A 56,137-nucleotide genomic window follows, 5' to 3' on the forward strand; every position below is an offset into this window, starting at 1 on the left:
CGACGATCGTCGCCTCGGTGCGCCCGGATTCGGTAGTCAGGGCGTCGGTCACGAGTTCCTCGCCCGCTGCCGGGAGGAAGTCGCCGGCGGCGGTGATCAACCGCTCGGCTGCCTGCTCACCGCCGAGCAGCGATCCGACGACGAGCGCGAGCAAAATCAGCGGGATGAGCGACACGAACGCGTAATATGCGAAGCCGGCCGCGAGAAATGTCAGATCGCGGTCGCTCGCCGTCCGATAGATCGCGGTGAGCGTCTCGGGAACCTCCATAGGGAACGTACGACGGTGTGGACCATGAACCTGTAAGTCGTTCGCACTCTCTGTACTACAGTTAGTACCGGGGTTTTCGCTGCGATCGTCAGCGATCGTGATTGTCGAGTCGGAGAACGGACCCCACGATCACCACTCCTGGCAGAAGTTCTGCCCCGCGTAGACCGCCCCGTCGTCGGTGATGTAGACGCCGACGCCGGCCCGGTCCCAGCTGGGTGTGCGACCCTCCTCGAGGATGGCCTGCCGGTGGGACGTGGAGTTCATCCACTGGTTGACCAGCCCGGTCGCGAGTCCTTCGGCAGTTTGGTGACGAACGATGCCGTCACCGCTGGCGCTGCTGACGCGGCGGTCGAGCCACGTCTGGGCGATGTTCTCGCCGTATCCGCGGCAGTAGTCGCCGACGTCCTGGAACCGATCGGCGGGCGCTTCGTCGTCCGGGTTTCGGTGGGCGAAGTAGTCACGGCGAGCCATATCGGCACTGTGTGCGCGTGCGACGGACGCGACTGTCCCGTCCCACTCGAGGGGCTCGAGGCCATGAGCAGCTCGTCGGTCGTTGATCTCGGCGTGGACGAAGTCCTCGACGGTCGTCGAGCGAACGACCTCCACATCGCTCTCGTAACTCGAGGCGTTTGGGTCGTCGGGATCGACGACGGCGGGATTTCGCTCGCCGGCCGGAGGTGGCTCGGGGCTGGGCGAGGGCTGGTCTTCGAACCCGAGGCCGTCGATGAGCTGAGGTGCAAAGAGGGCGGTTCCGAGCGCGAGCGAACAGACGAGGACGACGGCGACGAGAAGATTTACGAGTCCCCGCACCAGTGCGCGGTCGGTACCGCCGTCCGCGTCCGATGCTCCAGTCGCGGGTCGCCGGCGATCCATCGAATCCACAGTTGGCCCGTGGATACAAGAGAACCGTGACCACTCACAGCGGCTGAGACATCCACAGCGGTTGATAGAACGCCCGTCCACTCGCTCGAGGAGCCAGTTTCGAGGGGTATACCAGATGATGCTTTAGGCCGAGGCTGCAACCATCGATATCGATGCGCAAACGGACACTGCTTGCGTCAGTTGGCTCCGGCGTCGCACTGAGCCTGAGTGGGTGTATGGGCATGCTGGGCAACGGCGACAGCGAGTCGAACGGGAACACGTATCTCGACGCGAAAGAGTGGGAGGGAGTCGATGATCCGTCCAATCTCCCGTTCCCGACGCATGGCGAGGCGCTCCCGTCGGCGACCCTGCCGGCACCGTTGCGAGACGGTTCCGAGTTCTCGATGCCCGGCGACTTCGAGACGGATCTGCTCGTGACGTTCATCTACACGACCTGCATGACGATGTGTCCGCGCCTGACCGCCCTCATGGCACAAGCACAGGATTACGCACGCGAGGAAGGATACAGCGATCAGGTGTCGTTCGTCGAGACGACGTTCGACCCCGAACGGGACGACGCCGACGCCTTCCGGGAATGGGCCGACAAACACCGGGTCGAGATGGACGATGATAACTGGTACTTCCTGCGGCCCGAGACCGAGGACCGCGCCAGGGAGGTCGTCCAGGACGAGTACGGCGTACATTTCATCAAAACGGAGCCGGAGGACATGGACGCCTACATGTTCGATCACACGGGTGTGATCCTCCTTGCCAACAGGGATGGATACGTCGAACGCGCATACAAACTTCAGGCCGAACAGAATCCCGAGTCGCCACGAGTGACCAGGCAAGAGATCAACGATGATCTGGCGACGCTTCGCGAGCAGGAAGGCTGATTCCCGCAGCGAGCGTTTGTAGCTGCCCTATGTGCTCTCTCACCCGGAGCGGCTGTTTTCCGTCCTGTCGCCGAAGATCGTCTCGTGGACCCCGACGACGAGTCCGGGGACGACCGCCATGAACAGGTGTTCCTCGAGTGGGATACCGGCGACGTCGATGCCAGTCCTGAGTTTGATGTCGAAGACGCCGACGGCGAGGGTGTACCGGTCCCAGACGTAGGCGATCGGGTACAGCGCGAGGATCGTCACCGCTGCCTTCCGGAGCGCGTTCGCACGGTGTAACAGGAGGGCGGCAACGGTTCCCCACACGAGCTCCGTGACGAGGTAGGTGTACCGGCCGAAGACGCTGATGTCGAGCATCGGCTGCAATTCAACGGCAGCTATAAAAACCCCTGGGCTGGATCCACCCGGACAAAACGGGCAGTATCTTAAATACGTGGGGGGCAGTACATCAGGACAGAAGGATGAATATCGCTGATATCGCCACTACGGAGTTTATCGAAGTCGACGCTGGCACGCGCATGGGGAAGGTCCGTTCACAGTTCGAGAACGGCAACCCCAAGGGAATTATTGTCACGAACGACGGGGAGTACGAGGGCGTCATCAGCGAACGGGAAGTCCTCCAGTCCCACGTCGAGGACGACGCCAAGGTGTCGGCGCTCACCAAACCCAGCCGGAGCACGCCGTCACCCAAGGTCGACCGGCAGGAGGACGTCCGCGAGACCGCACGCGTCCTCGTCGAGAGCAACGCGAAGGTCGCACCAGTCTTCGAACACGGCGAGCTCTGGGGAGTCATCAGCAACGACGACATCCTCGAGGCGGTCCTGGACAACCTCGATGCACTCACCGTCGAGGACATCTACACCGACGATCCGGTCACGCTCCGTGAGGACGACGGGATCGGCAAGGCAATCAACCTGCTCCGCGAGCACGGCATCTCCCGGCTGCCGATTCTCAACGAGAACGGCTACCTCTCCGGCGTCGTGACGACGCACGACATCGCCGACTTCGTCATCCGCAAGAGCGACACGACGACGACTGGCGACCGGGTCGGCGACAGCCAGCGGATGCTCGACGTTCCCGTCTACGACATCATGAACAGTCCCGTCGAGACGACGACGCTCGACGCCACCGCCAAGGAGGCCGCCGAAGCGATGCTCGAGGACGATTACGCGGGCCTGATGGTCACGCCGGCGGACGACGACCGCGTCGTCATCGGCATCATCACCAAAACGGACATCCTGCGCGCGCTGACGTTCACCGAAGAAGAGCACATGGACGTCCAGATCACCAATATCTCGATGCTCGACACCATCACCCGGGAGTCGATCGTCCAGAGCATCGAGGACGTCTCGGACAAGTACGCCGACATGCAGGTGATGCATGCCCACGTTCGCTTCCACGAACACAACGAGAAGCTCCGTGGCACCCCGCTCGTGCAGTCGCAGATCCGCCTGCGCACCAACAAAGGCCAGGTCGCCGGCACCGGCGAAGGCTACGGCGCTGAAAACGCCTTCCGGGTCGCACTCGACAAACTCGAGCGCAACGTCTTAGAGCTCAAGGGCGTCACCAGCGACGAGGAATACCGCGGCCAGCTCCTGCGGAAGCTCAACGAGATCTAGACCGGTCGCGCGCTCGGACGAAGATTTGGTGTTTTTGCCCTTGGACGATGGCGAACAGCGGGTTCCACAGAATTATAGCAGTTACTCGAAGGTGATCGAACGCCTGCCGCTCAGGGACGGCCCATTTCGTCAGCACCCTCGAGCCCAGTTTCCGTAATCCGGAACTGGACCGTTTCCCCGGCGGGTTTCGAGCGATGCTTCTCGAGCGTCGCCCGTCGATTGCCGCCACGGAAGCGCTCGAGGCGAACGACGGCACCAGTCCAGTGCTCCAAGGTGTTGCCGCCCAGTCCACGAGTGCGATCCGAGTCGGGATCGGTGAAGACCTGATTCGTCAGGACGACCGCGAGATCGTGTTTCCGCGCCAGCGAGAGCAGGTGCGTCACCTGCCGGGTGACGCTGCGCAACGCCTCGCCCTCGTCGCCATCGGCGGTACGCTCGAGCCGGTAGAACCCGGTCGCGCTGTCCAGGACGATCAGGTCGGCGCGCTCGGCGAACTCCTCGGCGTCGCGGACGGCCTCGGCTTGCTCCTCAAAGTCCAGCGCGTCCTCGATGACGATCCGTGAGGCGACCGCTTCGATATCGCTCTCGTCGGCTCGAGACGGCCGGCCGTCGACGGTCGCCTCGAGCAACTGCTGGAACCGGTCGACGGAGACGCCTTCGGTATCGATGTAGACGACGGTCCCGCCGTCCACGGCCGTTTCGACGGCCGCCGACAGCGAGAGGTTCGTCTTCCCGGCAGCTGGCGGGCCGTACAACTGCGTGACAGTCCCGCGTTCGAACCCCCCACCAAGCAACTCGTCGACCGGGCCACAGCCGGTCGAAATCGCCTCGTCGGTCACGGTTCGAGTTGGCTGGCTGTGAGGAAAAAGGCCCCGGAACGCTGGCGATCGGTATCGGCCGTTTCGCATGGTCGGCAGCCGACAGGAAGGTAATCGGTCACACGTGCCGCCCTGTGGACTGCTTGCGGGACGGTCGCAACCACGACACGTGAGCGAAAAATACTGCGACGTGCAGAAGAGAGTTAGCAGAAGTTCTGCGTCGCGTACACTTTGCCGTCGTCAGTGACGTAGACGCCGATGCCCTCGTTTTCCCACTGCGGTGCGAGGAGGTTCTCCCTGTGTCCATCCGAGTTCATCCACTGGGAGACGACCGCGTTCGCGAGTTCGGTTTCAGTGGTGTACGTGTCCGTTCCGCCGTCGGTTCGCACGGGCGTGTCGTACCACGTCTGCGCGATGTTCTCGCCACCGGTGTAGTACGTGTTACCGCTGCCATCGACACGGCACGTGTATCCGGCGTCGGCGTACCGATCAGCGAAATTGTCGCCTTCAGGGCTCGTGTGTGAGAAGTAATCCCGCTCGGCCATGTCCCGGCTGTGGTCCCGTGCGATGTCACGGAGTTCCGTATCGAACGCCAGTTCGTTCAGGCCACGCGCGGTCCGTTCGTCGTTGACGGCCTCGTGGATCCCACGCTCGACAGCGGCGCGATCGAAGCCGTCAGTCGTCTCGTCAGTTGTGGTCTCGGTCTGATCGCCGTCCTGGTCGTCCGTTGTGGAGTCTCCGTCGGTTTCGTCGACAGACTCGGACTCGTCAGTCTGACTCGAGTCAGTCGTGTTGTCGGCTGGCTGGTCGGTCGTCTCGTCCGCGTCGCCAGTATCGGAACTGGAGTCGGTGTCGGCCGAATCGTCGTCACTGTCGGTCTCCGTCTCGTCACTGTCTGACGAGTCGTCAGTCGGCCCTTCGTCCATCTCCGTCGTCTCGTCGCTGTCATCCGCGGGCTCGTCGCTCTCGTCCGTCCCCGTCTCGGTGTCGTCGTCCTCGTCGGGCGCATCCGACCCCGTCTCCGACGGTTCGTCACTGTCGACAGTGCCCGAGTCGTTATCAGTACAGTCAGAGAGGCTATCAGGCACTGAGAGCCCGTATTCGGTGAAAATACTGGTCAACTGCAGCTCGAACTGGGAACAGGTGTCGACCTGTTCCTGCTGCGACAGCGTCGTTACGGTGTTGCTACTCGTCGTCGCATAGTTTGTCGTCGAGACCTCGTTTTCGATCGTGTTCGTTGCCGTGGCGGATGGCGCAGCCGCTGCAACCCCCGTCCCGGCCATACTCACCACGAGTATCGCGGCGATGGTGAGCGTGATACCGAGTCGTGCTAGTCTACTCATCAGCACGTAAAACCAGAAAATAACGGTCAATGAACTGTCTCCTGAATCTGTACAGTCTTTACGTCTGAACTCAGATCGTGGTACAGATACTGCCGGACAGCTATTTGTGAATCCGCCACACGAGGTGTGTTATCACGGGGGTCGGCAGGCGTCGGGGTGAAATCGAGTAGTCACGGACTACTGTCCAGCAGTACTATACTCTCTCTGTGTCGTCCACTGCCGTCGAGAGCGGACAGCTGCCCCGTTATCGCCCCGGAGACACCCAGCTACGACGATATTTGTGTGCCCAGCGTCCGGGCCCGGCACGGGCGTTCGTATACGTTTATTCGGGATGGTGTCGAAGCCAATCCCGTGATCGTCGTCGCCACGTCAGACTTCGAGGTGTACCACGGCGTCGTCACCGAGCTCCGCGAGCGGGGGACGACGTTTACGACCGTCGAGCCCGACGCGGAGCTGCCGGACCACACCGACGTGATCGTCACCGGTGCCGACCACGCCGACGACTTCGAGGACGTGCCGACGATCGTCGCCGACCCCGACGACCCCCGGCGGGCCGTCGACCAGGCGCTGGCCGCGGTCCGCGGTGACGGTGGCCGAACGGTCATCGGCGTCGATCCCGGCCGCAAACCCGGGATCGCCGTCCTCACCGGGGAGACGGTCGTCGCCGCCTTCCAGGTACCACTCGGCGACGCCGTCGACGTCATCCAGCGCGAGGCCGCCGAGGCACCCGCACCGATCGTCCGGATCGGCGACGGCTCCCGGCTCGAGGGGGCGACACTCGTCACCGACCTCGAGGGCGTGCAGGTCGAACTCGTCGACGAGACGGGGACGACCCCCTATCTCGGCACGGGCGCGCGCGGGATGGGTGACGTGCTGGCGGCAGTGAATATCGCGCGGCTCGAGGGAGAGGTCGTCGATGCGCGCGATATCGAGCCGACGGAGGGCGAGTTACAGGTGATCAAGGACCGCTCGCGCGAGCAAAGCGAGGAGAATCGAGCGATCGACGAGGTACTGGCCCGTCGGGTCGCTGCCGGCGAGTTGACGATCGACGAGGCGCTCGCTGAGCATCGGGACGACGAGTAACGAGAAAAGAATCGAATTTCAGTTACGCCGGTCGAAAGCCGACCGCGCGGTGGAATTCGGTTACGAGTCGGCCCAGATGTTCGTCGCAGCAACGGACGTGAACTGGACGTTCTCGTTTTCTTGGAGGCTCACCTGTGCTGCGTTAGCACTGCCGTCGTCTTCGGCCACTGCCACGGAGGAGTGTTCGTTGAAGTTCTCCTGGGTTACAAACTGCTGTTGCTCGATCGCAACGTTCGAACCCTGACTAATGTCGTTTTTGTGGTGTGCGCTGGTGTCGTAGTCGTACGAGATTCCGGGGTCTTCGTCGACATCGTCGCCGCCGATCGTCGCGGTCGTACTCTTGGTCTGGGTAGCGCTGTCGGTAGCGTAGCCCGGACTGGCGTAGACGTTGAGCGCCTCAGCGTAGCCGATCTGTGCGTTGAGGTTCTTCTGATCGGCGATCTGGAAGGCAGTCGCTTCGCTGCCGTTGACCGCGACAGCCATCGCGGTGTTGTTCAGGTTGACGTTGAGTTGCTCGACGGACTGGTTCTGCGCGACCGCTGCAGTCGCCGTTTGGCCCTCGTCCTCGGTGTCGTCACCTTTTTTGTGTTTGTCTTTTTGCTTCGGGCTGTTGGTGTCGGCGACGTCGCTGTCACCGATCTCCGCGACGTTCATTCCGGACATCGACGAGATGACGTTCGTGGCTTCTGCGACCCCGGTTTGCTGGTTGAAGTTGGACTGATCCGTGAGCTGCATCGCCGTCGCGCTGCTGTTTTCGCCGACGGCGATGGCGACGGCAGCGACGTCTTGGTTAACGTTGTCCTGACTGACATTCTGGCCCTGTGCGACGAATGATGTCGCCGACTGCGTTTCGTCGTCTTTCTTGCCTTTCTTGTGGTCGTCGTACTCGCCGAACTCTCCGTCACCGAGATAAGAGTTGGAAGCGTTGGCCGCCCCTTGCTGTATGTTCTGGTTGGCCTGTTTGGTCTGTTGGAAGGCAGTCGCCGTACTGTCGTTGACGGCGAGCGCGAAGGCGGTGCTTTCCTTGTTGTAGTTGAGCTGGGCGACGTGCTGTCCTTGAGCCACCATCGCGGTCGCGGTCTGGGAATCGCTCGTCTCACCGTCCTCGTCGGCGATTCCCCAGCCACTGAACTGCTGGCCGCCGTCGCTTCCGTTCGCCATGACGAGGTGGACGTCACCGACCTCTTCGAAGTCCGTCGTGCGAGAGTCGGATCTCCGGTTCTCGGCGGAGGCCTCGCCTTGCTGGACGTTCATATTCTGTTGGTCGACGTCCTGGACGGCCGTCGCGGTGCCGTTGTCGATCCCGATGGAGACGGCGGCACCCCGTTCGTTAACGTTGACCTGCCTGACATCCTGGTACGAGACGACGTCGGCGACCGCCTCCTGCTGATCGGCGGTTTCCGGATTCTCCGCGACGTGTTCCTCGATGAACTCATCGAGGCTCTGGTCGCCGAGATCGGCACCGAAGACCAGATAGAGGTCTTCGCCATCCTCAAGTGTGTGTACTTGACCGTCCTGTTGTCCGTCCTGTGCATCCTGATCGCCGCCGGCGGCTACCGGTGCCACCCCGACCATCGAGATGGTGACCATGATAGCGACGAAAACTGCTGTAATTCGTGATCGTTCGTACATTTTGTTGATCGTGGATCGTGTCAAATGACCCGTGAGGGTCTGGTATTGCTGAATCTCTGCGATGCAAACCGATCTCTCTCGGATACAGTCTTTGTTATCAATTCGTTATGGGTGAGAAGGAGGGTGCTACCGAAACAGAGAGCAATTAAAGAATCTGAGCGAGCAAGCCTGTGGCGGAAGTGCCATATTTCCGAAGCGTTTCGTCCTGTTTCAGCCGTCAGAAGCAGAACGAGCGCAGAAAAGAGAAACTCAGCTATGTTATAATGACAGCCTGTGACGTCCGCAGACGAAAGATATAGTCTTTTTCTATATACTATCGGAAGGGGACCGTTCCATATGCGCTATTTCGAAGACGGCGTAGCGTTAATATGCCAATCAATACAATCATATTGCCGATCCTATGATAGTTATGTCACTAGCTAGCTCCTGATCACTGCAAATGATTATGTCAATGATAGTACCTACGTGCGTTTTCCGTTCGCTATTTCAATGCTAATCTCGCATAGCGTCTGAAACCGTGATTCGGCTTAATACGGGATATTCGCAACAGGGTCATCTGGGCAACGCGCTATGGTATCCGCTCGGATCAGTCGGACGAGTCGCGAGGAGACTACAGGCAGCCGGTCGGGAGACGAGACAGTTCCGGAGGTCCGCGCGTATGCCCGCCCGCGGTAAGAAATCCAACGAAGAGATCGTTGGAAGACTCAACTATGAAACGGACACTCACAGCAACGATTACAGTTGCATTGGCTCTCGGTATGCTCCTCTCGATGGGAGTGGGAGGAGTAGCAGCAGGAGCAGATAATGGACACGACGGTCATGACGGTGCCATTCAGGTCAATTATGCCGATTCGACAACCACCGCTGACGCGTCCAGCGGCGACATTGTCGTCGTAGGCGGTAGCGGCGGTGACGGCGGTACCGCAGGTGACGCAGTCGCTGTGACCGGTAGCGGCGGTGACGGCGGTGACGGCGGTGACGGCGGTGACGCAGCAGTTGAAGACGATGATAACGGGGAAGAAAATAATAACGAACCTGAGGCTGAAAGGATAGTCCCCCCGCCATTCCAGGATGATGCTGCCGGTGCTGTCGGCGGCGAAGGCGGTGACGGCGGCGACGGCGGCGACGCTGGCGACATCAACGACGAAGTCGAAGGCGGTGACGCCGAGGGCGGTGACGGCGGCAACGCCGACAACTCCGGTGACACCGGTGACGGTGGAACGGCCACCAGTCTGAGCGACATCCAGCAGAACAACTACAACTGGTAAGACACGGCGCACCCTACTAGAGTCGATTGCCAGTTCTTTTTTGTAGATCAGTCCGACGTACTTGCCGACCAGCAGACTTGGAAGTTGCTTCCTTCAAATAAGCAGACATCTTGCACACTCACCAAGGACCGTCCACTCAGTTTCGATAGCAGCGGATACTGGGATGACGGAGACCGTTCTCAAGGAGGGCATCGGCATGGAATCCGTGTTACGACGACGCTACCGACAAAACCGTGTCGCACGTTCATAACTGCCCGAATGCTTCGACAGCCTATGAGGGGGCTGGATGGGAAGACTGCCCCTCGGAACGACATATGATTCGAACGATCGCAATTCTACTGATCGCACTGGTCGCGTTGCTGCTCGCGTTCGGGAGCGTCACGAACGGCGTTATCGGCATTGGAGGCGAGGACAGCGTCGCCATCCAAGACGGCGGTTCGGACGGGGACACCGTCTCAGTCTCCGGTGAAGACGGCGAAGACGGTGCAGACGGGGACACCGTCTCGGTCACCGGTGAAGACGGCGAAGACGGAACGTCTGACTCAGCGGCCGGTGAGGATGATGACGACAGCGAGGACAGAGACTGCAGTCAGAGTGACGATGGTAACAGATCCTGAACCGGTGCCGCAGCTTCTGACTCGGATACGGACACTGACCAATCCGCGAGATAGACCACGAGTGACTGACCCACGAAATTAATCGATAACCCCGGCCGTGACGGTCGCACAGGAATCTACTGAAAGCTTCAGCGATTCCGCAGTCACTGCCAAGTAACTCGAGATTGGTCCGTCCAATTTTCAGTGACTCGAGGACCGATCCCCCACTGCTTCACGCTCGGCTCGCTGTAGAACGTTTCGGATCGGAACACCCGTCTCTCGAGCCACCCGCTTTGCGTCGTCGTACTCCGCGCTCACGTCATATACCACACCCTCCACGTCACTCGCGATTTTCACAGAAATCTCGTACTCCTCGCCGTCGATCTCGAGCGTTACCGTCTCGAACTCCCGATTCGCGATCCACCGATGTGTCGCACCCGCATCTCGAACCCCCAGCGTGCCCGTCTCCTCGGCCAATTTTCGAGCAACCCGCTCCCGATCTTCGGGCTTGCAGATGACCTTCACGAGGTGGCCGGGCCGGGACTTCTTCATCGTCGCCGGCAGAATCGAAGTGTCCCGCGCGCCCGCGTCCGCGAGCGTCTCCTGGAGGCCACCCAGCACCTCGGGCGTCGCGTCGTCGAGGTTGGTCTCGAGGACGGCGATGTCGTCTTCGACTAACTCTCCCCGGCCGCTGCCGTCGCCGACCAGCACCCGGAGTACGTTCGGGTGTGGATCGAGGTCGTAGCCACCCGCGCCGTAGCCAGATTTCTCGAGCGAGAGCGTCGGCAGCGTCTCGATACCGTCGGCGATGTAGCCCAGAATCGCCGCGCCGGTGGGCGTGAGCAACTCCGCGTCGACCGGCCCGCCGCGCAGCGACCAGTCGGCCTGCTCGGCGATTTCGACGACCGCCGGCGTCGGAACGGGGTACTCGCCGTGGCTCATCGACACCGTGCCGCCGCCGGTCGCAAGCGGCGTGGTCACCACGCGCTCTGGCTCGAGGTCGTGGACCAGTGCGGCGGCCCCGACCACGTCCGCGATCGCGTCGTCGGCCCCGACCTCGTGGAAGTGAATCGACTCGAGGTCCTCGCCGTGGACGCCCGCTTCGGCCTCGCCGAGGAGTTCGAATATCGCGAGCGCGTCGCGTTCGACCGCCGGCTCGAGATCCATGTCGGCGACGATCTCGCAGACCTCGCGATAGCTGCGGTGGGGGCCGTGTCCCTCGGCGTGAACGCCGTCGTGATCATGGGTGTGGCTGTGGCTCTGTTCGTGGTCGTGGTGATCGTCGTGGTCGTGATCGTGACTCGAGTCACTGTGGTCGTGGTCCGACTCCACGTGGTTGTGTCCGTCGTGCGGGTCGTCGTCCATCAGGAGCACGTCGACCGACGTCGCGGCGATGCCGCTTTTGTCGACGGTACCGTTCCGATACTCGACCTCGAGGGCGTCGGTGACGGGCTCTAAGACGTCGGAGTCGGCGCCGGCGTCGAGGAGGGCGGCGAGGATCATGTCGCCGCTCGCCCCCATCCGGCCATCGAAAGCGAGAACGCGCATGTCTATGATCCGGATGGCGAACGAGAAAAACCCATCTCTCCGGGGGTTCGGCGGGCTGTCGGTAGGGCCAAAACCCACCGATGCCGGTACATCTTTGTAGCGTCCGGTCCCAAGTACCTATGGTAAAGACTAGCACATAGATGTGGGGTAACACAAAACCTATCCGATCACGTATCGGAGTCATTGACATCGCCGTCCATCCCTAAACCATGAACGAAGTCCAACTTGAGGTCGCGAAGGCGTACCCGAACGATTCGGGTCGTGGTATCGCCCGACTCGACCCGGACACGCTGTTGCATCTGAAGCTCAGTCCGGGCGACATCATCGAAATCGAAGGTGCGGACACCACCGCCGCGAAGGTCTGGCGTGCAGACCGGCAGGACTGGAACACCGATACCGTCCGTATCGACGGGTTCACCCGCCAGAACGCCGACGTCGGCATCGGTGAGCGCGTGACGATCCGCAAAGCCGAGGCGACGAAAGCCGACAAGCTGACGCTTGCGCCGCCGGAAGAGGCATCGGTCCAGTTCGGCTCCGACGCCGCCGGCATGGTGAAACGCCAGATCCTAAAGCGGCCGGTCGTCGGTCGCGACATCGTCCCCGTCATGAGCTCGACGAACCACCCGTTCATGCGCTCGCCGGGGCAGGCGATCCCGTTGATCGCCGTCGAAACGGAACCCGAGGGCGTCGTCCTCATCACCGAGGACACCGACGTCGAACTCCGCGAGGAACCGATCTCGGGCTTCGAGAAGACCGGCGGCGGGATCACCTACGAGGACATCGGTGGCCTGCAAAACGAGATCCAGCGGGTCCGGGAGATGGTCGAACTCCCGATGAAACACCCGCAAATCTTCAAGAAACTCGGCATCGAGCCGCCACAGGGCGTGCTCCTCCACGGCCCACCGGGTACCGGGAAGACCTTACTCGCCAAGGCCGTCGCCAACGAGACCTCCGCCAGTTTCTTCTCTATCGCGGGGCCGGAGATCATCTCGAAGTACTACGGCGAGTCCGAACAGCAACTCCGGGAGATCTTCGAGGACGCCACCGAGGAGTCACCCTCGATTATCTTCATCGACGAACTCGACTCCATTGCGCCCAAACGTGAGGACGTCACCGGCGAGGTCGAACGCCGTGTCGTCGCTCAGTTGCTGACGATGATGGACGGCCTCGAGTCACGCGGCCAGGTCATCGTCATCGCGGCGACCAACCGCGTCGACAGCGTCGACCCCGCCCTGCGCCGCCCTGGTCGGTTCGACCGCGAGATCGAGATCGGCGTCCCCGACGAGACGGGCCGCGAAGAGATACTCCAGATTCACACGCGCGGCATGCCGCTGTCGGACGACGTCAGCCTCGGTCACCTTGCCGACGAGACCCACGGCTTCGTCGGGGCCGACATCGAGAGCCTGACCAAGGAAGCCGCGATGAAAGCGCTGCGCCGGTACCTCCCGGAGATCGATCTCGACGAGGAGGACATCCCGCCGAGTCTCATCGACCGGATGATCGTCAAACGCGAGGACTTCCGCGGCGCATTGAACGAGGTCGAACCCTCGGCGATGCGGGAAGTGCTGGTCGAACTCCCCAAAATCTCGTGGGACGACGTGGGCGGCCTCCACGACGCCAAAGACCAGGTCAAAGAGTCCGTCGAGTGGCCGCTCTCGACTCCCGAGCGGTTCGACCGGCTGGGAATCGATCCACCGGCCGGTGTCCTGCTGTACGGGCCACCGGGGACCGGCAAGACCCTGATGGCCAAGGCAGTCGCCAACGAGACCAACGCGAACTTCATCTCGGTGCGCGGCCCGCAACTCCTCTCGAAGTGGGTCGGCGAGTCGGAGAAGGCGATCCGGCAGACCTTCCGCAAGGCGCGGCAGGTCTCGCCGACGGTGATCTTCTTCGACGAACTCGACGCGCTCGCGCCGGGCCGGGGCGGTGAGACCGGCTCGAACGTCTCCGAACGCGTCGTCAACCAGCTGCTGACCGAGCTCGACGGCTTAGAGGAGATGGGCAACGTCATGGTCATCGGCGCGACCAACCGGCCGGACATGATCGACCCTGCACTGCTGCGCTCGGGTCGGTTCGACCGCCTCGTTATGATCGGCGAACCCGACGTCGACGGCCGCGAACGCATCCTCGAGATCCATACCGAGGACACGCCCCTGGCCGCCGACGTCACGCTGCGCGAGATCGCCGAGATCACGGACGGCTACGTCGGCAGCGACCTCGAGTCGATCGCCCGCGAAGCCGCCATCGAGGCCCTGCGCGAGGACGATGAGGCCGACATCGTCGAGATGCGCCACTTCCGGCAGGCCATGGAGAACGTCCGGCCGACGATCACCGACGAGATCCTCGAGTACTACGAACAGATCGAAGAGGAGTTCCGCGGCGGCACGGCCGGTGGCCCCGACCCAACTGGCCGGCGCGGCAGCCGCATCGGCTTCCAATAACCTCGGTCTCGCGACCCCCGTTTTCCACTGTTCTGTACCCGACTTCGTTCGCCGTCCTTGCGTGACATAAGCGCAGCCGATCAGATCACGCAGACCTCCGGCAGCGCTCGAGTCAGACCGTCGGTCGTCAGTATCGATGTCCCCGCGATCGTCGTGCGGTGACGCTGAGACCCAGTGGCCGTCTCACCTACAGTCGATCAGTTGATTCTCGAGCTGCCTCGAAGTGACGGCGCTCGATGCGGACCGTCGACGCCTGCTCGTTGGCCGTCTCGGGATCGTGCTCGCTTGCGACCTCGCGGATCGCCCGCATCGAGGCGTCCCTGACCAGCGCCTCGAGGTCGGCACCGGTGTATCCCTCGAGGTCGGCTGCGAGGGCAGCGATATCGACGTCGTCGGCGAGGGGTTTGCCCTGGGTGTGGACCACGAGGATCTGCTCGCGCGCTTCCAGGTCTGGTTCGCCGACGAAGACGTGCGTGTCGAGTCGGCCCGGCCGGAGCAGCGCTGGGTCGATCCCGTCTTTGCGATTGGTCGCGGCCAGCACGACGAGATTGGGGTTTTCGCGCATCCCGTCGAGTTCGGTCAGCAGTTGCGAGACGACGCGTTCGGTGACTTCGTGGCCCTCGCCTCGAGCGGCCGTGATCGCATCGATCTCGTCGAAGAAGACGATCGACGGGGCCGCCTGGCGGGCGCGCTCGAACACCTTGCGGATCGCCTTTTCGCTCTCGCCGACGTAGCGGTCGATGATCTCGGGGCCGTCGACGCGAACGAAGTTGACGTCGGTTTCACCTGCTAACGCGCGCGCAAGCAGTGTCTTTCCGGTGCCTGGCGGGCCATACAGCAAGACGCCAGAGGGCGGGTCGGTGTTGGTCTCCTCGAAGAGTCTGTCGTAGGTCAGCGGCCACTCGACGGATTCCCGGAGCGTCCGTTTTGCGTCCTCAAGCCCGCCGACGTCCGAAAAATCCGTCGTCGGTGACTCGGCGACGTATTCGCGCATCGCCGACGGTTCGACGGACGCCAGCGCGGCGTCGAAGTGGGCTTTCCGTACTGTCGGGTTCCGATTCCACTCGTGGCGTTCGGCGTCGTCTACCGGTCGATCGCGGATGGCAGCCATCGCGGCCTCGCTCGCGACGGCATCGAGATCGGCTCCGACGAAGCCATGGGTCCGGCGAGCGATCGCGTCGATGTCGACGTCGTCGGCAAGCGGCATGCCGCGGGTGTGGACCTCGAGGATCTCTCGGCGACCGGCCTCGTCGGGGACACCGATCCCGATCTCACGATCGAAGCGCCCGCCACGCCGGAGCGCGGGATCGATTGCGTCGACCCGGTTGGTCGCACCGATGACGATCACCTCGCCACGGGCGTCGAGCCCGTCCATCAGGGTGAGCAACTGGCCGACGATCCGGTTTTCGGCGTCGCTCTCGTCGTCGCGGGTGCCGGCGATCGAATCGATCTCGTCGAAGAAGATGATCGTCGGTGCCTCCTCGCGGGCACGCTCGAAGGTTCGCCGGAGCTGTTCTTCCGACTCGCCTTTGTACTTCGACATGATCTCTGGGCCCGAGATCGTCTCGAAGCGGGCGTCGACCTCGTTGGCCACCGCGCGGGCGATCAACGTCTTGCCCGTGCCCGGCGGGCCGTGCAGCAAGACGCCAGAGGGGGGCTCGACGCCGAGGCGTCTGAACAATTCGGGCTCCGACAGCGGGAGTTCGATCATCTCGCGGACTAACTCGAGTTCCTCGTCTAAGCCGCCGATGTCCTCGTAGGTGACCCCGGAACTCGTGGGAGGCGCATCGGCGTCGCCGTCACCGGTGGATGTCGTCGCTGCCCCCGGTCCCGTCGCGTCGCTCGCGTCGGGGCGACGGCTGGCAGTCTCAGATTCTCGCGAGTCAGTAGCGGGTGCGCTCGAGCCGGTGTCGACGATCCGGACCGTCGTCTCCCGCGTGATCCGCACGTCGCCGTCGGGATCCGTGTCGGTGACTTTGAACGGCTGTTGATCGATACCTTCGATTCGGACCTGTTCGCCGGCACGAACCGGTCGATTGCGGAGTTTCTCCGCCGCGCCGGTTTCTGCGGCTCGCTGTTGATTCTCGGCGAGTCCTGGCGGCGCGATCAGCGTGACGCGGTCGGCATCGGTGATCGTCGATTTGTCCTTCGCGCGTACGGTCACGGTGTCGCCGACGTGAACGCCGGCGTTGGCTCTCGTGTCTCCGTCGATCTGAACGGCGTCGTCCGGAACGGACGGGTCTGCAGGCCACATCTTGGCGACCGTCGTCGATTCGCCGTCGATCACGACGGCGTCGCCACTCAGAATGCCGAGCTGTCGCCGTACCGGTTCGGGAATCCGTGCGACACCCCGGCCTGCGTCCCCCTTCTCGGCAGCGCGTACCGACAGCGTCACGCCGTCTCCCTCCGACGAACTCATGGTCGTTCCTTTCGGGCCTGTCACCTTGAGAATTGTCCCCGTGAGAGTCGCGGACGCCACCGAACACAGGCTTCTCGAGGCCCTCATATTCAGTAGGGCCGGTCGGCGGAGCGGTTACTCGAGGCGATCGCGGTGCTCGGCTGCAAGGTCGCGTGCCTGTTCCATCGTGTGGGTGTCCGTCCAGCGGACGCGGTCGCCGTCACCATAGGCGAGTGCGGTCTTGAGTTCGTCCCGGAGGACGCCGTGGTCGACCGCCAGCACCGTTCCCGATCCGTCGCCGAGTTCGTAGACGCCTGGACGGTCCGGGGCGGCAGCGACCGTCTCGCGTGTGAGATCGCGCCAGGGTTTCTGTAATGGCATCAGTCGGTGCTCTCGACGAGTTCGTAGGCGTGTTCGCTCATCTCGTCTTCGGCGAAGACGAAGACGCGCCCGTCGACGACAGATAGGTCGGCGTCGACGCGGATCGAGTAGGCTTCCGTCGCGACGGTCACGCCCGGGAACAGTTCCTCCTCGTCGTCGCGTTCGAGCATGACGCGGCCGACGCCGGTCGACTCGAGAATGTCGTCGTGGGTATTCCGGTCGTTGACGTAGGTCATGACACCCTCGACGCCGTCGGGATCGGTGACGAGGACGTGCACCTCCTTGCCCGGCGGGGTCGTCAGCGGGCCCTCGACGGGTTCGGGCGGCCCGTGGTAGAACACCTCGCGGCCATCGAGATACTGGACGACGATGCCGCCGTCGACGAGATCGACGCCGATCGTGCTGGGGGCGACGTCGTTTCGCGCGCTCATGGCCGTACGTTCGATCGGATCGGGCAAAAGACGTGCGTTCTGGACGATCGGGACCATCGCGGACCGCCACTCGCCGTGTCGACGTGTCACGGGGATCGTCAGCCGTAAGTATTCGGTCTGTGAGTGTCCGGATATGGATGGTCGTGCTGTCGCCCCCGCTGCCGGGACGGTACTCAACGCGCTCGCGACCGGGACCGGCTCGGCGTTCGCGATCGACCTCGAGACGACGGCGACCGTCGATCTCACCAACGACGGCGAAATCGTTGGTGAGATCGCCGGTCAGCCCGACGCCGACACGGCGCTCATCGAGCGCTGTGCCGAACTGACGATCGACGAGTACGCCGACGCGGCGGGACTCGACGAATCGGACGTGGGCGCTCGCGTCCGCACCGAAAGCGAGGTGCCGATGGCCGCCGGCCTCAAAAGTTCCAGCGCCGCGGCCAACGCGACGGTGCTCGCGACCCTCGACGCCCTCGAAGTCGCCGACGCCGTCGACCGGATCGACGCCTGCCGACTCGGCGTTCGGGCGGCTCGTGACGCCGGTGTGACGGCGACGGGTGCGTTCGACGACGCCAGCGCGAGCATGCTCGGCGGGGTGACCGTCACCGACAACACGAGCGACGCACTGCTCGCCCGCGAAGAGATCGACTGGCACGCGCTGGTCTACACGCCACCCGAACAGGCCTATAGCGCCGACGCCGACGTCTCGGCCTGCGAGCGGATCGCGCCGATGGCCACGCTCGTCGAAGAACTCGCACTCGACGGCCGCTACGGCGAGGCGATGACCGTCAACGGCTTTGCGTTCTCCGCTGCGCTCGAGTTCTCGACGGATCCAATGATCGACGCGATGCCCGACGTCGACGGCGTCTCGCTCTCCGGGACGGGCCCCAGCTACGTCGCCGTCGGTGATCGGGACGCACTCGAGGCCGTGCGCGAGCGGTGGGACGAACGCAACGGAACGACACGATTACTGCAGACGCGAACCGACGGAACACGAACGCTATGACTCGAGAGCACACGGACACAGCGACCGACGGCGGGATCGACGACGAGACACTGACACCCGAGGAGATGAGCCTCGACGAACTGCGCGAGGAGATCCGGACGATCGATCAGGAGATCGTCGAGCTGATCGCCCAGCGGACCTACGTCGCAGACACGATCGCCGCTGTCAAGGACGAACAGGGGCTGCCGACGACCGACGAGAAACAGGAAGCCCAGGTCATGGAACGCGCCGGCGAGAACGCCGAACAGTTCGACGTCGATGCAAATCTCGTCAAGGCGATCTTCCGGTTGCTGATCGAGCTGAACAAGGTCGAGCAGCGCGAAAATCGGTAACGCGCACCACAGCTAGTTCTACGTTATTCATCAGCCTTTGCAGCGGCTGGCACCGCTGGTGTCCCTTTATTGCTACGACGAGCGTAGTAACAGTGAGTTGTTATGGTTTCTATTCTCGTTCTGTACGGCACTGGCGAGGGACAGACGGCGACCGTCGCCGAGCGACTTGTCGCGGTCTTCGCCGAGCGTGGCCACGACGCTACGGCGATCGATGCCGACGACGTTCCATCCGACCTCGAGGTCGAAACGTTCGACGCCGTCTGTCTTGGCGCGTCGATCCACATGGGGAGCCACCAGTCGGCCGTCCGGGAATTCGCAAGCGACAATCGCGACGCGCTCGCGACGCGACCGACGGCGTTCGTCCAGCTTTCGCTGTCCTCGGCCGTCGACGATGAAGGGCGACGGGCCGAAGCCGCGGGGTACGTCGACGACTTCCTCGAGGAAACCGGCTGGCAGCCCGATCGGATCGGCCTGTTCGGTGGCGCGCTTCGCTATTCGAAGTACGGCTTTCTCAAGCGACTGGTGATGAAGCGAATCGCCAGGGACGCGACCGGCGATACGGACACGTCACAGGATTACGAGTACACCGACTGGCACGAGGTCGAGGCGTTCGCTGCCGATTTCGCCGCCTTCGTTGAGCAGCGTCTCGGCGTGGTGCCGCCCGGCGCGACTGCGGGCGATGTGGACGATGGGGCCGATGAAGAGCACGCAGGTGACGGAGCGCGAGACGAATGACAGCGTCGCACGAGCCGCTTCCGCGGTCGATCGTCCTCGCGTCGGTGCTGACGCTCGTATTGACCGTCGTCGCGACGCTCGCGGGGTTGTTCGTCCCTGGATTCTACCGCGATGCGCCGGTGTTGCTCCCCCAGCTGTACGGCCAGGATTTGCTGACGCTGACCGTCGCCGTCCCCGCACTGGCTGTCTCGCTTGTGCTCGCCGTGCGCGGCTCGCTTCGGGGCTACGTCATCTGGCTCGGCGTGACCGGCTATCTGCTCTACACCTACGCGTCGTACGCGTTCATGACCGCGTTCAACGAACTTTACCTCGTCTACACGGCCCTGCTCTGGCTGACGCTCAGTACGTTCGTCGGCGGGATGGTCCGACTCGAGGCCGCGGCGCTGAAACGGACTCTCGGCCGGATGCGGGTGCGGTCGTTCGTCGCGTTCCAGCTGGTGGTTGCCGTCCTGGTTGCGTTCGCCTGGCTTTCGGAGATCCTGCCGGCCATCGCCGGGGGAACGACGCCGCCGAGTATCACGGCCGCGGGGCTTCCGACGTCGGTGATTTACTCGCTCGATCTCGGGATCGTCGTCCCGGCGCTCGTCTGCTCGGCGTCCTGGCTCCGGCAACGCCGGCCGTGGGGGTACGCGTTCACGGCGGTCCTCCTCGTCAAGCTCGCGACCCTCGGCGGGGCCGTGATGGCGATGGCGGTCGTCTCGATACTCGAGGGGCAATCCGTGCCAGCAGCCCAGCTCGTGGTCTTCGGCGGGATCACGGTCGTCAGCATCGTGTTGACGGCGCGGTTGCTTCGGGCGATCGGGGCGGACTCGAGGCCGCGACCGGTCGAATCGGTATCTGGATCTCGCGGTGAGGCCTAGCAGGGTGGGCTCGTGGTCGGCTCGAGAGAGCGTCGGTATCGATCGCGATCGCGACCGATCGATGTCGTGGTAAGGATCGCAGTGGCGATCGGTCTTCCTTCGTTCGTCTGCCGTTCGTCGGTCGGCTGTGACTCGATCGACAACCGATGGCAACCGTCGTAATATTCTATTATCAGTTCACTAATGCTCTTCGCTCGGGATAGACCTTTCGCGCGTGCGGACCATCGGCTTGCTCGAGATATGATGGCGATTGCTCGAGGAGAAAGCTCACGCGCCAGCAGTATTACGTCATTCCTATAAAACACACAAATAGATAATTATATAGTATAAATAGCTAATTCCTGTTTCGACTCCTGTACGCTGACTGTCAATAAGAGGATAGCGGCTCCAACGGCGACGACGGCGCGCCCAGCTTCGGTGTCGGCGTCGCCCTCGTCGCCCTGCTCGGTGTGGCCATACTGGCCCTGCGACGTCAGAACTAAGCTGTAGAACCACCGGCTCACGCCGGCCCCAATTTCCGCGGTTTTCTTTTCTTGGACGTTACACCCGACAGCGACAGCGACAGCGCTCGCGGTCCTCGACTGTCGGTGACTCGAGCGGAGCGTCACATCACATACGTACCGCCCGGTGCAGGTGAAACGACACGAGACGCTAAATCACTCGCGTAGCCTCCAGAAGTGATCCACAGCGCCAATCGCCAACTTCGTCAGTTCGATGCGTGGGATAGAATGGAACGCCGCCCGTATCGTATCGTCGGTCCCGGGTGACGAACGGTGGTCGACCGCCGCGACGCCGTCAGTCGTCAGCCGCAGCCGCTTCCGCTTCTTCGGCGCTCGAGTCGGCCCGTTCCAGATCCTCGAGATACTCGTCGGCGTCCAACGCGGCTTTCGAGCCCATGCCTGCCGCCGTCACCGCTTGCTGGTAGTGGAAGTCGACGACGTCACCGGCACCGAAGAGGCCGGGGACGTGGGTCTCGGTCTGGCCGCCGCCGTCGCCGCCTTTGGTCTGCAGGTAGCCCTCGTCGTCCAGCTCGACGCCGGTGTCCTCGAGGTAGTCGGTGTTGGGGGTGTGGCCGATCGCGAAGAAGACCGCACCGACGTCGAAGTCGAACTCTTCGGTTTCGGGGTCGTCGAGGCGGTCGGTGGGATGACCGGCGTCGTTGTGGACGAGGGTGACGTGGTCGACGCCGTCTTGCTGAGAGCCGTGGATCTCGATCAGTTCCGTGTTTTTCATGATCTCGATCTCGCCCTCCTCGACCTTTTCGTGGACGCGGTCGACCCAGTAGTCCTCCGCGCGGAACTCCTCGCGGCGGTGGGCGATGTAGACGGTGTCGGCGAACTTCGTGAGGAAGGTGGCTTCCTCCATGGCGGCGTCGCCGCCGCCGACGACGAGCATGTCCTCGCCGCGGAAGAACGCGCCGTCACAGGTCGCACACGTCGAGAGCCCGTAGCCCATGAGTTCGTCCTCGCCGGGGATGCCGAGCGTGCGAGCGCTGGCCCCCGAGGCGGCGATGACCGCGTCGGCGGTGTAGACATCGCCGTTTCTGAGTTCGACACGGAAGGGACGACTCGAGTCGTCGACCGACTCGACGATCCCGTTTTTCAGCTCGGCACCGAACTGCTTGGCCTGCTCTTTCATCCGGTTGACGAGCTCGGGGCCACCGATGCCCTCCGGGAAGCCGGGATAGTTGGCGACGTCGGTGGTCAGCGTGAGCTGGCCGCCGGGTTCGTCGCCCTCGATGACCAGCGGCTCGTTGTTCGCGCGGCCGGCGTAGATCGCCGCGGTCAGGCCGGCGATGCCGGTGCCGGCGATGATCAGTGGGCGGTGATCGACGATTTCGTCGTCGGATATCCCGAGCAGGTCGTCGAGGTCGCCCGTCTCGTCGAGGTCGTGTGTGTCGTCCCAGCCACCGACGTGTTGGTCGTCGATGAATACCTGTGGAGCGGTCTTGCGGCCGTTCGCGCGCTCGACCATCTCGTCGAAGCGCTCCTCGTCGTCGGAGACGTTGTACGCCTCGTATTCGACGCCCTTGCTCTCGAAGAGGTCCTTGGCTCGTTCGCAGTGGGTACAGTTGCCTTTGGTATAGATCTCGACGCGTGGCTGGTCGGTCATATTGCAGGTGTTGGGTCAGAGCGCCTAAACCGCTTGTGCTCGCAGCAACGACACCCCCTTGCTGTGACGGTGGTGTCGTGTTGTCAGCTAGCTTCGTTCTCCCGCCAGTGAATTTCCTGTGGCCGATGTACTGGTGTCGTTCGAGCCGCTCGGCAGCCTGTGAACGGCCGTGTGACTCGAACGTCCGAGGGCACGTTGCCACTCGTGTCGACACGACGCACTTACGGGGCCAAACGACGATCACCGACTATGGCTGCCGATCTCGAGGAGAAGACGAACCGGTACGGCGAGTTACTCACAGAGGCACTCGACGCGGCGACGATCGCGCCGCCGGAGGGAACGCCGATGGCAGACGCGGCCGACGATTGTTACGAGATGGCGGCGTCGTATCTCGAGGACGGAAACCACTTCCGAGAACAGGACGATCTCGTCAATGCGCTGGCGTCGTTTTCCTACGGCCATGCGTGGCTCGATGCCGGTGCTCGCGTCGGACTGTTCGACGTCCCACGGGAAGGCCACCTCTTTACTGTCGAATAAGCCGTTGGCGACGCACGTACGTCACGGAATCTCGTCGACAGCTCGCCGGTGAGAGCACGGTACGGGCCGGTTGGGTTGGGGTATCTGGTGAAGAGCGGACATGACCGCCAGCCCCGGTATCCTCGATGATTAATAACTATGTAACCGGAACATATATACCAGCAGACCCGGTTAGTTTATAAAGTAGGCGAAAACTTTATATGCCTTACGGCCTTACCCTATGTTAGCTGAGGCGACCGGGTTTCTTCTGGATTACCCCACCCGGGAGCCCCAAGTAACCCACCCGATACACAATGACTGATACGAACATTCGAACCTATACGAGCGAGCAAGAGACCGAGGAGGAAGAAACCACGTCGGTATCCGACGAGCAGGAACGCTGTCCGGAGTGTGGCAGTCGACTGGTCTCGGACGACGAACACGCCGAGACGGTCTGTACCGAGTGTGGTCTCGTCGTCGAGGAAGACGAGATCGACCGCGGCCCCGAATGGCGTGCGTTCGACGCCGCCGAGAAGGACGAGAAGTCCCGTGTCGGCGCGCCCACGACGAACATGATGCACGACCAGGGCCTGTCGACCAACATCGGCTGGCAGGACAAAGACGCCTACGGCCGGGCACTCTCGAGCCGCCAGCGCCAGAAGATGCAACGGCTTCGCACCTGGAACGAGCGCTTCCGCACGCGCGACTCCAAGGAGCGCAACCTCAAGCAGGCACTCGGCGAGATCGACCGGATGGCCTCGGCGCTCGGCCTCCCCGAGAACGTCCGCGAGACGGCCAGTGTCATCTATCGGCGCGCCCTCGAGGAGGACCTGCTGCCGGGCCGGTCGATCGAAGGCGTCGCGACCGCCTCGCTGTACGCCGCTGCCCGCCAGGCTGGCACGCCGCGCAGCCTCGATGAGATCTCGGCGGTCTCCCGCGTCGAGAAGATGGAGCTCACCCGCACCTACCGCTACATCATCCGGGAACTCGGCCTCGAGGTCAAGCCGGCCGACCCCGAACACTACGTGCCGCGGTTCGTCAGCGACCTCGACCTCTCGGACGAGACCGAGCGGATGGCCCGCGAACTGCTCGAGTCGGCCCGCCAGGAGGGCGTCCACAGCGGCAAGTCGCCGGTCGGCCTCGCGGCCGCGTCGGTCTACGCTGCCGCCCTGCTGACCAACGAGAAGGTGACCCAGAACGAGGTCAGTGAGGTCGCGAGCATCTCGGAAGTCACGATTCGCAACCGGTACAAGGAGCTGCTCGAGGCTTCGGACACGGCTGCACCCGCGTAAGGGTCCTTTTGACGGCCGTCGACTCGCAGGCTGTATCGCGGGTGGTGTTTTCGGCCGACTGGAACTGCGGCAATGTTTTTGATCTCTCGTGTGAAAGAGGGTACCATGGATAAAACGACCGTCCAACTGTTGTGTCCCGAATGTACGAAGGATTGGCAAGTTTCTCCGGATGAACTTCCCGCGCCCGCCGAAATGTTTCACTGCCCGAACTGTCACGCCTCACACCGCACTGCCGAGTTCATGCGGACGGACCGCGACCTCCAGACTCTGAAACAGCTCGGCTAGGGCCACGGTCGAAACGGCGGCCGACGATCGACAATTCTGAATACGTTTTTGTAGGGACTGCTTGTCACTGCACACCTGATCGCACGTCGATCCCGTGATCGGTGTGACACACGGGTTGGTCGGAACGCTCCTCGGACGACGCGGATCCGATCGACCAGATGCTCGACGATCGAGTATGATCTTCTTAATGCTGTCCGACCCTCTCTGAAATTATACTGAAAGACGGTGTTACGCTGGTAAATAAAATACTAACGTGGTTTCATCTCTCGAATCCGCTCGCGTAATCACTGCATTCGAATCGTCTCTGGCGATGATACACCAATCTCCCAATACTGGCTGCGTGTTAACGCGACTCAAGATAATAATATAACCCTGCAGTGGGTAGGAGAGGATGGTTATGAAGAAGCAGGAGCTCATTCACCTTCACGGCCTTCTCGCGGAGGTATCGAACCAGTGTGCAGAGTGGGAAGACTGCCAGATCGACCTCGAGGAGTACGAATCGCGAGGCATTCGGCCGACATCCATCCACAAATCGAAAACTGACCACAAAGCTGCTGTTTTTGCGCTCGCCGGGGGAATCACGAAGAACATGCGGGAAGGGGAGCAGGAAGCAGTCGCCGCCACTGCAGACTGAGAATATCGTCGCATCCTCCGATCGTCAATACCGCCGACTGGCGAGACTCGCCGATGTCGGGTATACCTGTGTGATTACTGTACACTACAATACAGAGTTACGTCGATACCGCTTTCGAGACCGCCCGAGTCAGGCCGTTACTCCACGAGATCCTCGAACTCCGGGAGGATCTCGTCGTCCGACTCCTCAGTTTCGTCGGCAGGCTCCGTGTCAGTCGACTCCGTATCCGTATCCGTGTCCGTCGACTCGTCGGTCTCTGCTTCGTCAGTCGTGTCCTCTTCGATGACCTCGACCTCCATGACCTCGAGTGGGATGTTCTCGAGACGCTGACCGATCTCCTTCCGTGCGATCCGTGAGGCGTGTTCCTCACGTTCGACGTTGAAGACGGTCATCTCCAGTTCGAGTGCGACGAGCGCTTCGTCGGCCGCGATAAACGCAGGTGGGAGCTCCTCTCCGGATGGGGAGGTGCGCTCGCCCATATTGATTTCGACGTAGTTTAAATCAGGGTTCAGCATCTCACCCGTCTTCGAGATGGCGATCCGGATCGCCTCGTCCTCCGTCTCAACGTCGAAGACCGGCACGGCGGCTTCAACGACGACCCTGCAATTCATACCGTGACATTGGATGCCCTACAGTAAGAAGGTTCGCCTCACGAACCCGTACTCGCCGCTCGACTGCGCGACGTGGCGGGAGACAACCGAGCGACATGACTCACCTCACCGTCGCGGGTCCGAAAGGCAAAAGCCCACACCGCCGAAGGGTCGGACGAATGGAGACGGGGACGATCTCGATCGACGAGTGCTCGGGTGGATTCGACCTGTACCGAACGCTCGAGAGCGGCCAGACGTACCTCTGGCGGCGCTCGGACGGCGAGATGTACGGCGGCACACCGGCATCCGACGCGTGGTATACGACGGTTGTCAGCTCAGGGGGCACGGGCGACGGGGACGTGATCCGCGTGCGGACCCGCGACGGCCGCCTCGAGTGGGAGTCGACGACTGATGCCGAGGCGCTCGTCCGTCGGCTGTTGCGTCTCGACGACGACCTCGAGGAAATCGTCGCGGCCGGGCCGGACGATCCCTTACTTCACGAGGCCTACGAGGCCCACCATGGGATGCGACTCGTGCAGGATCCGCCCTTCGGCTGTCTGATCTCGTTTATTTGCTCGGCACAGATGCGGGTAAGTCGCATTCACACGATGGTTACGACGCTAGCACGGGAGTACGGCGACGCGGTCGCGTTCGACGGCGAGACCTACCAGGCCTTTCCGACGCCGGACCAGCTCGCGACCGCGACCGAGGCCGAGCTTCGTGAGCTTGGACTGGGTTACCGCGCTCCATACGTCGTCCGTACGGCCGAGATGGTCGCGAACGGCGAGGCCCATCCGGAAGCGGCGCGGGGCCTCGAGTACGAGGACGCACGCGAGTACCTGACGCAGTTCGTCGGCGTCGGCGACAAGGTAGCCGACTGCGTCCTCCTCTTTTCGCTGGGCTTCGACGAAGCGGTCCCACTCGACACCTGGATCAAGTCGGCGATCGAGGAGTATTATCCGGACTGTGATCGCGGTTCCTACGCTGCTACCTCACGGGCGCTTCGCGACAGCCTGGGCGGCGAATACGCCGGCTACGCCCAGACGTACGTCTTCCATCATCTCCGAACCGGGGAGTGATGGGCCGACCACCGCTGACTGGATGGCTCGGAACCGTTTTGTGAACTGATTGTCAATTACGGATATGGTCACCGCGTCGGTCGTCAGCCTCATCGTGACGGCGGGATTCATCGGCGCGCTGGGAATCCTGATCAAACACTTCGGGATCGTCCAGTTGATCGCGGGCTACGATCCGGATCGCGCCACCGACGAGGCAGAGCTGGCCGATTTCGTCGGAACCAACGTCCTGTACGTTGCGGCGCTCGTCCTGCTCGTCGCGATCGTCGAGGCAACAGCACCCGACAGATCCGATTCGGTCTGGATCGCGTTCGTCGCCGGTGTCGGGCTGCTTACTGTCCGAATGATCCGCGGTGCTCGCCGCTACGAAAGCGACGAGTGACTGACCGGGTTGAGGCTACTCGTCGTAATCCTCGCGCCCAGTCATGGCCCAGTAAGCCTGTGAGACGAGCGTGATCGTGAAAATGACAGTCAGCGCCACGGCGAGCCACACTGCGATCCGCTGTCCGAGCAGGTAGTATGCTAGTGCGCTCGCACCGACGACGAACAACACTGCGCCGACGAACAACTCGAGGAGCTCTCGGACCGTCGCGCGGCTGCTCGAGACGTCGAGATATTCTTCCTCGAAGCGGTCGATGATGCCCATCGGCGGTCCCTTTCGAACTGTTCGTCGGGTCAGTAACGGATCTCGAATCCGTCCTCGCCCTGTGGCTCCTCGTACTCGGCCTCGACGGCGTCAACCTCAGCCGCGGGACTGCCCTCGTGACACCACTCGATCATCGACTCGACCGCGTCCTCGGGGCCTTCGAAGACTGCCTCGACGCGGCCGTCCTCGAGATTTTTCACCCAGCCGTCGACGCCTTCCTCGCGGGCGGTGTCGCGGGTGTTCGCACGGTAGTAGACGCCCTGTACGGTGCCCGAGACGAAGACGTGTGCGCGGGTCCGTCCTGCCATGTGTGAGTCGTCGCCGTCGAAGGTCAAAAATCCGGGTCCATTCGCGTGTGCGGTCGGTCGTCCTGTGGCGATCAGAACTCAGTGCCGCGTCGCGCCCGCTGGCCGTCGTCGATCGGGTGTTTGACCTTCCGAACGTTCGTGATCAGGTCCGCACGGTTCTCGAGGTATGACGGCTCGGTGTGGCTGCCCGACAGCACCAGTTCGAGATCGGCCGGCTTCGCGTCGATGAGCCCGTGGACGTCGTCCTCGGAGAGGAGTCCGCGATCCGCAGCATAGAGTACCTCATCGAGGATCAGCATGTGCATGCCGGCTTCCGGGTCCGCGTCGAGGGCGATCGGCTCGTCGAGGGCGGCTTCGTCGGCTGCCTCGAGCAGTTCGTGCGCACGCTCGAGGCCGGCCTGAGCTTCGGCCTCGTGGTCAGCCTCGTCGCTGCCGTCGGCCATCCCGTGCCAACCGTAGTGGCCGAGATTTTCGTAGCTCATGCCGGGGAGAGCGGCGATCGCGTTGTACTCGCCACGCACCGCGTCGACGCTCGAGGCGCCGCCTTTCATGAACTGGAGCATGTGGACGCGGTAGCCGTGGCCAGCGGCGCGCATCCCCATGCCGAGCGTCGCCGTCGTCTTCCCCTTGCCGTCGCCCCACCAGACCTGAACGAGGCCGAACTCCTCGGGGGCGGCCGGTTCGATCCGCTCGGCTTCGGGCGTCCGTCCCTGGCCGGGTGTGTTCTCGATCGGTGACTCGGATGTCCGGTCGTCGCTCATACGCGATCGGTCGAACCGTGCGTACATGTAGTTGGCCACTCGACGTGCCCGTCGACCGGCGTAACCAAACGCGTCTTGTGGACTCGCTGCCAACGGATCGCAATGGTTCTCGAGCGATCATCCGCCGGCGACATGCCGAGTTTCGAGCGCATTATCGCCGCGCTGGACGATGCCAGCTGTCAGCGAATTCTCTCGGTACTCGACGGGCCAAAAACTGTCCCCGAGGTCGCAGCGGCGGCGGACCTCCCGCTGTCGACGGCCTATCGGAAGTTCGGCCAGTTGACCGAAGCAGGCCTCGTCACCGAAACCGTCGGCGTTCAGCATGGCAGCCACTACTCGTCGCGGTACGTGGTCGATTTCGACCGGATCACGATCGTCCTCGACGACGAGCGAGCGTTTCGCATCGCTGTCGACCGCTCGAGTGATCGCTCGCTGGGTAGCTGGTCGAACGACAGCCGAGAGACGTGAACGCGTCGGCCGCCGGTGGTGGTAGGCACTCTCACGACCCGCGGCCGGTGGCCCGTTTTGTCAGGCGTTTTCGGCGTCGGGCGATTGCGCCTCGAGCGAGTCGAGGGCGACGAAGGCGGCCTCGAGATCGGGTTCCGTGACGATCTGGGCGCCGAAGAGGATCACGTACGGGGCGTCTGACGGGATTTGGTCGTCGGGTATCTCGGACTGGGGGCCTGGAAACACGGGGCCGCCACCCTGCGTCGCGTTTCCGTTCGACGTCTCGTTTCCGTCCGCTGTCGTGTTGCCGTCCGGCATGTCGAACGTCGATTCGTCCGCTGGCGACCCTGCCATCGCCAGAAACAGTGTTTCGCTGTCGCCACACTGGTACAGGAGCTGACCCAGGAACACGTACTCGTCGGTCACGAACAATCGTTGGCCGCCGTCAGCACACTGCTCATCGAACTCGAGTTCCTCGAGATACTGGTCGAGGGCGTCCCCGAGGTCGGTGCCCAGTTCCGTCGTCGTATATACCTCGATGCCGGGCACATCCCAACGTTCGATGAACGCGTCGAGATCCGGCGCGGCCCAGATCGAGGGGCCGATGCTGGCCGGCGTAGTGTCGACGTCGCTCCAGGCAGCCGGAATCGTGACCTCGATAGTTCCAGTGTCGTCGGTGACCGTCTGCTCGTCCTCGTAGTCCGAGCCGTCGTGCACCGGTTCACCCTCGTGGTTTCCGTCGTCCCCATTCGAGCCACCGGCGGGCCACTCGGAGTCGTTCTGTGCCATTCCCGCGGGGACCGACGAGAGTGCACCCAATCCCGCCAGCGTGGTGCCTCCCGCAACGAGGATGGATCGTCGATCGATCGTCGGCCGTGACGAATCGGTGTCGTCGCTCATGCACCACATCGCACACCAGCAGGGGTAAGAAAGCCAATTCACGACCGGAGAGAAGATCAGATCTCAAGTAATATGAGAGCGCGTGACGAAGTGACGCCGTTCGAAACCGGCTTCTGGCGTTCCGGTTCAGTTCGAGCCGACGATATCCGCATCCGTCGGCCCCTGCCCGTCGAACTCCCGAACGAACGCGTCGAGTGTGTCAGGCTCCGATGCGCTCGGAAGTTCGGTCTCCGCCGTGCGACAGTCAGCGTCGACGCCGAGTCGGTCACAGACCAGATCAGCCGTCGCCTCGGCCATCGTCCGGTAAGTCGTCAGTTTCCCGCCAACGATGCTGCAGCAGTTCTCGACGCCCCCGTCGGCGTGATCGAGCAGGTGAAATCCTCTCGAGATGCCGCGCCCGCCACGGGCGGCTTCCTCGGGTTCGTACAGCGGCCGCACGCCCCACCAGGTCCGGACGTGCTCGGCGTCGGCGACCGGCGGGAGCATCGCCGCGCACTCGTCGATCGTCCGCTCGACCTCCCAGTCGGCACGCTCGTAGTCGTCCGGATCGTCGACCGGGACGCTCGTCGTCCCCAGGACGACCTGCCCGTCGTGTGGCACGACGATATCGCCGTCGTCGGGGTTGCGACAGCGATTGAGCACCGGCTCGAGGCCATCGTATTCGACCGAAACCATGACGCCCCGGGTCGGTCGCATCGCGACGGTGACGCCGGCCAGTTCGGCGACGTGGCCGGCGTGGGGTCCGGCGGCGTTCACGACGTAGCGCGGGTGGATCGTCTCGTCCGCGTCGCCACCGAGTGTGACGCTCGTCACTCGCCCGCCCTCGACGGTCATCGCCGTGACCGGCGCGTGTGTGCGGACGCGAGCGCCGTGCTCGCGGGCGTCGACCGCGTTGGCGGCGACCAGCCGGGAGGGGACGACAACGCCGTCCGGGACCCACATCGCCCGTTCGACGTCGGCTGTGAGGTTCGGGACTGCCTCGCGGGCAGCCACCCCGTCGATCACGTCGGTCAAGATTCCCACGTCGGCGCAGGCGGCACGCTTCGCGTCGAAGTAGCCCGGATCGTCGTCGGCGAGTTGGACGAACAGGCCCCGCGTTTCCCGGATACACTCACCGGCGATCGCACGGAGGATGCGGTTTTCCTCGAGGCACTCCCGGGCCTCCGGGCCGTCGGCCTCGGCGTAGCGAGCGCCGCTGTGAAGCAGGCCGTGCGAGCGGCCCGACGTGCCGGCCGCAAGTCCGTCTCGTTCGACAAGCGTGACGTCGACGCCCCGCAGTGCGAGGTCTCTGGCGATTCCCGTTCCGGTCGCGCCGCCGCCGATAACGAGGACGTCCGGGTGACTCTCCATATGTACCCGTTTGACTCGAGACAGAGATACCTTTCACCGAACGGCCGGGGACAGATTCAGTCGTCTGCAGCCGCTTTCTCCGCGAACTTCTTCCGGACTTTCTCGACTTTCGGCGCCGCGTGCATCCGACAGTAGGCGTCGTTCGGATTCTTTTCGAAGTAGTTCTGATGATACTCCTCGGCCTCGTAGAAGGTGTCCAATGGCTCGATTTCGGTCACGATCCCGTCGTAGAGTCCCTCGTTTTCTAACTCCGCGGCGAATGCCTCGGCAGTCTCGAGTTGTTCGTCGCTGTGGGCGTAGATCGCCGACCGGTACTGAGAACCGACGTCGGGCCCCTCGCGGTCTTTCGTCGTCGGATCGTGGATCGTAAAGAAGACCTCGAGCAAGTCCTCGTAGGCGATTTCGTCGGGATCGTACTCGACCTGGACGACCTCGGCGTGGCCGGTCTGGCCGGAACAGACTTCCCGATAGCCCGGATCCTCGGTGTGGCCGCCGGCATACCCCGAGGTCACCGATTCGACACCCTCGAGTTCTTCGAACGCCGCCTCGATACACCAGAAACACCCGCCGCCGAACGTAGCTCGTTCCATACTCGAGATGAAGGCGCGCGCGAGGAAAGATGTGACGGGGGCCGTCATCGCAGTCGCGGTCGAACGTTGGGCAGTCGAACCGTCACCGTGTCCGAAAGGATTTCACGGTGGCCATCGAACGCCGGAGTATGTCTTGGGACACAGTCCGACTCGAGTGGGACGGAGACGTTGCGACGCTAACCGTCGATCGACCCGATGCGCTGAACGCGTTGAACATCGAGACGCTCGAAGCGATGGGTGAAGCACTCGAGGAAGCCGCCGAAGAGGGCGCTCGCACGCTCGTCCTGACGGGGGCCGGCGACGCGTTCATCGCCGGTGCTGACATCAAGTATATGCAGGATCTCTCCACGGCGGAGGGCGAAGAATGGGGCACACTCGGCCACGACGTCGCCGACGCGCTCGAGGCCTTCCCCGCGCCGACGATCGCCGCGATCAACGGCTACGCGTTCGGCGGCGGCTGCGAGATGGCGATGGCATGTGATCTGCGGGTTGCGGCCGAGTCGGCACTGATCGGCAACACCGAGATCGATCTCGGGATCATCCCTGGTTGGGGAGCCACCCAGCGGCTGCCGCGGCTGGTCGGCGACGAGACCGCACGGCGGATGATCTTCCTCGGCGAGCGCCTCGACGCCGAGTCGGCCGCTGAAGCCGGCCTCGTCGGCGAAGTCGTTGCCGACGACGAACTCGAGGCGGTCGTCAGCGAACTGGCCGACCGACTCGCCGCGAAGCCAGCATTCGCGATGCAGACTGCCAAACAGGCAATCAACCAGACCCACGAGGGCTCGCAGGAAAGCGGGCTTGCGTACGAAAAGCGTGCCTTCGGCAGTCTCTTCGGGACGCACGACCAGCGCGAAGGGATGGCGGCGTTCGTCGAGGACCGAGAGCCGGACTTCGAATAGCGCGTTTAGCGGTCGGCAACGCGCCAGGTCAGAACCACGCCGTCATCGAGTCGGTCGACTGACTCGAGGTCGAGCGACGGAAAGTCCGCGACGAACCCCTCGCCGTCGGCCAGCGTCGGGGCGTCGCGACCGCCGATGATTTTTGGGCCGACGAACACCCGGAGTTCGTCGACTAGTCCGGCCTCGAACAGTGAGAAGATGAGTTCGCCGCCCCCTTCGACCATGAGTTGCTCGAGACCCTGTTCCTGCAGCGTCGCGAACGCGCGCAGGAGATCGACTCGCTCGTCGCCGGCGGTGACCAACTCGGCGCGATCGGCAAGAGCCGCGCGACGCTCGACGGATGCGGCCTCGCTCAGACAGACGTAGGTCGTCGCCGCGTCGTCCAGCACTGCTGCGTCCGGTGGGGTCCGGCCGCTCGAGTCCACGATGACGCGTGCGGGGTTTGCGGGTCGGTCGTTCTCGCGGCGCTGCCCGCGCAGCGTTTCGTCTTTGACGGTCAGGTGTGGATCATCCGCGAGGACGGTGCCGACGCCGACTACGACGGCGTCGCTGTCCGCCCGGAGTCGGTCGACGCGCTCGAAGTCGGCCTCGCCGCTGATCGCAATCTGTTCGCGTCGACGCGAGGAGAGCTTGCCGTCTGCACTCATGGCAGCATTGACGACGACGTGCATACCCGTGGTGGGGCGCGGGTCGTAAAGAAATCCAGTGTCTTGGGCCTCCGCCAACAGAATCCGAGGAGTCAGTCAACAGGAGATTCGGCTATAGCGAACTACATAGCGTACAATACATAACATATAAACGACTTATCCGGTCTCGCTGGAGCACAGAGACAGAAGACACGTGACGACCGGGAACGCCGCGCTCGACGACGCAGTATCGTTCGACCACCGACATATCGACCTTGAGAAACGGGACGATGTCTACGTCATCGGTGACGTTCACGGCTGTCTGGATGCGCTCGAGGAACTCTTGGAGACGCTCGATCTCGACGGCAATGACCTCGCCGTGTTCGTCGGGGATCTGGTTCGAAAAGGGCCGGAGAGCAAGGCTGTCCTCGACCGCGTCAGGCGGTCGCCACGGTTGCTCTCGGTCAAGGGGAACAACGAGCAAAAGATAATCGAGGGAGATGCGTCGCTGTCGGGACTCGACGCTACCGACCAGCAGTATCTAGAGTCGCTGCCGACGGCGATCTCGTGGGACGGTGGCCTCGTCGTCCACGGTGGCGTCGATCCGAACCGGTCGCTGTCGGCACACGCTACCGAGGACCTGTTGACGATGCGATCGCCGGCCGGCGACGGCTACGACGGCCCATTCTGGTTCGAGACCTACGAGGGGGCACCGCGGGTCTTTTTCGGCCACACTGTCCTGGACGAGCCGATCAATCGGGAGTGGGCGGTCGGCCTCGATACCGGCTGTGTCTACGGTGGGGACCTCACCGCGTATGATGTTCGACGCGACCGCTTCCACAGCGTTTCCGGCCCCGATCACGTTGATCGCTCGGCCGCGAAGATCGTCGCACTTGGCAATAGCTGAGGTGGACGCTCGGATGACTGATGGAAACACGACCGCGAACGACGAGGAGACGGTGGACTCGGATGACCAACGGCATGACTCGGTAGCTGACGACGCGGACGCGGATACGGTCGCGTTTCGGTCGATGCTGGACGACACGACCGCAGACAGTGACTCGAGTGTACCCGACCGGCTGACCGACGGGGACGCTGACGGTGGAATGCTCCCCGTTGACAGCGAATCGGCTGCACGCCTCGAGCCAGTCAAGGATGGGGGATCCAATCGAGCGGCCGGTGCCGACCCGATGGCAGCCGACGAGGTCGAATCGGCGGCGCTCGATGTGACGACCACAGGCGACGGCACGGAATCCGACACCGCGAGCCATGCCGTCGATCTCTCGGATCCGTCGTACTATTTGAATCGCGAACTCAGCGAACTCGCCTTTCAGCGGCGCGTCCTCCACGAGGTCGAAGACGCGGACAACCCGCTGTTAGAGCGCGTGAAGTTTCTCGCGATCGTCACGACGAACCTCGATGAGTTCTTTCGCAAGCGCATCGGTGGCCTGAAACAGCAGATCGCCGCCGGCGTCACCGAGGAGACGCCCGACGGACGCACGCCCTACGAGCAGTGGGTTGACGCTCTCGAGGAGGTCCAGCCATTGCTTGAGCGCCAGGCCGAGTGTTATCGTGACGAGATCCGGCCGGCGCTGGCGGATGCGGGGATTCGGATCGTCGACTATGATGACCTCACCGACGCCGAACGCCGAGAGCTGCGCGAGTACTTCGAGAGTTCCGTCCTGCCGACGCTGACGCCGCTGACGTTCGACCCGGCTCACTCGTTCCCGTTTATTTCGAACCAGAGTCTCTCACTGGCGGTCCTGACGCGGGAACGGCCCGATGCCGAGCTCACCTTCTCGCGGGTGAAAATTCCACGCAACCAGCTCCGATTCGTTCAACTGGACGACGACACGCGGTACGTCCTGCTCGAGGACATCGTTCGAGCCAACCTCGAGTTGCTCTTCCCGGACGTCGAGATCGTCGACACCGCGCTGTTCCGGGTCACGCGCAACGCGGAGGTCCGGCGCAACGAGGAGGTCGCCGAGGATCTGATCGAGATGATCGAAGAGGTCATCGAGGAGCGACGGTTCGCGACCGCCGTCCGACTCGAGCTCGAACGCGACGCACCCGAGGCGATCCGCGAGATTCTGGCCCGCGAACTCGACCTTGAGGATCGGGAAGTGTTCGAACTCGACGGCCCCCTCGAGTATCGGGACTTCGCCGACCTGACGGACCTCGACCGTCCGAACCTAAAACTCCCAGAATGGTCACCACAGCCCCATCCACGGCTCAAGCGGGCCGACGACGGAATGACCGTCTTCGACGTGATCAGCAACGACGACGTGCTCGTCCACCACCCCTACCACTCCTTCGAGGGGACCGTCCAGCGATTCCTCGAGGCCGCAGCCAACGATCCCGACGTGCTCGCGATCAAGGCGGCGATCTACCGGACTGCCAGCGATTCCCAGATCATCGAGAGCCTGCTCGAGGCCGCGCGCAACGGCAAACAGGTCGCCGTCATGGTCGAGCTCAAAGCTCGCTTCGACGAGGAGAACAACCTCGAGTGGGCGAAGAAACTCGAGGAAGAGGGGATTCACGTCGCCTACGGCACGATCGGCTACAAGACCCATACGAAGACGTCGCTGGTCGTCCGTGAGGAAGCCGACGGGGTGCGACTCTACTCCCACGTCGGCACCGGGAACTACCACTCCGAGACCGCAAAGCACTACGAGGACCTCGGCCTGTTGACCGTTGACCGAGACATCGGACAGGACCTCGTCAGGCTGTTCAATTACTTTACGGGCCACTCGATGCACCGCGACTACCGAAAGTTGCTCATCGCGCCCGGAAACATGCGCGAGCGCTTCGTCGAGCTCATCCGGGCCGAAGCCGAACGTGCCCGTAACGGCGAGGACGCCCGCATCGTCGCCAAGATGAACCGGCTCGAGGATCCCGCGATCGTCCGTGAACTCTACGAGGCGTCGATGGCCGGCGTCGATATCGATCTCATCGTCCGCGATATCTGCCGGCTCCGGCCCGGCCTCGAGGGAATCAGCGAGACGATCGACGTCTACAGCATCGTCGGCCGCTTTCTCGAACACTCCCGGATCTTCTACTTCCGGGCGGGCGGCGAGAACCGCTACTATATCGGTTCGGCCGACTGGATGACCCGCAATCTCGACAGCCGAGTCGAGGCGATCGCGCCGATCGAAGCCCCGCGGCTGCAGGACCGGCTCGAGACGATCCTCGAGACGTTGCTGTCGGACGATCAGAACCGGTGGGTGATGCGCTCGGACGGGAGCTACGAGCGCTGTCGCACCGACGAGGATGGATCGACTACGGACGTCCACGAGACGTTCATGCGGACGGCACTGGACGGCTGGCCCGATTCTCTGACGTAGCGGGACTTGCAGGTGGATCGGACGTCTCTCTTTATTGTTGGCTCGTGAGACGGCAGTCCTGTATTCGTAAGTGGAAATCATGGCGGCGCAGAGCCGACGACCATCTGTAACGCCCGTATGGAGTAGCTGGAACCGATACCAATCGCTCAATAGTACAACTAGCAGTGGCTTTGTACGTGCCGTCGGTCGGTTCGCATACGCGACTCCATCGAACCCATGACCGGATCCACCAGCGGTTACGACGACCGGACCACCCGACAGCGACTTGCCACGGCCGCACAGTACGATCACGAAACGGTCACCCTCGAGTCGACCGTCGTCCGATACGAGGACGGGCCCGACCGGTGTACGATCGCGCCACGCGAGTGTTCCGAAACCGAACGGGTGACCAGATGGCTGTCGGCGAATCTCGAGGCGGTCGTCGATCTCGACGAACTGCGCTAGCGACCTGCTGCCCCAGATCTACGGAGTGTTATTCCTATATAGATCTATGGTTGGTAATTGTTATCGATAGAGTAGTAGGATATCGAAGGTGCCGAAAACGGCATTCATGGACACTCTATCACCGATCTCGCCATCATCATATCGCTCTATAGTCTGGTGGATTTATATTGTTGTAGTAGAAAGCGCCGCGTATGGAGACGCGAAAGGTCCAGATGACCGGTGGGTCGACGTATACCGTTTCGCTGCCGAAAACATGGGCGACCGAGAACGATGTCAGCAGTGGGACGACAGTCGAGTTCTATCCTGAAGGCGACGAACTGCTCTTGACTCCCGAGCGGGAAACGCGGCGACAGGAAGGGTCGCTCGACGTCTCCGGACTCGAGGACGAACAGCTGATGCGGGCCGTGATGACGATGTACGTCAGCGGCTTCGACATTATCACGCTCGAGGCCGGCCGGATCACGACCGACCAGCGCAGCGCGATTCGCGACGCGACCCAGCGCCTCGTCGGCGTCGAAGTGCTCCAGGAGACGAGCGACAGCGTGGTGATTCAGGATTTACTCGATTCCGCCGAACTCTCGATCGTCAACGCGGTCACACGAATGCGGCTGATCGCCCAGTCGATGCTCGAAGACGCCGTCCGTGCGCTGGTCGAGAACGACGACGACATCGCCCACGACGTGATCGAGCGCGACGACGACGTCGATCGACTCTGGCTCGTCGTCTCGCGGATCTTCCGCGCGACGCTTCGCTCGCCGCGGGCCGTCGAGGAACTGGGCGTCTCCCGCGAGGACTGTTTCGACTTCCACTCGAGTGCCCGCCAACTCGAGCGGATCGCCGACCATGCCGTCAAAATTAGCGATATCGCGCTCAAACTCGGCGACCTCCCTGCGGACGTCGCCGACGCCATTCACGGCCTCCACGCCGAAGCCGGGAGTGTCTTCGAACAGTCGATGGACGCGCTGTTCGCCGAGGACGCCGACGAGGCAAACCGGCTCGGCCACGGCGCACTCGCGGCCGTCGTCGAAATCGACGAACACACCCGCCAGATAGACGACAAACTCCGCGAGCTCGAGCCGGCACAGGCCCAGTCGCTGGGACTGATCGTCGACTCGTTGTCCCGAAGCGCCGACTACGGCGGCAACATCGCCGAGACGGCGCTTCAGAAAGCAGCACCACGGCCCTGACCACCCGTCCGCTCATCGTCTTCTTTCTCCGTTTGCATCCCAGTCCGGCTTCGGAGGTCGTCAGCAGGTTAGCTACACGGCCTCGTCGACTCGAGCGGCCTCGAGCCACTGGCACGTGACAATCCCGTCGCTGAGAACACGGCTACACGATCGGGTACTCCTGACACCCAGCCGGCGAAGAGAAACGGCTCTCGGCACTTCGCTGCAGCGATCGGAAAACAGTACGAGTCGACGGAACGCGTTATTCGATGAGGACGGCGTTGACCTGACCGGTCTGACCGGGACGGGACGTGACACGTGCCTGTCCTTCCGAGGTCTCGATGACGGCACCCTTCGTGACGATGTTCCGGCGGACGTAGTTCGGGTTGGCGTCGTTCTCGACGACGTCTTCGATCTCTGCGGAGACCGTCTCGTCGCCTTTGTTGACGCTTGCGACGTTCGTCGCGAGCGCACGCGTCTTCGTTTCGTTGCCGCGGGCGTCGACGGTGCGGAACCGTGGCTCACCGACCTGCGTCTCCGTCGGCAGCCGGCCGAGTTCGTTCTTGCGGCGCTTTCGAACGTTCTTCAGTCGACCACCGGTTCGCTTGCGCGTAGAGCGTCCCTGATCTTGCATACCAGATCAAAATCTTGGCGTCTACTTGAATGCACTGCTACGAAATTCCGCCTGCGATGCGGACGCTACTGGCCCGTTGGTACGGCACAACGTGGTTCAAGATGGTTCTGGCTCGAGCGAAACCGAGTGTTTCGCGGCTGGCGCGGAAGTGGCGATCCCTCGACCGACAGGATTCGAAGCGGCCGAGAAGCGTAGTAGGACAGAGATACAGCACCGTTACATCTGACAAACACTCCGCGATACCCGGCCCGCCGACGGCAGGGACAGGTCCTCGGCGAGTACGATGTGTGTTACCTACTAACTCCGTGTTGTATGGGCTCGAGAGAAATCGACATTACAACTCCACCTGCCACCAATGACACCAAAATACACCCCGGAAAACGGCCGGTTTCACACCGGAAGGCGGCGGTTTGTCGGATCCCTCGCTGCGACTGGCGCGGTCATCGGACTGAGTGGACTGACGACTGCGGATACGAACAAAGGATTCCTGCCAGCCGGCAGCACCGAGTGGGGACGATCCGTCAGCCTCGGAAACGGCGAGGCAAAGACGTTCACGACTGTCACGCCCTCTGGGATGCCGAAGTATCACGGTCTCGTCATCGAGCGGGCCGCACTCGAGGGACTCCCATCCGCCAACGCGCTCGCAAGCTCGGGGGAGGACGACTACACAGACAAGTATGGCCCGACCGGTGAGGCGACGATCATCCATCACAAATGGTCACAGGAGTTTTTCGTCCCATTCCCAGAGACGAACGCGACGCCGATTACGTTTCTTGGACTGAACTGGAATCCGGGCGGTCATCCGCCGGACGGCGTCTGGACGGTGCCTCACTTCGACGTCCACTTCCATATGCTGCCGGCTGAAACCGTCGACGCCATCACTGGGCCGGCCGCGCCGACCTACGAGATCCCGGCCAGATACGTTCCCGAAGGATATGCCCGCAATCCGGTCGTCGGTGAACGGGTTATCACCGACATGGGCGAACACCTGGTCGATCCCACCGTCCCCGAGATGAACGGTGGGACGTTTACGAACACGCTCATCTGGGGTGCCGCCGACCCGGATGGCGATGGGACTGCGGAGTTGACGTTTGTCGAGCCGATGCTCACCCGGGCATACCTTCAGGAGCATTCCGGGACTGATCGGCGAGCAATCGCACAGCCTGACACGTACGCCAGAGCCGGATACTATCCGACGACATACGCGGTCCGGGACGTACCGAGTCGGGACGCGATTGCCGTCACCATCGAAAACTTCGAGCAATTCGAGGGGGACTCTCGGTAGACGACCTCACTCGTCGGGAACCAAACAGTAGGCGCGGCCGGGCTTCTCGAGCACCGTTTCCTCGTCATCGTCGTAGTAGTTCTCGAAGACGCCGCGTTCGGCGTAGTAAATCCGACCGTCGTGAGGGATCGCACCGCTGGTCACGTGTCCGCGATTTGCGATCCGCCAGCGGCGGTCGCCAGTTGCTCTGTCGAGTGCGTACAGGTGGGTGTCGTAGGAGCCGACGAGAATCGTCTCGGCGGTCGCCGTGATCGACCCGATGACGTGACCGCCGACGTACGCCGACCAGAGTTCGTCTCCCGTCCGAGTATCGAGCGCGTGGACGTGGCGGTCGTCGCTGCCGACGTAGACGATGCCCTGGTCGGGATCGATCGCCGGATTCGACATGACGACGTTGCCGGTGTCGAACGACCACTCCTCGCTGCCGTTCGCGAGATCGAGCCGATAAAAGCGGCCGTCCCAGGAGCCGACGAACGCCGCCCCGTCGTAGACCGGGGTCGTCCCCTTGATTTGCGCGCCGAGGTTGAATCGCCCACCGGCCATCGATTTGCCGTCGGGGCCGCCCTCGCCGCCGGCCTGGAACGACCAGGCGAACTCGAGGGAGGGAAACTCCCAGCAGTAGACGACGCCGTCGTTGGAACCGGTGACGAGCTTGCCGGCCTCGCAGTCGATCGCCGGCGAGGGATGGGGCATTCCCCAGATGCGATCGTCGCTCCAGGTCGGCGTTCCGGTTTCGGCGTCGACCTCCCACAGCGCACCTCTGGCGGGGTTCTTGTACTCGGCGACGAAATAGAGGTTCCCGTCGACGTAGGCGGGACTCGAGCCGATCGCGATCGAGCCGCCGAACTCGCGCAGTCGAGTCTGCCAGATCAGGTCGCCAGAGGGGATATCGATGGCGTAGAGTTCGCCGTCGTAGCCGCCGATGTAGGCAGTGTCACTGACGATCGTCGGTGTGCCGTGAAAGCCAAGACTTCGACCGGCTCCCGTCTCGAGCGTCCAGCGGCGCTCGCCGGTCGGCGTGACCGCGTGGATTGTCCCGGTGTCGCCGGCGACGAGGATCGTCTCGCCGTCGGGCGTCGGCCGGGGCGTCGACTTGGCCGCGGTGTGGCCGATACGGTTGACTGGCATCGACCAATCGACGCGCACGGACGAGGGAACGGTTTCGTCGGGATAGTAGCCGTACCGGCGCAAGCCACGCCGAAACATCGAGATGGCGTCGTCCGCCGGCAGCGGAACGTATCCGTCCGTGTTCATCGTAGTAGTGATAGGCGAACAGTCTGGGTACGTGCGAGACGGTCGTCCGGCACAGCCGGCAAGCCCCACGGTGCCAGCGGCGCCCGCGGTACAGAGCAACTGCCGTCTCGAGAACCGCGGACCGTCGGCTGTCTCATCCTCCCGATCGGACGGTGCGTCCCGACGGTCGGCGGCCTCCTCGTTCACAGGTTATTCTTTCTGGGCGTCGACGACCGCAACGCCTGCCAGGTTCACGATGTCTTTGACTTCGTCGCCACGCTGGAGGACGTGGACCGGCTCGTCCATGCCGACCAGCATCGGGCCGATGGCGTCCGCACCGCCGAGTCGCTGGAGCAGCTTGTAACCGATGTTCCCCGACTCGAGGTTCGGGAAGACCAGCACGTTCGCGGGCTCTTCGAGTTCGGAGAAGCCATAGGTGCCCTCGAGGATGTCCTCGACGACGGCGGTGTCGGCCTGCATCTCGCCGTCGACGGGGAAGTCGACTTCAGGGTCGTCTTGGAGCATCGCAGCCGCCTTGCGCGGCTTGCGCGTTCCCTCGTTGTCGACGCTGCCGAAGTTCGAGTACGAGAGCAGGGCCGCGCGGGGCTCGACGTTGAACCGGCGGGCGAGTTTGCCCGTCTGTTTGGTGACCTCCGCGAGCACGTCCTCGTCGGGAGCCTGATTGACCGTCGCGTCGGCGATGAAGATCACGCGGTTTTTGAACGTCAGCATGTAGACGCCCGCCGCGTAGTCAACGTCGTCAGCGGTGCCGATCACCTGCAACGGTGGGCGAAGCGCCGACGGGTAGTGATGGGAGAGTCCGGACAGCAAGGCGTCGGCATCGCCCTGTTCGACCATGACGCTGCCGAAGTAGTTCGAGTCGCGTTCGATGAGTTCGCCGGCCTCGCTCCGCGTGATTCCCTTGCGCGCGCGGAGTTCGTGAAGCCGGTCGGCGTACTCCTCGTAGTCACCGACAGACGGGTCGGCGACCTGCGGATCGTAGTCGAGTCCGAGGTTTGCAGCCGTTCCCTTGATCTCGTCTTCGTCGCCGATGAGGATCGGCATGGCGATTCCCTGCTCCTGGATCTGGTAGGCTGCCCGAATCATCTTCTCGTTTTCGCCCTCGGCGAGTGCGATCGTCTTGGGATCGCTCTTGGCCTTGTTGAGGACGACGCGCATCATCTCGCGGGACTTCCCGAGGCGGGCCTCGAGTTCTTCCTCGTACTCCTCGAGATCGAGTTCGGTGCGGGCGGCACCCGACTCCATCGCGGCCTCGGCGATCGCCGGCGCGACGCGGAAGAGCACACGCGGGTCGACGGGCTTTGGAATGATGTAGTCGGGGCCGTACTGCAGTGGTTCGTCACCGTAGGCCTTGACGACTGCGTCGGGCACGTCCTGTCGGGCGAGTTCGGCCAGCGCCTCGGCGCAGGCGACTTTCATCTCCTCGTTGATCTCGGTGGCACGGACGTCGAGTGCGCCGCGGAAGATGAAGGGGAACCCGAGGACGTTGTTGACCTGATTTGGGTAGTCCGAACGGCCAGTCGCCATGATGACGTTGTCGTCGCGGGCGGCCTTGGCCTCCTCGTAGCCGATTTCCGGGTCGGGATTAGCCATCGCGAAGACAATCGGGTTACCCGCCATCGACGCGACCATCTCCTGGGTGACGATGCCGCCGGCCGAGAGGCCGACGAAGACGTCCGCACCGTCCATCGCGTCCGCGAGACTGCCTTCGGGGACGTCACGGGCGAACTGCTGTTTGTACTCGTTGACGTCACCCGCCTCGGCGCGTGCTTCGGTGATGATCCCCGTCGAGTCACACATCGTGATGTTCTCTTTCTGGACACCAAGCGAGACGTAGAAGCGGGCGGTCGCGATCGCACTTGCGCCCGCGCCCGAGAACGTGACCTCGAGCTCGTCGAGGTTCTTATCCGCGATGTCGGCCGCGTTGAGCAGCGCGGCGCCGGAGATGATCGCGGTGCCGTGCTGGTCGTCGTGGAAGACCGGAATATCGATCTCCTCGCGCAGGCGTTCCTCGACGGTGAAACACTCGGGCGCTTTGATGTCCTCTAAGTTGATACCGCCGAAGGTCGGTTCCATCATCTTGACGGCCTCGACGAGTTTGTCGGGGTCGGAGTCGTCGAGTTCGATGTCGAAGACGTCGATGTCAGCAAACCGCTTGAACAGGACGCCTTTCCCTTCCATGACGGGCTTCGACGCCTGTGCGCCGATGTCGCCGAGTCCGAGCACGGCCGACCCGTTCGAGACGACGCCGACGAGGTTGCCCTTCGCCGTGTAACTGTAGGCGTCGGTTTCGTCCTCGTCGATCTCGAGACACGGCGCGGCGACGCCCGGCGAGTACGCAAGCGCGAGATCACGCTGCGTGTTCGTCGGTTTCGTCGTCGAGATCTCAATCTTGCCTGGGGGGTCCGTCCGATGGTACTCCAGTGCGTCCTCGTCTAATCCCATATTGGGGACACTGTCGGCGACCACTAAAAACAATGTGAAGGGGACAATCGACGATCGTCGAAATCCTGGGTGAGAACCGAGAGACGGAAGTGGTAGCGAAAAAACACAGCAATTCGACCGTTTTATACGGACCGCGAGAGTGACGTGGGATATGGACGTCGCGCTTGGTGGGACCTTCGACCCCGTTCACGACGGTCATCGGCGGCTGTTCGAACGGGCGTTCGAACTCGGAGACGTGACAGTCGGCTTGACCAGCGACGGACTTGCGCCGAAGACACGAGACAGCGACCGACAGGTCCGGTCGCACGACGAGCGAAAAGAGCGACTCGCGACCGAACTCGAGCCGATCGCGGCCGAGTACGACCGGGAGTTCGAGATTCGCAAACTCGAGTCGCCGACGGGGATCGCGACGGAACCGCAGTTCGACTATCTCGTCGTCTCTCCGGAAACCCGCGAGGGCGGCGCACGGATAAACGAGATCCGCCGCGAGCGCGGCCACGACCCCCTCGAGGTAGTCGTCGTCCCGCACGTTCTCGCCGAGGACGGCGACATCATCTCGAGTACCCGGATCGTCAACGGCGAGATCGACGAACACGGTGCCGTTCGTGACGACAATTGACGTGGCCGTCGTTCCGGAAGGCTGACACGACCACGTCGAATCGGTTCGATCGGCACTCGGTTCGATGAGCAAATCGACTTCGTAGCATACACTTACGCTACGGAATCATCCCACTACGTCAGATAAGTCAATCGTACGGAGTCGCTACCAGCGCGGCGGTTCGAGCCCTGCCGACTCGAGCAACTCCTTCCAGCGGGACTGAATCGATAGGCGGGAGACATCCGCCGCGTCGGCGACGGCACCCTGTGTGCGGCCGTCACCGGCGACGAGCGAGCCGGCATACACGCTTGCGGCAAGGACCGCTTGCTTCGAGCGATCGGATTCGGGGACATCGGCGAGGAACAGGTCGGACGCACACGATCGCGCCTCCGCCGACAGCTCCAGCCGGTCGGCGACCTCGAAGAGTTCCTCGAGCCACGGTTCGTACTCGATGCGGTCGCGCGCGCTGTGCATACATCGAGATATCGGATCGGATCCCATAAACGTGTGGTCCCGGTCACGTCCTCGCCGGCCGACACGGGTTCATCACGCGCCAATACGACACTACGGTATGCAACAGTTTGCTACGAATCGGTAGGAAAACCGGCCGTTCACTGCTGATTTCACTAGGAGACCAATACTAAACCAGCTGCCGACCGAACTGTGTCCAACACCAGCGGTCGGTGGCAGTCCATGACGCCCCATGAAAGAGCCTACGTGTAAACTCGTCTGTACTGGCTGCGGTCTCGAGATGCCATATCGGGAGCGGGCACTCGCCGAAGAGGCCGCTGAGTTACATCAGCTGCGCGATTCTGAACACGTGACGCATATCGTGCCACCGGACTGGTCACCGGAGGAATCGGTGACCCATCGCTAACGCAGACCGACAGGTACTTACTCGATTCTGCGAAAGGCGAAGACGAGCGCGGGTAGCCAAGCTAGGCCAACGGCGCAGCGCTTAGGACGCTGTCCCGTAGGGGTCCGCCGGTTCGAATCCGGTCCCGCGCACTTGTCGCCTCGCACAAGAGGCGCTATACTCGCTGAAAACGCCCTTTCTCGCCCAAGTTCCGTATCGGCAAAATACGGAAGATGACGCAACTACCAATCACGCTCTCGCGCTGTGCCATTTCGACCAATGTCGAGGTGGACAGCGAACGGGCCATCAAAGTGGTCCCGAAATCGCATGACGAAGCACTGAATGACAAGCAACTGGTTGACTACAAAGACCACCGTGTGCGGTTCCTGTCATGGCTGTTGAAGGTTGGGAAGATCCCCGAGAAGGCTGAAGGGTACTCGCCGTACACCGTTTATTCTACCGCGTACCGAACTGCGCGGTTCGACTTGTGGCTGTGGGAGCAGAAGGGCGGATACAAGTACCCACCTGATTCCGACGATGGTGCGGCGTACATGGATTACTTGGCTTTCTCCGACAAGAGTCAGACATCCAAGGGGAAGGCCCAAGAAGGGCTCCAGCACTTCTCGAAGTGGCTTCAACACACGCAGGGGCGCGACGAGTGGGAGTTTGAATATTCCTTCGACGGTTCCGGTGGCAACCACCAACCAGAAGATTACCTCACTCGAGAAGAACGCCGCGATATTAGGCAAGCCGCACTCAACGAGGGGAATATCCCTGCTTACGATACCCTCACAGCTAACGAGCGGAGAGGGTGGAAGCTATACATCTCGAACGCACTCGGCAAAGATTACGAGGAGGTGACGCGCGACGACTGGGACCGTGTTGACGGATGGGAAATCACCTCCCTTGTATGGACCAGTCTTGACGCTGGACTCCGACCCAACGAGGTGCGTAACGCACGAATCGAGTGGGTAGACACCAAGAACGGTGTCCTTCGGATACCCAAGGACGAATCCTCGAAGAACGAGGGGAATTGGACTGTCAGCCTCACAGATCGCACGGCAACGGCATTATCCCGCTGGTTAGAGGAACGTGAGCAGTACAAGCGGTACGAGGATGCCGATACTCTTTGGTTGACAAGCCACGGCAATCCCTACAGCTCGAGCAGTCTCAGACGGCTCCTTCATCGACTCTGCAACCAAGCAGGTATTGAGACGGCGAATCGGAAAATGTCATGGTACACGATACGTCATTCTGTTGGGACCTATATGACCAAAGAGCGGGACTTGGCCGCCACGAAAGCACAGCTTCGGCATAAGTCAGTTCAAACCAGTATGAAGTACGATGCGGTCCCGATTGAAGACCGCCGGGATGCGCTCAACAAGATGGGGTGATGCTGGTGGAAGATAGTCAACACACGGCGGGTCTCCAGTTCCTTCGAAAAACGATAGCAAGCGGTGGCCTACATCTAAATTTGGGAGAGCAACGAATGTAAGGGACCTCGTATCGAGGATATTCGAAATGCCCCGACTCAGTGAGTAGTCATCCAATTCGACGGAGTGCCATTACCCATCATCTCGACTCGGACGTACCGAAGGCTATCGTCTCTGAACGGATGAACGTCTCCGAGAAGGTGCTTGACCAGCACTATGACGCTCGAGACAAGGAGCAAAAACGCCAGAATCGGCGCAAATATCTTGATTCTGTGTAGACATCTTCCTAACGATAATTTTATTTAGAATGACTTTCAGCTAATGATATAGCTATCTCTGAACATGTATAGACCATATTTCAATTGGATGACCTCCTTAGACGGTAAAATTCTAAAACGTTTAAAGGATGAAGAACCGAGGGATGCCGAATGGTTGACAGAGAAAGTAAATATTCATATTCCAAATGATGATCATGAACACGATGTAGGTGAAATAAGGGAACACTGTGGGAAATTACAGGAAAAAGGATTTATATCGCTCAATAGTGGCAAATTCTGTCTAACAGAAACTGGAGAAAGATATCTGGAGGGAAATATAGATGAATATGAACTGTATTCTTCTTCGGTTCCGATTCATATCCATTTCTCTCGTAAAATAGGTGGATGGACGCTGACATTGTTAGATGTCATTGAGAGTAACCAGTACTCTACAATCAAAGATATAGACAAAGCACGAGACCAAGTTGAATACCATTTCTTGGACGTATTTAGCCAACGTTTCTACCAATATACGCTATTTTTGGCCATTATTGTGGGTTTTTGGTTCTCTGACGGGTTAATTGATGGCTTTAAGCTTTGTATCCCGTTATATGAGATATTGACACTTCTGGGGACACTATTATTGGCCCGCAGTATAGTCCGTGGACGCTATGGTATTGCTGTAGAAACTGAAGAATCCGCTGGAAGAACGGCAGGAATGAATTCACCGGCTCTAATGCCTTCAGCAGTTCGAGCGACAGTTTATGATACAGTAGACGGCTTGTGGGGTGCAATCCTCATAGTGATTGGATTTTCATTCCAAGTAATGTAGCGATCCGATTGGAGAGAAGTTCGAGTGATTTATCTTCAAACATTAGATGTGGGTCAGAAATCGACTACCGCCGGGGTTAGGATTACGCCCAATAGGCGAACGAAGTTACGTCATCAAGGCTCACGCAAGCAGTATCACTATCTATGAGAGTGCGGTCATTTGCCGCCTGTGCCTCACATTGGTATTTCCCAGATATGTCACACGGATAAGCGGCTTCAACACCTGTTATATTCATCGTATCGAGAAAATCTATATTACTGTAACCTTCAAGATGGTTGTGTACACGTTCAATCGGTGTCACCGAATGGCCAACGTAATAAAGTGTTGAGGCTGTCCGCGTGAGTTCGACCCACAGGCGATATACCTTCCCATAGTCACCATGATGGACATAGTAACGACTTCGGTTTGCTTTTGTACGAATCGCCTCAATGGGTATGGAATCAAACTCCACTATCCAATCACCCCCCTTTTCCGGGTAATCGTTCACCCACCCACGTTTGAGTGCTGTGGTCCTGATATCCGAAACAGCCAACGTGCATTCGAGTACGTATACAGCAGGCATATTGTACTGAGATATCTCTGTGTTCTGTGGGGGCGATCGGCCTTCTACAATTGAGTTCAACGCATTCGTTAACCGAGCGTCAGCCTGAGGAGCCATAGAGAATAGCACAATCCATGGCAATTTCACTGTATTCAGGGATTGCATCGGCTAAAATCAGGAGATAACCTCAACACCCACCCGACAAGACTTCCGCCGATAAAACTAAAACCTACCCGAAGTGTCTTCCGTCCTCACAGACCGCACAAGAGTCCAAGTAGCTCGCCTTCGCTGGTGGAGTAAACACACGAGGGGCGCTTATTCAGGACAGATTTAATGTACTGAACTAACACTACTAACCATGGTTAGTGAGTATACGCGTTGCTTGGTCTGTGGACAGAAGGTAGAGTTTCTCCATCCATACCACCACGAAGCAAAACACGATGTTCCTCTACCCCAAGACCACGAGTCCTACCTAAACTGGGTAGCTGAGGTTTGGGACTTGCCAGATGACCATCCGGTTTTTGAGTCAGGCGAGCTAACAACTCCTGAAGGATGGGAACGGAACCGCGATCTCTTTTCTGACTGGCGTTCAAAGATTGCTCAGTAATCCGACTCGGATTGTACACGAGTCCGAGTGGTCTGCCTTTATTTAGAAGGATTGTAAACACACGAGGTGCTACATAAGCTTAAAAGAAGTTAATTCCAATTAATATAGCGATCAAAAACTCACCCTCTTCAAAAAGAAAGCGAATCAATATGTGATAAGAAGTGGTTTTCTCTCAATCGCTGCTGAAGAGCTATATTCGTCTTAAAATTGATGAGCGAATTTTATGTGTGGCGGTGTTGTTACCAAAGAGGAAACATGGTACTACACGATATAATATTCGGGGTTGGATGGTGGAATATCGCATCTTTTCTTGTAGGAGCGCTTGTTGGCGGTATTCTTGGGCAACTTGTCCCAAATCTCTTGTATGATTTCATCAGAGGACCTAAAATACAGATCACAGGCACAATTAAAGAAGGTGGTAACTACTATTGTGAAGTTCTCAACAGTGGTAGAGGAAGAGCTGAGAATTGTATCCCACGAATCAAATTGCAGGGACAGGGGGAATTTTCTCATTGGCAAAATCCTCGAGAAGGAGTTTTGGAACATGAGTCAAATAGCTTCTGGGTAGATAACGGGAAAAAGAAATGTATAAACCGGGACGAGGTGGCAAAATTCCACCTATTTCAGTTAGACGAAGATGCCAGCCATGGCCTCAAAGTTAAATTGCCGACAGAAGAGGGTTATGATTCTCCGCAAAAAATCCTAAAGGCTGAAAATGATTCAGAGTGGAGAGGGACTGATGATGTACGTGATTTTCAATCTATAGAATATACTGTTTCCAAGGTTGAAATCACATGTGGGAATACAACTAAAACTGAAGCACATATCAGACAGTTCCCTTGGGAAGACGAAGAAAAAGAAGCGAAGTTGAAATTATCGTTACTTACCAGACTACGCTTTAGTACTTCCTCCCGGTAATTATGGTGTCCCCACATACTTCTGGTATATATTTCTAACCTCACGTTGTGAAAGATTACGGTCGTAGAAATAGATCTCATCTAAAATACCAGAAAAGCCTTCGTCTGTCATATCTCCAAGCAATAATGGTTCGGTGTTTGTGAGTTCAAGTTCTGCGTCGCCCAGATCTCTTAATTTAGAATTAATATAAAGTCTTGCATTTCCTGCTTCACGGACTACTGCGATAAAATACTCCTCACCTATCGATATTCCTGCTTCTAACTGTGTTGACCCAACATCATCCCAGAATGATGCTTTAATTTTACTATCTTCTATCCGTATCTCATATCCGCTTTCATTATCACTTTTCTGCAATACTGTTCCCTCCTCTTGTGGAAGAAGGAAAAAACAAGAAGCAAAATCGTCAAGATCAAAATTAAATTTGCTATGTCCCCTCACTTCCACATGGTCACCAATATCAAAGGCAAGTGCTTGACTAATATTACCGTCAATCCGTGTTGGACCATATATTCGTCCATCATTCCCATTCTTTGACTCGTCGACTAACAGAATACTTCCTTTCTTCTCTTCCATTGGATAAAAAGCTATCAGACCATCACGATCCACTGTTAATGCGGAACCTCGGTTATTTGTGTGAATTGTCCCTCTATCAAGAGACACCTTTGACACGTATTGGCTCATGGAACACTCACCTTTGAATTGAAAAATGCGGACACATCTTTTGTAGTTCCCGTAGAATTGTTAATACGAATCTCCACTTTGTCACCGCTTACAGAAACCGACTTTGGTGGGGTATAACTTACAGAATCATCGTTGATTGAAATATACACAGAATTTGAACTTATACTGTAGATTTCTAACTCAAGGCCGCTTGGGGCATCACCATTTCTGTCTGCAATGCCTGCAGAGTAAATATTTATTTGATTGTTTTTTGGAACTTGAAATCTATGGAGAACGTGTTTATCTGTGTCTCCAATAACTGTACACCCTTCTGCGAGTACGACTTCCATATTTAACCGTCAACAAGAAGAGACAATAAACTATCCACATATAATACTACACATTTTAAATATATGTAAAAATCTCTCTACAGTCAAATGGCCATGAGTCCGAGTGATTTTGGTGGCGAATGTGGTTAACACACTGCCGCCCAGTACACATATCTCGTAGGACAGCGACGGGTTCAGTTTCGAAAATCCGGGTAGGGCGTGGGGTTTATATTTGCTCCGGGAAGCCGTGAGAGTCCCGCTGACGCGAGTTAGAGGCCCCTATACATGCCGAATTAGGGATGTCCGGGTTGTTTCACGAGAGGTAACAGATGTGTGCTCGAGGGAAGTTGCTCTCTATCCTAAGAGAACAGCAGTAAACACAGTGGGGGGTTAGTGGTGGCTACCGCACAAAACTTCCGGAAACACGTCCAATAGTAGTTAATAGGGGATACTTCCGGAACTTTACTCGGAGGTATCTCCCCATTTTACGTATCCAGTAGCATGCCTTTGATTCAGTGAATCACGTTCCCAGACGATCGTCCGACGGTCTTCGGGATGCTTGTCTTTCTTCGCAAGTCCATATTCTTCCAGTTTAGAGAGATGGTCACGAACCATGCGCTCTGAGATACTGGTCTCCTCTGCAATTTCAGTAGTCGTCAAACCCTGCCCGTCGTGATCCAAGGACAGGAGTTCATCCACGACCTCAGACATACCGTCGCTCCAGAGTTCTACTTCACCCCTCTCCTCAATAGGTATCCAGTCAGGGAGCGCCGCAGTGTGAACATACACCGTTGCGCCGTCATCGTCTCGACCGTAGCGCATGAGTGCCTGAAAGACGGAGTGCTCCCGCATATTTCGAAGCACTAAATTCCCGAATGTACCGTAGTCGGTATCCATGCCATACCCGCGTCGTTCAACACGTTCGTCCGCCAACGCACCCCACCGCTTCACGTAGTCGTCCCCGTAATGCGGGCTCCCAGCGATAATACCGACGCGTTCATCGTCAAACTCATTTGACCCTTTGAATCCCCCGTAGTTCTTCATTGAACCCACAGAACTAAGCGACCCCTTTTCCTGATACTGACTGATTGCAGTCTTGGAGGTTATTAGTGCAGGTGAGGTATCTTCTCGACGGGCAATGGCATCAAACAGTTCTCTGTCTTGTACTGGCTTGACGTGCTGACCACCAGAATACGGTTTCGAGGTCTGAGCAGTCTGGATAACGGTATAGTTGAGACACTCCGAAATATACTCACGCCGCTCGTCGTCGTCAAGTACACGTTGATGTTCCAGCTGATCGTCAACGACGAGATGCCACAGCTCCGGTATGGCAGTTCCATCAAGACCGACAACACCTATCGCATCCGCAAGTGCCGGAGGGTTCACAAGGAAGAGGTCGCCCGAACTCCGATCACGGGCGGCAATATAACTTGTATCGATACTCGAATTGGTCTGGGCATCAACCGTTACCGACTCCCATCCATTACCGAGATCTTTCGCGGCGAATACTGTGTAGGCGAGCACCGGTGACAAAGCGTGTGCGTCGTCTTTTGCATTTGCGAGAACTCGTTGTCCATCACGAGTGAGCGTCTGCTTGTTAAACCACTCTCTGGCTGTATCACGATCGACTGACTCACCTCGATTTTCAACCAGATCAGTGAACTCGTCGAAGGGCGGGTCCTCAGCGTCATCGAGATATGCAGATACCGCCTTAGTTACTTCATCCCCGTTGAATTTTTGGACAAAATCGTCAACAGGTGATTCATCGAAGACAGCTATTCGGTTTTCTACTGTTTGAGGCTTGTAGGCGTGGCTATAGTGCCCAATGAGAACGTCGTACTCGTCAGGATCGAAGTCCCATCTCTTCTTGAACGGGCACGCCCCCTCCTTATCGCACGGTAATTCTTCGCCGAAATGGCGGGATGCGTGGTTATGGATCTCATGCGGCATCGCTCCCCTCTCATAGAGAGTAAGTACCTTATTTTTCCACTCTTCACCAAACTCTCCGCTCGCTGTGGGACAGTCCTCGTGGAAGCTCGGCAATTGTCTCGACGTTAAATCCTCTTGCTCACACCACCGTGTATACTCCTCATAGAGATCGTGGCGCGGTGCAAAGACAGTCAGCGGCGTCCCTGTGTTTGCCGCTCCTCGAATAACACCACTGCTCTTCCCCATAGCGGGAAGTGCGTCAACGAGTACATGTTCACCATCGGCGAGTGACTTATTGATAATACGTTGGCATCGGTCACGTGCCTGTTGGAGTGTCAGAGGGGATTTCTGCGTTGCTTCTCCTGAACGTGTTTGGGTGTTTGCAGTGTAATCCCTGCTGGAACTGATTGCAGTCTCAATGGTTCCTTCGCCGTAGGTGCGCCCGTCGGCGTGGTGTTCATCATCCCATTTCGCGCGATATAGATCTGACTTGCGAAACAGACGATCAATCCAGTTTTTATCATCGCCAGTCCAGTAAGCCAGCATACTACAGAGAGCGAGATCTGCTTCACTGTGCGACTCATAGCCAGTGGTATCCCCATGCCAAAGCCGTTTGAACTTTTCACCATTGTCTGCTGATTTCGCTTTCTCCAGAAGTTCTTGGTCAGAGGTGCTAATAGGTTCAGAGCGATTATGATCGCTCTCTACGGAGGGGCAACTGGTTGTCTCTGCACTGAGGTACTGAGCAGACACTTCTTCTAACGCGTCTTGCCGTCTCTCGACAGTCATCGGTGTTTCACTGACGTGCTTTCCGGTTACTGTGAAGAATTGACCGTCCTCATACATCTCTACATCTCCTTTCCGCTGTCGTTCAGCAGGGTGATCACCCTTCACGATGATATGAAGACCGGTCCCTGAGGGGCTATATTCCGTGTAGGAGTCAAGAGTATCGACAATCTCCTGTGCCCACTCATCGATGTGACCGTCTTCGACGCAGTCGTCAAGATCGATACCCACGTACGGACCTTGATTGGTGAAGACAAATCCAACACCATCCCTTTCATGCCTGATCACGGACTGCAACGTCTCGTCAAAAGCGGACCACGTTGAATCATCATCAGTACGTGCCCCGTCTCCACTGGGCTGAACGGGTTTTTTGCTGGGTTTACCGGAACCCTGATTGGAGTACTCCCAGCACACCCACCGCTCCTCTTCTTTCAATGAATTGGGGGTGGAATCTGCTTGGACTATCTCACTCGGGTCTTCCTCGTTTGAGGGATTTACTCGTGCCTTGGGGATCGTTTCTTCGTTGATTTCCTTGTTCATTGTCACTATTTGGTTTGGTTGGCTGGTGATCAGATATGCCTCTGCTCAATAACGGACAAAGAACCGCTAAACCACCGACTATTCGGAAGGTTCTCTTTGTCTAATCTTGTTTCAGGCGTATGTCCGGTCTGTTACCGGATTAGAACCCATCAGCGGGCTCTAACTCTGTATAATAGACGAGACACCCGAGAAACTTATAGCTTGTCTGGTAAGTAATATATAGAGGGTGTTGCTCTGCAGAGATTATTGGCCGTACATGGGTTGTGAGAAGGTAGGAAACACACGACGAACATTTGGGCGCGGTGCGCCCTGAGGGCATAGCAGTCTGGTACTGTCCGAGGAACGGCACGGCGTGTGTTGACTCACTCTCAGCCCGGCATGACCCTACGGCGAAGGGAAGTGCAGTCTACCCGCCAAGCAGAACCCACGGCCAAGAGGAAATGTGTTCAAGGCAGTTCTCAACCTCACCAACCCCTCCTTTGGGATGGAAGACTACCCTTGCACAAGCCGAATTAGTCGCACTTCCACTTCGGCCAGGCTTTTATCAATCCAGCAACTAAAGCCGAAAATCCGGTCTTAGACTGGGTAAAAATCTCTGAGCAGGAGGGCGCTTGTGAGCGGGAGCGCGGCCAGCAGATTTAATAAAAAATCATTAAGGTTGAGGCTCACGGGAAGCACGACTGAGCGGCCACCGTTCTGACAAGCACCGAGACAAGTTTGGGACTTTATTAACAGAAACCCAAACTCACATGGTGCTGGCCACTATTCGTTTAAATATCAAGGTAATAGAAATGGCTGGCTCTACGAATACCCAAACTCAGGAAGACGACAAAGCACAGGTCTGGCTTAAGCCGGAACAAGTCGAACGGATGCGAGATGCGACGGTTGCCGAGAGTGCCGATTACCTCGCAGGTAGGAATGACGCGCTTGTTGCTCTCCTATACGATACAGGACTCAGGGTGGGCGAAGCCGTCGCGGTAGACACCGAGATGTTGGACTTGGACGAGGGGGTACTGATGCTCCCTGCGGACATACAGAAGGACTACCCCAATGATAACAGCCCTCAGTATACCGAGATCAAGCTTGGGGACGAGACCGTGCGCATCCTTCGACAGTACCTCAACACGCGGTGGAAGGACTCTCCTGCGCTCTTCCCGTCGAGGCAGTCAGACCGCATGACTACTGAGAGTGTGCGTAACGTCATCAGAGACGCCGCAGAAGACGCCGAGGTTCGTCCCTTCACGGTTCGGGGAAGAGACAACCCGGACCAAGTGACGCCGCACGTACTTCGCCACAGCGTCGCATATCGGATGCTCAACAGGGAAGAGGATAACACCCTGTATGACGTGACGAAACGGCTCAGGCATGCAACGATACTGACGACAGAGCGGGTGTACTCGCACTTTGATCGAGTATAGTACCTACACCTGTTTTCCCTTTCCAACATAATCTAAATTCGACAACTAACAGAACTGCCAGCACAATCCTATTTACAGTAACACTTGAGATGTTCCAGTACGAGGTGTCCAGTACTGAATGTCATCGAATAATGATGAATTCAAGAAGTATGTCTCTGAGGAGTCCCAAGAACAGATAGATTTCGTTGAGAAGTTTGTATCGGGTGGTTGGGGCGTATCGGGGATGGAGGGTAGCGCCACGAATAGCATGTTCGCAGTGAGTTCCGGGTCAATTTCTATGAGAACTGAAGAAGGGGGCTTGGTCCAGCTT

At 60.3% G+C, this 56,137-nt stretch carries 56 protein-coding genes, 1 tRNA gene and 1 pseudogene (2 of these 58 running past the window's edge); 31 read left to right on the plus strand and 27 right to left on the minus strand.

Translation table 11 applies throughout. From position 1 onward, the window contains the following. On the minus strand, window positions 1–268 hold the 5' end (the start) of the coding sequence (locus tag ACFR99_RS05710) for a YihY/virulence factor BrkB family protein (protein WP_390285215.1). It extends 515 nt beyond the left edge of the window; the window shows 268 of its 783 coding nt (coding positions 1–268); the start codon lies at window positions 266–268; its stop codon lies beyond the left edge, outside the window. A gap of 129 nt (window positions 269–397) precedes the next feature. Then, a complete protein-coding gene (locus ACFR99_RS05715; RefSeq protein ID WP_390285217.1) occupies window positions 398–1,141 on the minus strand; it encodes a CAP domain-containing protein in 744 nt (247 codons plus the stop codon). Window positions 1,142–1,302: 161 nt separating this feature from the next. Between ACFR99_RS05715 and ACFR99_RS05720 the strand changes: the two genes are divergently transcribed. After that, on the plus strand, window positions 1,303–2,025 hold the full coding sequence (locus tag ACFR99_RS05720) for an SCO family protein (protein ID WP_390285219.1): 723 nt from the start codon (window positions 1,303–1,305) through the stop codon (window positions 2,023–2,025). Between the two features lie 39 nt (window positions 2,026–2,064). On the opposite strand, the gene ACFR99_RS05725 is transcribed toward ACFR99_RS05720, so the two are convergent. Further along, entirely contained in the window at window positions 2,065–2,385 is a 321-nt protein-coding gene (locus ACFR99_RS05725) for a lycopene cyclase domain-containing protein (protein ID WP_390285221.1), read from the minus strand. A 104-nt stretch (window positions 2,386–2,489) separates the two neighbouring features. Here ACFR99_RS05725 and ACFR99_RS05730 point away from each other — a divergent pair, with 104 nt between their 5' ends. After that, window positions 2,490–3,647, plus strand: a complete 1,158-nt coding sequence (locus ACFR99_RS05730) for a CBS domain-containing protein (RefSeq protein WP_390285223.1) — start codon at window positions 2,490–2,492, stop codon at window positions 3,645–3,647. Window positions 3,648–3,757: 110 nt separating this feature from the next. Here the strand turns inward: ACFR99_RS05730 and radB are convergent, their stop codons facing one another. Both radB and ACFR99_RS05740 read right to left on the minus strand, forming a co-directional pair. Then, complete coding sequence (radB, locus tag ACFR99_RS05735) at window positions 3,758–4,486, minus strand: DNA repair and recombination protein RadB (RefSeq protein ID WP_390285225.1); 729 nt, start codon at window positions 4,484–4,486, stop codon at window positions 3,758–3,760. A gap of 182 nt (window positions 4,487–4,668) precedes the next feature. Continuing rightward, window positions 4,669–5,808: a CAP domain-containing protein gene (locus ACFR99_RS05740; RefSeq protein WP_390285227.1), complete on the minus strand. Its 1,140-nt coding sequence runs from the start codon at window positions 5,806–5,808 to the stop codon at window positions 4,669–4,671. 351 nt (window positions 5,809–6,159) lie between these two features. Here ACFR99_RS05740 and ACFR99_RS05745 point away from each other — a divergent pair, with 351 nt between their 5' ends. After that, on the plus strand, window positions 6,160–6,891 hold the full coding sequence (locus ACFR99_RS05745) for a hypothetical protein (protein WP_390285229.1): 732 nt from the start codon (window positions 6,160–6,162) through the stop codon (window positions 6,889–6,891). A 60-nt stretch (window positions 6,892–6,951) separates the two neighbouring features. Here ACFR99_RS05745 and ACFR99_RS05750 read toward each other — a convergent pair whose 3' ends face one another. Continuing rightward, window positions 6,952–8,481 (minus strand): hypothetical protein, encoded by a 1,530-nt coding sequence (locus ACFR99_RS05750; RefSeq protein ID WP_390285231.1) that lies wholly within the window; start codon window positions 8,479–8,481, stop codon window positions 6,952–6,954. Window positions 8,482–9,293: 812 nt separating this feature from the next. On the opposite strand from ACFR99_RS05750, the gene ACFR99_RS05755 reads away from it, so the two are divergent. Continuing rightward, a complete protein-coding gene (locus tag ACFR99_RS05755; protein WP_390285233.1) occupies window positions 9,294–9,791 on the plus strand; it encodes a hypothetical protein in 498 nt (165 codons plus the stop codon). A gap of 314 nt (window positions 9,792–10,105) precedes the next feature. Next, complete coding sequence (locus ACFR99_RS05760; RefSeq protein ID WP_390285235.1) at window positions 10,106–10,408, plus strand: hypothetical protein; 303 nt, start codon at window positions 10,106–10,108, stop codon at window positions 10,406–10,408. Between the two features lie 180 nt (window positions 10,409–10,588). On the opposite strand, the gene larC is transcribed toward ACFR99_RS05760, so the two are convergent. Then, complete coding sequence (gene larC, locus ACFR99_RS05765; protein WP_390285236.1) at window positions 10,589–11,935, minus strand: nickel pincer cofactor biosynthesis protein LarC; 1,347 nt, start codon at window positions 11,933–11,935, stop codon at window positions 10,589–10,591. Window positions 11,936–12,144: 209 nt separating this feature from the next. Between larC and ACFR99_RS05770 the strand changes: the two genes are divergently transcribed. Continuing rightward, a complete protein-coding gene (locus tag ACFR99_RS05770; RefSeq protein ID WP_390285238.1) occupies window positions 12,145–14,376 on the plus strand; it encodes a CDC48 family AAA ATPase in 2,232 nt (743 codons plus the stop codon). A 187-nt stretch (window positions 14,377–14,563) separates the two neighbouring features. Here the strand turns inward: ACFR99_RS05770 and ACFR99_RS05775 are convergent, their stop codons facing one another. From ACFR99_RS05775 to ACFR99_RS05785, 3 genes are all read right to left on the minus strand, one after another. Then, window positions 14,564–16,795, minus strand: coding sequence for an AAA family ATPase (locus tag ACFR99_RS05775; RefSeq protein WP_390285240.1), 2,232 nt, complete (start codon window positions 16,793–16,795; stop codon window positions 14,564–14,566). Between the two features lie 114 nt (window positions 16,796–16,909). Then, window positions 16,910–17,155, minus strand: a complete 246-nt coding sequence (locus tag ACFR99_RS05780; RefSeq protein ID WP_390285242.1) for a DUF7508 domain-containing protein — start codon at window positions 17,153–17,155, stop codon at window positions 16,910–16,912. Further along, window positions 17,155–17,586, minus strand: a complete 432-nt coding sequence (locus tag ACFR99_RS05785) for a DUF5796 family protein (protein WP_390285244.1) — start codon at window positions 17,584–17,586, stop codon at window positions 17,155–17,157. The genes ACFR99_RS05780 and ACFR99_RS05785 overlap by 1 nt, the downstream gene beginning before the upstream one ends. 133 nt (window positions 17,587–17,719) lie before the next feature. On the opposite strand from ACFR99_RS05785, the gene ACFR99_RS05790 reads away from it, so the two are divergent. The 5 genes and pseudogenes from ACFR99_RS05790 to ACFR99_RS05810 all read left to right on the plus strand — a co-directional run. Further along, entirely contained in the window at window positions 17,720–18,592 is an 873-nt protein-coding gene (locus ACFR99_RS05790) for a shikimate kinase (protein ID WP_390285403.1), read from the plus strand. Then, entirely contained in the window at window positions 18,589–18,924 is a 336-nt protein-coding gene (locus tag ACFR99_RS05795; RefSeq protein WP_390285246.1) for a chorismate mutase, read from the plus strand. The genes ACFR99_RS05790 and ACFR99_RS05795 overlap by 4 nt, the downstream gene beginning before the upstream one ends. A 102-nt stretch (window positions 18,925–19,026) precedes the next feature. Then, entirely contained in the window at window positions 19,027–19,659 is a 633-nt protein-coding gene (locus tag ACFR99_RS05800; RefSeq protein WP_390285248.1) for a flavodoxin domain-containing protein, read from the plus strand. Beyond that, window positions 19,656–20,519: a hypothetical protein gene (locus tag ACFR99_RS05805; protein WP_390285250.1), complete on the plus strand. Its 864-nt coding sequence runs from the start codon at window positions 19,656–19,658 to the stop codon at window positions 20,517–20,519. The genes ACFR99_RS05800 and ACFR99_RS05805 overlap by 4 nt, the downstream gene beginning before the upstream one ends. A 410-nt stretch (window positions 20,520–20,929) precedes the next feature. Continuing rightward, window positions 20,930–21,001, plus strand: a pseudogene (locus ACFR99_RS05810) (PGF-CTERM sorting domain-containing protein); the annotation flags it as partial. Window positions 21,002–21,314: 313 nt separating this feature from the next. Here ACFR99_RS05810 and grxC read toward each other — a convergent pair. Continuing rightward, entirely contained in the window at window positions 21,315–22,631 is a 1,317-nt protein-coding gene (gene grxC, locus ACFR99_RS05815; protein WP_390285252.1) for a glutaredoxin 3, read from the minus strand. 249 nt (window positions 22,632–22,880) lie between these two features. On the opposite strand from grxC, the gene ACFR99_RS05820 reads away from it, so the two are divergent. From ACFR99_RS05820 to ACFR99_RS05835, 4 genes are all read left to right on the plus strand, one after another. Then, the gene (locus ACFR99_RS05820; RefSeq protein ID WP_390285254.1) at window positions 22,881–23,168 is read left to right on the plus strand and encodes a DUF357 domain-containing protein; all 288 of its coding nucleotides are present in this window, start codon (window positions 22,881–22,883) and stop codon (window positions 23,166–23,168) included. Between the two features lie 293 nt (window positions 23,169–23,461). Further along, a complete protein-coding gene (locus tag ACFR99_RS05825) occupies window positions 23,462–24,439 on the plus strand; it encodes a transcription initiation factor IIB (protein WP_390285256.1) in 978 nt (325 codons plus the stop codon). Window positions 24,440–24,544: 105 nt separating this feature from the next. Then, window positions 24,545–24,724, plus strand: a complete 180-nt coding sequence (locus tag ACFR99_RS05830; RefSeq protein ID WP_390285258.1) for a DUF7836 family putative zinc-binding protein — start codon at window positions 24,545–24,547, stop codon at window positions 24,722–24,724. A gap of 397 nt (window positions 24,725–25,121) precedes the next feature. After that, on the plus strand, window positions 25,122–25,358 hold the full coding sequence (locus tag ACFR99_RS05835) for a UPF0058 family protein (protein WP_373617745.1): 237 nt from the start codon (window positions 25,122–25,124) through the stop codon (window positions 25,356–25,358). Window positions 25,359–25,495: 137 nt separating this feature from the next. Here ACFR99_RS05835 and ACFR99_RS05840 read toward each other — a convergent pair whose 3' ends face one another. Then, window positions 25,496–25,969, minus strand: coding sequence for a DUF555 domain-containing protein (locus ACFR99_RS05840; protein WP_390285260.1), 474 nt, complete (start codon window positions 25,967–25,969; stop codon window positions 25,496–25,498). 158 nt (window positions 25,970–26,127) lie between these two features. Here ACFR99_RS05840 and ACFR99_RS05845 point away from each other — a divergent pair, with 158 nt between their 5' ends. Both ACFR99_RS05845 and ACFR99_RS05850 read left to right on the plus strand, forming a co-directional pair. After that, entirely contained in the window at window positions 26,128–27,027 is a 900-nt protein-coding gene (locus ACFR99_RS05845; RefSeq protein WP_390285262.1) for a DNA-3-methyladenine glycosylase family protein, read from the plus strand. A gap of 64 nt (window positions 27,028–27,091) precedes the next feature. After that, window positions 27,092–27,406 carry a DUF3784 domain-containing protein gene (locus tag ACFR99_RS05850; protein ID WP_390285264.1) on the plus strand — a complete coding sequence of 105 codons (315 nt, stop codon included), beginning with the start codon at window positions 27,092–27,094 and terminating at the stop codon, window positions 27,404–27,406. A 15-nt stretch (window positions 27,407–27,421) separates the two neighbouring features. Here the strand turns inward: ACFR99_RS05850 and ACFR99_RS05855 are convergent, their stop codons facing one another. From ACFR99_RS05855 to ACFR99_RS05865, 3 genes are all read right to left on the minus strand, one after another. Beyond that, on the minus strand, window positions 27,422–27,670 hold the full coding sequence (locus tag ACFR99_RS05855) for a hypothetical protein (RefSeq protein WP_390285266.1): 249 nt from the start codon (window positions 27,668–27,670) through the stop codon (window positions 27,422–27,424). A 29-nt stretch (window positions 27,671–27,699) separates the two neighbouring features. Beyond that, window positions 27,700–27,978 (minus strand): acylphosphatase, encoded by a 279-nt coding sequence (locus tag ACFR99_RS05860; RefSeq protein ID WP_390285268.1) that lies wholly within the window; start codon window positions 27,976–27,978, stop codon window positions 27,700–27,702. A gap of 71 nt (window positions 27,979–28,049) precedes the next feature. After that, the gene (locus tag ACFR99_RS05865; protein ID WP_390285270.1) at window positions 28,050–28,739 is read right to left on the minus strand and encodes a cob(I)yrinic acid a,c-diamide adenosyltransferase; all 690 of its coding nucleotides are present in this window, start codon (window positions 28,737–28,739) and stop codon (window positions 28,050–28,052) included. Window positions 28,740–28,841: 102 nt separating this feature from the next. Between ACFR99_RS05865 and ACFR99_RS05870 the strand changes: the two genes are divergently transcribed. Further along, window positions 28,842–29,207, plus strand: a complete 366-nt coding sequence (locus ACFR99_RS05870) for a helix-turn-helix domain-containing protein (RefSeq protein ID WP_390285272.1) — start codon at window positions 28,842–28,844, stop codon at window positions 29,205–29,207. A 60-nt stretch (window positions 29,208–29,267) separates the two neighbouring features. On the opposite strand, the gene ACFR99_RS05875 is transcribed toward ACFR99_RS05870, so the two are convergent. The 3 genes from ACFR99_RS05875 to msrA all read right to left on the minus strand — a co-directional run bounded on the left by ACFR99_RS05875 (window position 29,268) and on the right by msrA (window position 32,026). Further along, window positions 29,268–30,086, minus strand: a complete 819-nt coding sequence (locus ACFR99_RS05875) for a hypothetical protein (protein WP_390285274.1) — start codon at window positions 30,084–30,086, stop codon at window positions 29,268–29,270. 126 nt (window positions 30,087–30,212) lie between these two features. Beyond that, window positions 30,213–31,436 carry an FAD-dependent oxidoreductase gene (locus ACFR99_RS05880; protein WP_390285276.1) on the minus strand — a complete coding sequence of 408 codons (1,224 nt, stop codon included), beginning with the start codon at window positions 31,434–31,436 and terminating at the stop codon, window positions 30,213–30,215. Window positions 31,437–31,492: 56 nt separating this feature from the next. Next, complete coding sequence (msrA, locus tag ACFR99_RS05885; protein WP_390285278.1) at window positions 31,493–32,026, minus strand: peptide-methionine (S)-S-oxide reductase MsrA; 534 nt, start codon at window positions 32,024–32,026, stop codon at window positions 31,493–31,495. 128 nt (window positions 32,027–32,154) lie between these two features. On the opposite strand from msrA, the gene ACFR99_RS05890 reads away from it, so the two are divergent. After that, window positions 32,155–32,925 carry an enoyl-CoA hydratase/isomerase family protein gene (locus ACFR99_RS05890; RefSeq protein WP_390285280.1) on the plus strand — a complete coding sequence of 257 codons (771 nt, stop codon included), beginning with the start codon at window positions 32,155–32,157 and terminating at the stop codon, window positions 32,923–32,925. A gap of 5 nt (window positions 32,926–32,930) precedes the next feature. Here the strand turns inward: ACFR99_RS05890 and ACFR99_RS05895 are convergent, their stop codons facing one another. Continuing rightward, window positions 32,931–33,596, minus strand: coding sequence for a 2,5-diamino-6-(ribosylamino)-4(3H)-pyrimidinone 5'-phosphate reductase (locus ACFR99_RS05895; protein WP_390285282.1), 666 nt, complete (start codon window positions 33,594–33,596; stop codon window positions 32,931–32,933). A gap of 169 nt (window positions 33,597–33,765) precedes the next feature. Here ACFR99_RS05895 and ACFR99_RS05900 point away from each other — a divergent pair, with 169 nt between their 5' ends. The 4 genes from ACFR99_RS05900 to ACFR99_RS05915 all read left to right on the plus strand — a co-directional run bounded on the left by ACFR99_RS05900 (window position 33,766) and on the right by ACFR99_RS05915 (window position 38,526). Further along, window positions 33,766–34,458 (plus strand): metallophosphoesterase, encoded by a 693-nt coding sequence (locus ACFR99_RS05900; protein WP_390285284.1) that lies wholly within the window; start codon window positions 33,766–33,768, stop codon window positions 34,456–34,458. Window positions 34,459–34,471: 13 nt separating this feature from the next. After that, entirely contained in the window at window positions 34,472–36,895 is a 2,424-nt protein-coding gene (gene ppk1 / locus ACFR99_RS05905) for a polyphosphate kinase 1 (RefSeq protein WP_390285286.1), read from the plus strand. A gap of 216 nt (window positions 36,896–37,111) precedes the next feature. After that, window positions 37,112–37,339 (plus strand): DUF7511 domain-containing protein, encoded by a 228-nt coding sequence (locus tag ACFR99_RS05910; RefSeq protein ID WP_390285288.1) that lies wholly within the window; start codon window positions 37,112–37,114, stop codon window positions 37,337–37,339. Window positions 37,340–37,530: 191 nt separating this feature from the next. After that, window positions 37,531–38,526, plus strand: coding sequence for a PhoU domain-containing protein (locus ACFR99_RS05915; protein ID WP_390285290.1), 996 nt, complete (start codon window positions 37,531–37,533; stop codon window positions 38,524–38,526). A 241-nt stretch (window positions 38,527–38,767) separates the two neighbouring features. On the opposite strand, the gene ACFR99_RS05920 is transcribed toward ACFR99_RS05915, so the two are convergent. Then, a complete protein-coding gene (locus tag ACFR99_RS05920; protein WP_390285292.1) occupies window positions 38,768–39,139 on the minus strand; it encodes a 30S ribosomal protein S8e in 372 nt (123 codons plus the stop codon). 355 nt (window positions 39,140–39,494) lie between these two features. Here ACFR99_RS05920 and ACFR99_RS05925 point away from each other — a divergent pair, with 355 nt between their 5' ends. Further along, a complete protein-coding gene (locus ACFR99_RS05925) occupies window positions 39,495–40,424 on the plus strand; it encodes a hypothetical protein (RefSeq protein WP_390285294.1) in 930 nt (309 codons plus the stop codon). A gap of 6 nt (window positions 40,425–40,430) precedes the next feature. Here ACFR99_RS05925 and ACFR99_RS05930 read toward each other — a convergent pair whose 3' ends face one another. Then, entirely contained in the window at window positions 40,431–41,864 is a 1,434-nt protein-coding gene (locus ACFR99_RS05930) for an outer membrane protein assembly factor BamB family protein (RefSeq protein WP_390285296.1), read from the minus strand. Window positions 41,865–41,867: 3 nt separating this feature from the next. Then, entirely contained in the window at window positions 41,868–44,123 is a 2,256-nt protein-coding gene (locus ACFR99_RS05935) for an NADP-dependent malic enzyme (protein WP_390285298.1), read from the minus strand. A 151-nt stretch (window positions 44,124–44,274) separates the two neighbouring features. Here ACFR99_RS05935 and ACFR99_RS05940 point away from each other — a divergent pair, with 151 nt between their 5' ends. Beyond that, a complete protein-coding gene (locus ACFR99_RS05940; protein WP_390285300.1) occupies window positions 44,275–44,742 on the plus strand; it encodes a phosphopantetheine adenylyltransferase in 468 nt (155 codons plus the stop codon). Between the two features lie 144 nt (window positions 44,743–44,886). On the opposite strand, the gene ACFR99_RS05945 is transcribed toward ACFR99_RS05940, so the two are convergent. Continuing rightward, the gene (locus ACFR99_RS05945) at window positions 44,887–45,195 is read right to left on the minus strand and encodes a transcription initiation factor IIB family protein (RefSeq protein WP_390285302.1); all 309 of its coding nucleotides are present in this window, start codon (window positions 45,193–45,195) and stop codon (window positions 44,887–44,889) included. A 449-nt stretch (window positions 45,196–45,644) separates the two neighbouring features. Between ACFR99_RS05945 and ACFR99_RS05950 the strand changes: the two genes are divergently transcribed. The 3 genes from ACFR99_RS05950 to ACFR99_RS05960 all read left to right on the plus strand — a co-directional run bounded on the left by ACFR99_RS05950 (window position 45,645) and on the right by ACFR99_RS05960 (window position 48,099). Beyond that, window positions 45,645–45,729, plus strand: a tRNA-Leu gene (locus ACFR99_RS05950). Window positions 45,730–45,810: 81 nt separating this feature from the next. Further along, window positions 45,811–46,971 (plus strand): tyrosine-type recombinase/integrase, encoded by a 1,161-nt coding sequence (locus ACFR99_RS05955; RefSeq protein WP_390285304.1) that lies wholly within the window; start codon window positions 45,811–45,813, stop codon window positions 46,969–46,971. 405 nt (window positions 46,972–47,376) lie between these two features. After that, window positions 47,377–48,099: a hypothetical protein gene (locus ACFR99_RS05960; RefSeq protein ID WP_390285306.1), complete on the plus strand. Its 723-nt coding sequence runs from the start codon at window positions 47,377–47,379 to the stop codon at window positions 48,097–48,099. An 82-nt stretch (window positions 48,100–48,181) separates the two neighbouring features. On the opposite strand, the gene ACFR99_RS05965 is transcribed toward ACFR99_RS05960, so the two are convergent. Then, window positions 48,182–48,550, minus strand: coding sequence for a hypothetical protein (locus tag ACFR99_RS05965; protein WP_390285308.1), 369 nt, complete (start codon window positions 48,548–48,550; stop codon window positions 48,182–48,184). Between the two features lie 952 nt (window positions 48,551–49,502). Here ACFR99_RS05965 and ACFR99_RS05970 point away from each other — a divergent pair. Then, complete coding sequence (locus tag ACFR99_RS05970; RefSeq protein WP_390285310.1) at window positions 49,503–50,165, plus strand: hypothetical protein; 663 nt, start codon at window positions 49,503–49,505, stop codon at window positions 50,163–50,165. Here the strand turns inward: ACFR99_RS05970 and ACFR99_RS05975 are convergent, their stop codons facing one another. The 3 genes from ACFR99_RS05975 to ACFR99_RS05985 form a co-directional block, all read right to left on the minus strand. Continuing rightward, complete coding sequence (locus ACFR99_RS05975) at window positions 50,166–50,846, minus strand: LamG-like jellyroll fold domain-containing protein (protein WP_390285312.1); 681 nt, start codon at window positions 50,844–50,846, stop codon at window positions 50,166–50,168. Next, window positions 50,843–51,175 carry a hypothetical protein gene (locus tag ACFR99_RS05980; protein WP_390285314.1) on the minus strand — a complete coding sequence of 111 codons (333 nt, stop codon included), beginning with the start codon at window positions 51,173–51,175 and terminating at the stop codon, window positions 50,843–50,845. The genes ACFR99_RS05975 and ACFR99_RS05980 overlap by 4 nt, the downstream gene beginning before the upstream one ends. Before the next feature lie 441 nt (window positions 51,176–51,616). Then, on the minus strand, window positions 51,617–54,409 hold the full coding sequence (locus ACFR99_RS05985) for a phage NrS-1 polymerase family protein (protein ID WP_390285405.1): 2,793 nt from the start codon (window positions 54,407–54,409) through the stop codon (window positions 51,617–51,619). 791 nt (window positions 54,410–55,200) lie between these two features. On the opposite strand from ACFR99_RS05985, the gene ACFR99_RS05990 reads away from it, so the two are divergent. Further along, window positions 55,201–55,827: a tyrosine-type recombinase/integrase gene (locus tag ACFR99_RS05990; RefSeq protein WP_390285315.1), complete on the plus strand. Its 627-nt coding sequence runs from the start codon at window positions 55,201–55,203 to the stop codon at window positions 55,825–55,827. 118 nt (window positions 55,828–55,945) lie between these two features. After that, window positions 55,946–56,137 carry the beginning of a hypothetical protein gene (locus ACFR99_RS05995; protein ID WP_390285317.1) on the plus strand. 906 nt of this gene lie beyond the right edge of the window, so the window shows 192 of its 1,098 coding nt (coding positions 1–192); it begins with the start codon at window positions 55,946–55,948; its stop codon lies beyond the right edge, outside the window.

The organism is Haloarchaeobius amylolyticus, assembly GCF_042678045.1.
GTDB classification, from domain to species: domain Archaea; phylum Halobacteriota; class Halobacteria; order Halobacteriales; family Natrialbaceae; genus Natrinema; species Natrinema amylolyticus_A.

Coding starts and splice junctions, on each gene's coding strand:
- ACFR99_RS05910 (WP_390285288.1), top strand. CDS start 37,112: ATGACCGGATCCACCAGCGGTTACGACGACCGGACCACCCGACAGCGA.
- ACFR99_RS05895 (WP_390285282.1), bottom strand. CDS start 33,596: ATGCACGTCGTCGTCAATGCTGCCATGAGTGCAGACGGCAAGCTCTCC.
- ACFR99_RS05790 (WP_390285403.1), top strand. CDS start 17,720: ATGGATGGTCGTGCTGTCGCCCCCGCTGCCGGGACGGTACTCAACGCG.
- ACFR99_RS05940 (WP_390285300.1), top strand. CDS start 44,275: ATGGACGTCGCGCTTGGTGGGACCTTCGACCCCGTTCACGACGGTCAT.
- ACFR99_RS05945 (WP_390285302.1), bottom strand. CDS start 45,195: ATGCACAGCGCGCGCGACCGCATCGAGTACGAACCGTGGCTCGAGGAA.
- ACFR99_RS05740 (WP_390285227.1), bottom strand. CDS start 5,808: ATGAGTAGACTAGCACGACTCGGTATCACGCTCACCATCGCCGCGATA.
- ACFR99_RS05855 (WP_390285266.1), bottom strand. CDS start 27,670: ATGGGCATCATCGACCGCTTCGAGGAAGAATATCTCGACGTCTCGAGC.
- ACFR99_RS05785 (WP_390285244.1), bottom strand. CDS start 17,586: ATGAGCGCGCGAAACGACGTCGCCCCCAGCACGATCGGCGTCGATCTC.
- ACFR99_RS05805 (WP_390285250.1), top strand. CDS start 19,656: ATGACAGCGTCGCACGAGCCGCTTCCGCGGTCGATCGTCCTCGCGTCG.
- ACFR99_RS05880 (WP_390285276.1), bottom strand. CDS start 31,436: ATGGAGAGTCACCCGGACGTCCTCGTTATCGGCGGCGGCGCGACCGGA.
- ACFR99_RS05800 (WP_390285248.1), top strand. CDS start 19,027: ATGGTTTCTATTCTCGTTCTGTACGGCACTGGCGAGGGACAGACGGCG.
- ACFR99_RS05725 (WP_390285221.1), bottom strand. CDS start 2,385: ATGCTCGACATCAGCGTCTTCGGCCGGTACACCTACCTCGTCACGGAG.
- ACFR99_RS05955 (WP_390285304.1), top strand. CDS start 45,811: ATGACGCAACTACCAATCACGCTCTCGCGCTGTGCCATTTCGACCAAT.
- ACFR99_RS05970 (WP_390285310.1), top strand. CDS start 49,503: ATGGTACTACACGATATAATATTCGGGGTTGGATGGTGGAATATCGCA.
- ACFR99_RS05830 (WP_390285258.1), top strand. CDS start 24,545: ATGGATAAAACGACCGTCCAACTGTTGTGTCCCGAATGTACGAAGGAT.
- ACFR99_RS05890 (WP_390285280.1), top strand. CDS start 32,155: ATGTCTTGGGACACAGTCCGACTCGAGTGGGACGGAGACGTTGCGACG.
- grxC (WP_390285252.1), bottom strand. CDS start 22,631: ATGACCGACCAGCCACGCGTCGAGATCTATACCAAAGGCAACTGTACC.
- ACFR99_RS05775 (WP_390285240.1), bottom strand. CDS start 16,795: ATGAGTTCGTCGGAGGGAGACGGCGTGACGCTGTCGGTACGCGCTGCC.
- ACFR99_RS05990 (WP_390285315.1), top strand. CDS start 55,201: ATGGCTGGCTCTACGAATACCCAAACTCAGGAAGACGACAAAGCACAG.
- ACFR99_RS05770 (WP_390285238.1), top strand. CDS start 12,145: ATGAACGAAGTCCAACTTGAGGTCGCGAAGGCGTACCCGAACGATTCG.
- ACFR99_RS05835 (WP_373617745.1), top strand. CDS start 25,122: ATGAAGAAGCAGGAGCTCATTCACCTTCACGGCCTTCTCGCGGAGGTA.
- ACFR99_RS05985 (WP_390285405.1), bottom strand. CDS start 54,409: ATGAACAAGGAAATCAACGAAGAAACGATCCCCAAGGCACGAGTAAAT.
- ACFR99_RS05780 (WP_390285242.1), bottom strand. CDS start 17,155: ATGCCATTACAGAAACCCTGGCGCGATCTCACACGCGAGACGGTCGCT.
- ACFR99_RS05730 (WP_390285223.1), top strand. CDS start 2,490: ATGAATATCGCTGATATCGCCACTACGGAGTTTATCGAAGTCGACGCT.
- ACFR99_RS05920 (WP_390285292.1), bottom strand. CDS start 39,139: ATGCAAGATCAGGGACGCTCTACGCGCAAGCGAACCGGTGGTCGACTG.
- ACFR99_RS05795 (WP_390285246.1), top strand. CDS start 18,589: ATGACTCGAGAGCACACGGACACAGCGACCGACGGCGGGATCGACGAC.
- ACFR99_RS05840 (WP_390285260.1), bottom strand. CDS start 25,969: ATGAATTGCAGGGTCGTCGTTGAAGCCGCCGTGCCGGTCTTCGACGTT.
- msrA (WP_390285278.1), bottom strand. CDS start 32,026: ATGGAACGAGCTACGTTCGGCGGCGGGTGTTTCTGGTGTATCGAGGCG.
- ACFR99_RS05875 (WP_390285274.1), bottom strand. CDS start 30,086: ATGAGCGACGACACCGATTCGTCACGGCCGACGATCGATCGACGATCC.
- ACFR99_RS05755 (WP_390285233.1), top strand. CDS start 9,294: ATGGGAGTGGGAGGAGTAGCAGCAGGAGCAGATAATGGACACGACGGT.
- ACFR99_RS05935 (WP_390285298.1), bottom strand. CDS start 44,123: ATGGGATTAGACGAGGACGCACTGGAGTACCATCGGACGGACCCCCCA.
- ACFR99_RS05850 (WP_390285264.1), top strand. CDS start 27,092: ATGGTCACCGCGTCGGTCGTCAGCCTCATCGTGACGGCGGGATTCATC.
- ACFR99_RS05720 (WP_390285219.1), top strand. CDS start 1,303: ATGCGCAAACGGACACTGCTTGCGTCAGTTGGCTCCGGCGTCGCACTG.
- ACFR99_RS05820 (WP_390285254.1), top strand. CDS start 22,881: ATGGCTGCCGATCTCGAGGAGAAGACGAACCGGTACGGCGAGTTACTC.
- ppk1 (WP_390285286.1), top strand. CDS start 34,472: ATGACTGATGGAAACACGACCGCGAACGACGAGGAGACGGTGGACTCG.
- ACFR99_RS05860 (WP_390285268.1), bottom strand. CDS start 27,978: ATGGCAGGACGGACCCGCGCACACGTCTTCGTCTCGGGCACCGTACAG.
- ACFR99_RS05750 (WP_390285231.1), bottom strand. CDS start 8,481: ATGGTCACCATCTCGATGGTCGGGGTGGCACCGGTAGCCGCCGGCGGC.
- ACFR99_RS05760 (WP_390285235.1), top strand. CDS start 10,106: ATGATTCGAACGATCGCAATTCTACTGATCGCACTGGTCGCGTTGCTG.
- larC (WP_390285236.1), bottom strand. CDS start 11,935: ATGCGCGTTCTCGCTTTCGATGGCCGGATGGGGGCGAGCGGCGACATG.
- ACFR99_RS05960 (WP_390285306.1), top strand. CDS start 47,377: ATGACCTCCTTAGACGGTAAAATTCTAAAACGTTTAAAGGATGAAGAA.
- ACFR99_RS05865 (WP_390285270.1), bottom strand. CDS start 28,739: ATGAGCGACGACCGGACATCCGAGTCACCGATCGAGAACACACCCGGC.
- ACFR99_RS05870 (WP_390285272.1), top strand. CDS start 28,842: ATGGTTCTCGAGCGATCATCCGCCGGCGACATGCCGAGTTTCGAGCGC.
- ACFR99_RS05915 (WP_390285290.1), top strand. CDS start 37,531: ATGGAGACGCGAAAGGTCCAGATGACCGGTGGGTCGACGTATACCGTT.
- ACFR99_RS05715 (WP_390285217.1), bottom strand. CDS start 1,141: ATGGATCGCCGGCGACCCGCGACTGGAGCATCGGACGCGGACGGCGGT.
- ACFR99_RS05980 (WP_390285314.1), bottom strand. CDS start 51,175: ATGGAAGTCGTACTCGCAGAAGGGTGTACAGTTATTGGAGACACAGAT.
- ACFR99_RS05845 (WP_390285262.1), top strand. CDS start 26,128: ATGGAGACGGGGACGATCTCGATCGACGAGTGCTCGGGTGGATTCGAC.
- ACFR99_RS05825 (WP_390285256.1), top strand. CDS start 23,462: ATGACTGATACGAACATTCGAACCTATACGAGCGAGCAAGAGACCGAG.
- ACFR99_RS05925 (WP_390285294.1), top strand. CDS start 39,495: ATGACACCAAAATACACCCCGGAAAACGGCCGGTTTCACACCGGAAGG.
- ACFR99_RS05975 (WP_390285312.1), bottom strand. CDS start 50,846: ATGAGCCAATACGTGTCAAAGGTGTCTCTTGATAGAGGGACAATTCAC.